The sequence below is a fragment of the Candidatus Endomicrobiellum cubanum genome (assembly GCF_031278955.1).
GTDB lineage: Bacteria > Elusimicrobiota > Endomicrobiia > Endomicrobiales > Endomicrobiaceae > Endomicrobiellum > Endomicrobiellum cubanum.
This window is the reverse complement of record NZ_JAITJM010000013.1, coordinates 1-46,505: the sequence shown is the minus strand read 5'-3', so window position 1 is coordinate 46,505 and position 46,505 is coordinate 1. Positions and strand designations below refer to the sequence as shown.

General features: G+C 29.8%; 52 protein-coding genes, 2 tRNA genes, 1 other RNA gene and 2 pseudogenes. 9 read left to right on the top strand and 48 right to left on the bottom strand.

Annotation, left to right across the window (positions count from 1 at the left end; translation table 11 throughout):
* Positions 1–204 precede the first annotated feature (204 nt).
* The 26 genes and pseudogenes from glgP to LBD57_RS01160 all read right to left on the bottom strand — a co-directional run bounded on the left by glgP (position 205) and on the right by LBD57_RS01160 (position 21,471).
* Positions 205–2,802 carry an alpha-glucan family phosphorylase gene (gene glgP, locus LBD57_RS01285; RefSeq protein ID WP_373469536.1) on the bottom strand — a complete coding sequence of 866 codons (2,598 nt, stop codon included), beginning with the start codon at positions 2,800–2,802 and terminating at the stop codon, positions 205–207.
* A gap of 460 nt (positions 2,803–3,262) precedes the next feature.
* Entirely contained in the window at positions 3,263–4,039 is a 777-nt protein-coding gene (locus LBD57_RS01280; protein WP_373469535.1) for an ABC transporter ATP-binding protein, read from the bottom strand.
* Positions 4,036–5,040, bottom strand: a complete 1,005-nt coding sequence (locus LBD57_RS01275) for a FecCD family ABC transporter permease (RefSeq protein WP_373469534.1) — start codon at positions 5,038–5,040, stop codon at positions 4,036–4,038. The genes LBD57_RS01280 and LBD57_RS01275 overlap by 4 nt, the downstream gene beginning before the upstream one ends.
* A gap of 24 nt (positions 5,041–5,064) precedes the next feature.
* The gene (locus LBD57_RS01270; protein ID WP_373469538.1) at positions 5,065–5,481 is read right to left on the bottom strand and encodes an ABC transporter substrate-binding protein; all 417 of its coding nucleotides are present in this window, start codon (positions 5,479–5,481) and stop codon (positions 5,065–5,067) included.
* A 7-nt stretch (positions 5,482–5,488) separates the two neighbouring features.
* Complete coding sequence (locus LBD57_RS01265; protein ID WP_373469533.1) at positions 5,489–5,902, bottom strand: ABC transporter substrate-binding protein; 414 nt, start codon at positions 5,900–5,902, stop codon at positions 5,489–5,491.
* 164 nt (positions 5,903–6,066) lie between these two features.
* Complete coding sequence (locus LBD57_RS01260; RefSeq protein ID WP_373469532.1) at positions 6,067–6,582, bottom strand: cob(I)yrinic acid a,c-diamide adenosyltransferase; 516 nt, start codon at positions 6,580–6,582, stop codon at positions 6,067–6,069.
* 11 nt (positions 6,583–6,593) lie between these two features.
* Positions 6,594–7,070 (bottom strand): ferredoxin-thioredoxin reductase catalytic domain-containing protein, encoded by a 477-nt coding sequence (locus tag LBD57_RS01255; protein ID WP_373469531.1) that lies wholly within the window; start codon positions 7,068–7,070, stop codon positions 6,594–6,596.
* A 7-nt stretch (positions 7,071–7,077) separates the two neighbouring features.
* Positions 7,078–7,356 (bottom strand): glutaredoxin family protein, encoded by a 279-nt coding sequence (locus LBD57_RS01250; RefSeq protein WP_373469530.1) that lies wholly within the window; start codon positions 7,354–7,356, stop codon positions 7,078–7,080.
* A 122-nt stretch (positions 7,357–7,478) separates the two neighbouring features.
* Positions 7,479–8,183, bottom strand: a complete 705-nt coding sequence (gene radC, locus LBD57_RS01245; RefSeq protein WP_373469537.1) for a DNA repair protein RadC — start codon at positions 8,181–8,183, stop codon at positions 7,479–7,481.
* Between the two features lie 42 nt (positions 8,184–8,225).
* Positions 8,226–8,453: pseudogene (locus tag LBD57_RS01240) on the bottom strand (peptide chain release factor-like protein); the annotation flags it as partial.
* A gap of 129 nt (positions 8,454–8,582) precedes the next feature.
* Positions 8,583–9,200: an HAD family hydrolase gene (locus LBD57_RS01235; protein ID WP_373469529.1), complete on the bottom strand. Its 618-nt coding sequence runs from the start codon at positions 9,198–9,200 to the stop codon at positions 8,583–8,585.
* Positions 9,201–9,380: 180 nt separating this feature from the next.
* Positions 9,381–10,658, bottom strand: coding sequence for an extracellular solute-binding protein (locus LBD57_RS01230; RefSeq protein WP_373469528.1), 1,278 nt, complete (start codon positions 10,656–10,658; stop codon positions 9,381–9,383).
* Positions 10,659–10,704: 46 nt separating this feature from the next.
* Positions 10,705–11,376, bottom strand: coding sequence for a phosphate signaling complex protein PhoU (phoU, locus tag LBD57_RS01225; protein ID WP_373469527.1), 672 nt, complete (start codon positions 11,374–11,376; stop codon positions 10,705–10,707).
* 66 nt (positions 11,377–11,442) lie between these two features.
* Positions 11,443–12,198 carry a phosphate ABC transporter ATP-binding protein PstB gene (gene pstB / locus LBD57_RS01220; protein WP_373469526.1) on the bottom strand — a complete coding sequence of 252 codons (756 nt, stop codon included), beginning with the start codon at positions 12,196–12,198 and terminating at the stop codon, positions 11,443–11,445.
* Positions 12,198–12,950 carry a phosphate ABC transporter ATP-binding protein gene (locus LBD57_RS01215; protein ID WP_373469525.1) on the bottom strand — a complete coding sequence of 251 codons (753 nt, stop codon included), beginning with the start codon at positions 12,948–12,950 and terminating at the stop codon, positions 12,198–12,200. The genes pstB and LBD57_RS01215 overlap by 1 nt, the downstream gene beginning before the upstream one ends.
* The gene (gene pstA / locus LBD57_RS01210; protein ID WP_373469524.1) at positions 12,944–13,798 is read right to left on the bottom strand and encodes a phosphate ABC transporter permease PstA; all 855 of its coding nucleotides are present in this window, start codon (positions 13,796–13,798) and stop codon (positions 12,944–12,946) included. Before pstA ends, LBD57_RS01215 begins: the two co-directional genes overlap by 7 nt.
* Positions 13,795–14,664 carry a phosphate ABC transporter permease subunit PstC gene (gene pstC, locus LBD57_RS01205; RefSeq protein ID WP_373469523.1) on the bottom strand — a complete coding sequence of 290 codons (870 nt, stop codon included), beginning with the start codon at positions 14,662–14,664 and terminating at the stop codon, positions 13,795–13,797. Before pstC ends, pstA begins: the two co-directional genes overlap by 4 nt.
* 1 nt (position 14,665) lies before the next feature.
* Complete coding sequence (locus LBD57_RS01200; RefSeq protein ID WP_373469522.1) at positions 14,666–15,532, bottom strand: PstS family phosphate ABC transporter substrate-binding protein; 867 nt, start codon at positions 15,530–15,532, stop codon at positions 14,666–14,668.
* The gene (gene guaA, locus LBD57_RS01195) at positions 15,532–17,061 is read right to left on the bottom strand and encodes a glutamine-hydrolyzing GMP synthase (protein WP_373469521.1); all 1,530 of its coding nucleotides are present in this window, start codon (positions 17,059–17,061) and stop codon (positions 15,532–15,534) included. The genes LBD57_RS01200 and guaA overlap by 1 nt, the downstream gene beginning before the upstream one ends.
* A gap of 44 nt (positions 17,062–17,105) precedes the next feature.
* Positions 17,106–17,654, bottom strand: coding sequence for a dCTP deaminase (gene dcd / locus LBD57_RS01190; RefSeq protein ID WP_373469520.1), 549 nt, complete (start codon positions 17,652–17,654; stop codon positions 17,106–17,108).
* Between the two features lie 15 nt (positions 17,655–17,669).
* Positions 17,670–19,958, bottom strand: a complete 2,289-nt coding sequence (locus LBD57_RS01185; protein ID WP_373469519.1) for a vitamin B12-dependent ribonucleotide reductase — start codon at positions 19,956–19,958, stop codon at positions 17,670–17,672.
* Between the two features lie 27 nt (positions 19,959–19,985).
* Positions 19,986–20,459: a transcriptional regulator NrdR gene (nrdR, locus tag LBD57_RS01180; RefSeq protein ID WP_373469518.1), complete on the bottom strand. Its 474-nt coding sequence runs from the start codon at positions 20,457–20,459 to the stop codon at positions 19,986–19,988.
* Between the two features lie 246 nt (positions 20,460–20,705).
* Positions 20,706–20,778: transfer RNA gene (locus LBD57_RS01175), tRNA-Thr, on the bottom strand.
* A 33-nt stretch (positions 20,779–20,811) separates the two neighbouring features.
* Positions 20,812–20,884, bottom strand: a tRNA-Phe gene (locus tag LBD57_RS01170).
* Positions 20,885–20,895: 11 nt separating this feature from the next.
* On the bottom strand, positions 20,896–21,180 hold the full coding sequence (locus tag LBD57_RS01165; protein ID WP_373469517.1) for a YtxH domain-containing protein: 285 nt from the start codon (positions 21,178–21,180) through the stop codon (positions 20,896–20,898).
* A 15-nt stretch (positions 21,181–21,195) separates the two neighbouring features.
* Positions 21,196–21,471: a hypothetical protein gene (locus tag LBD57_RS01160; RefSeq protein ID WP_373469516.1), complete on the bottom strand. Its 276-nt coding sequence runs from the start codon at positions 21,469–21,471 to the stop codon at positions 21,196–21,198.
* 200 nt (positions 21,472–21,671) lie between these two features.
* On the opposite strand from LBD57_RS01160, the gene LBD57_RS01155 reads away from it, so the two are divergent.
* On the top strand, positions 21,672–21,959 hold the full coding sequence (locus tag LBD57_RS01155) for a hypothetical protein (protein WP_373469515.1): 288 nt from the start codon (positions 21,672–21,674) through the stop codon (positions 21,957–21,959).
* Between the two features lie 79 nt (positions 21,960–22,038).
* On the opposite strand, the gene uvrB is transcribed toward LBD57_RS01155, so the two are convergent.
* The 6 genes from uvrB to LBD57_RS01125 all read right to left on the bottom strand — a co-directional run bounded on the left by uvrB (position 22,039) and on the right by LBD57_RS01125 (position 27,747).
* A complete protein-coding gene (uvrB, locus tag LBD57_RS01150; protein ID WP_373469514.1) occupies positions 22,039–24,048 on the bottom strand; it encodes an excinuclease ABC subunit UvrB in 2,010 nt (669 codons plus the stop codon).
* An 88-nt stretch (positions 24,049–24,136) separates the two neighbouring features.
* A complete protein-coding gene (locus tag LBD57_RS01145) occupies positions 24,137–24,505 on the bottom strand; it encodes a hypothetical protein (RefSeq protein ID WP_373469513.1) in 369 nt (122 codons plus the stop codon).
* Between the two features lie 16 nt (positions 24,506–24,521).
* Entirely contained in the window at positions 24,522–25,091 is a 570-nt protein-coding gene (locus LBD57_RS01140; RefSeq protein ID WP_373469512.1) for an ATP-binding cassette domain-containing protein, read from the bottom strand.
* Positions 25,092–25,098: 7 nt separating this feature from the next.
* A complete protein-coding gene (locus tag LBD57_RS01135; protein WP_373469511.1) occupies positions 25,099–26,142 on the bottom strand; it encodes an ABC transporter transmembrane domain-containing protein in 1,044 nt (347 codons plus the stop codon).
* Positions 26,135–27,199 carry a radical SAM protein gene (locus tag LBD57_RS01130; protein ID WP_373469510.1) on the bottom strand — a complete coding sequence of 355 codons (1,065 nt, stop codon included), beginning with the start codon at positions 27,197–27,199 and terminating at the stop codon, positions 26,135–26,137. The genes LBD57_RS01135 and LBD57_RS01130 overlap by 8 nt, the downstream gene beginning before the upstream one ends.
* A gap of 341 nt (positions 27,200–27,540) precedes the next feature.
* The gene (locus LBD57_RS01125; RefSeq protein ID WP_373469509.1) at positions 27,541–27,747 is read right to left on the bottom strand and encodes a hypothetical protein; all 207 of its coding nucleotides are present in this window, start codon (positions 27,745–27,747) and stop codon (positions 27,541–27,543) included.
* 610 nt (positions 27,748–28,357) lie between these two features.
* Here LBD57_RS01125 and LBD57_RS01120 point away from each other — a divergent pair.
* Positions 28,358–29,911: an AAA family ATPase gene (locus tag LBD57_RS01120; protein ID WP_373469508.1), complete on the top strand. Its 1,554-nt coding sequence runs from the start codon at positions 28,358–28,360 to the stop codon at positions 29,909–29,911.
* A gap of 147 nt (positions 29,912–30,058) precedes the next feature.
* Here the strand turns inward: LBD57_RS01120 and LBD57_RS01115 are convergent, their stop codons facing one another.
* The 7 genes from LBD57_RS01115 to LBD57_RS01085 are packed head-to-tail and all read right to left on the bottom strand — an operon-like array spanning position 30,059 to position 37,764.
* Positions 30,059–30,214: a 5'/3'-nucleotidase SurE gene (locus LBD57_RS01115; protein ID WP_373469507.1), complete on the bottom strand. Its 156-nt coding sequence runs from the start codon at positions 30,212–30,214 to the stop codon at positions 30,059–30,061.
* Positions 30,199–31,272 carry an undecaprenyldiphospho-muramoylpentapeptide beta-N-acetylglucosaminyltransferase gene (gene murG / locus LBD57_RS01110; protein ID WP_373469506.1) on the bottom strand — a complete coding sequence of 358 codons (1,074 nt, stop codon included), beginning with the start codon at positions 31,270–31,272 and terminating at the stop codon, positions 30,199–30,201. Before murG ends, LBD57_RS01115 begins: the two co-directional genes overlap by 16 nt.
* Complete coding sequence (ftsW, locus tag LBD57_RS01105; protein WP_373469505.1) at positions 31,269–32,372, bottom strand: putative lipid II flippase FtsW; 1,104 nt, start codon at positions 32,370–32,372, stop codon at positions 31,269–31,271. The genes murG and ftsW overlap by 4 nt, the downstream gene beginning before the upstream one ends.
* Positions 32,373–32,404: 32 nt before the next feature.
* Positions 32,405–33,724 (bottom strand): UDP-N-acetylmuramoyl-L-alanine--D-glutamate ligase, encoded by a 1,320-nt coding sequence (gene murD / locus LBD57_RS01100; protein ID WP_373469504.1) that lies wholly within the window; start codon positions 33,722–33,724, stop codon positions 32,405–32,407.
* Positions 33,725–33,728: 4 nt separating this feature from the next.
* Positions 33,729–34,814 (bottom strand): phospho-N-acetylmuramoyl-pentapeptide-transferase, encoded by a 1,086-nt coding sequence (mraY, locus tag LBD57_RS01095; RefSeq protein WP_373469503.1) that lies wholly within the window; start codon positions 34,812–34,814, stop codon positions 33,729–33,731.
* Entirely contained in the window at positions 34,814–36,235 is a 1,422-nt protein-coding gene (gene murF, locus LBD57_RS01090) for a UDP-N-acetylmuramoyl-tripeptide--D-alanyl-D-alanine ligase (protein ID WP_373469502.1), read from the bottom strand. The genes mraY and murF overlap by 1 nt, the downstream gene beginning before the upstream one ends.
* A complete protein-coding gene (locus LBD57_RS01085) occupies positions 36,235–37,764 on the bottom strand; it encodes a UDP-N-acetylmuramoyl-L-alanyl-D-glutamate--2,6-diaminopimelate ligase (RefSeq protein WP_373469501.1) in 1,530 nt (509 codons plus the stop codon). Before LBD57_RS01085 ends, murF begins: the two co-directional genes overlap by 1 nt.
* Positions 37,765–38,365: 601 nt before the next feature.
* Here LBD57_RS01085 and LBD57_RS01080 point away from each other — a divergent pair.
* The 6 genes and pseudogenes from LBD57_RS01080 (at position 38,366) to LBD57_RS01055 (ending at position 40,305) form a co-directional block, all read left to right on the top strand.
* A complete protein-coding gene (locus LBD57_RS01080) occupies positions 38,366–38,848 on the top strand; it encodes a hypothetical protein (RefSeq protein ID WP_373469500.1) in 483 nt (160 codons plus the stop codon).
* Positions 38,842–39,296, top strand: a pseudogene (locus tag LBD57_RS01075) (pyridoxal-phosphate dependent enzyme); the annotation flags it as partial. The gene LBD57_RS01080 and the pseudogene LBD57_RS01075, both read left to right, overlap by 7 nt.
* A gap of 18 nt (positions 39,297–39,314) precedes the next feature.
* Positions 39,315–39,458 carry a hypothetical protein gene (locus tag LBD57_RS01070; RefSeq protein WP_373469499.1) on the top strand — a complete coding sequence of 48 codons (144 nt, stop codon included), beginning with the start codon at positions 39,315–39,317 and terminating at the stop codon, positions 39,456–39,458.
* Positions 39,459–39,472: 14 nt separating this feature from the next.
* Entirely contained in the window at positions 39,473–39,685 is a 213-nt protein-coding gene (locus LBD57_RS01065) for a hypothetical protein (RefSeq protein WP_373469498.1), read from the top strand.
* Between the two features lie 91 nt (positions 39,686–39,776).
* Positions 39,777–39,893 (top strand): hypothetical protein, encoded by a 117-nt coding sequence (locus LBD57_RS01060; protein ID WP_373469497.1) that lies wholly within the window; start codon positions 39,777–39,779, stop codon positions 39,891–39,893.
* On the top strand, positions 39,862–40,305 hold the full coding sequence (locus LBD57_RS01055; RefSeq protein WP_373469496.1) for a hypothetical protein: 444 nt from the start codon (positions 39,862–39,864) through the stop codon (positions 40,303–40,305). Before LBD57_RS01060 ends, LBD57_RS01055 begins: the two co-directional genes overlap by 32 nt.
* A 222-nt stretch (positions 40,306–40,527) precedes the next feature.
* Here LBD57_RS01055 and LBD57_RS01050 read toward each other — a convergent pair whose 3' ends face one another.
* The 9 genes from LBD57_RS01050 to LBD57_RS01010 all read right to left on the bottom strand — a co-directional run bounded on the left by LBD57_RS01050 (position 40,528) and on the right by LBD57_RS01010 (position 46,014).
* Positions 40,528–40,698, bottom strand: a complete 171-nt coding sequence (locus tag LBD57_RS01050) for a Fic family protein (protein ID WP_373469495.1) — start codon at positions 40,696–40,698, stop codon at positions 40,528–40,530.
* An 11-nt stretch (positions 40,699–40,709) separates the two neighbouring features.
* Positions 40,710–40,970: a hypothetical protein gene (locus LBD57_RS01045; protein ID WP_373469494.1), complete on the bottom strand. Its 261-nt coding sequence runs from the start codon at positions 40,968–40,970 to the stop codon at positions 40,710–40,712.
* 82 nt (positions 40,971–41,052) lie between these two features.
* On the bottom strand, positions 41,053–41,286 hold the full coding sequence (locus tag LBD57_RS01040) for a hypothetical protein (RefSeq protein WP_373469493.1): 234 nt from the start codon (positions 41,284–41,286) through the stop codon (positions 41,053–41,055).
* 381 nt (positions 41,287–41,667) lie between these two features.
* Complete coding sequence (locus LBD57_RS01035) at positions 41,668–43,389, bottom strand: peptidoglycan D,D-transpeptidase FtsI family protein (protein ID WP_373469492.1); 1,722 nt, start codon at positions 43,387–43,389, stop codon at positions 41,668–41,670.
* 13 nt (positions 43,390–43,402) lie between these two features.
* The gene (locus LBD57_RS01030; RefSeq protein WP_373469491.1) at positions 43,403–43,654 is read right to left on the bottom strand and encodes a hypothetical protein; all 252 of its coding nucleotides are present in this window, start codon (positions 43,652–43,654) and stop codon (positions 43,403–43,405) included.
* Positions 43,647–44,522, bottom strand: a complete 876-nt coding sequence (gene rsmH / locus LBD57_RS01025) for a 16S rRNA (cytosine(1402)-N(4))-methyltransferase RsmH (RefSeq protein ID WP_373469490.1) — start codon at positions 44,520–44,522, stop codon at positions 43,647–43,649. The genes LBD57_RS01030 and rsmH overlap by 8 nt, the downstream gene beginning before the upstream one ends.
* 14 nt (positions 44,523–44,536) lie before the next feature.
* Positions 44,537–44,890 (bottom strand): TSUP family transporter, encoded by a 354-nt coding sequence (locus LBD57_RS01020; protein ID WP_373469489.1) that lies wholly within the window; start codon positions 44,888–44,890, stop codon positions 44,537–44,539.
* Between the two features lie 27 nt (positions 44,891–44,917).
* Positions 44,918–45,271, bottom strand: an RNA gene (rnpB, locus tag LBD57_RS01015) — RNase P RNA component class A.
* A 32-nt stretch (positions 45,272–45,303) separates the two neighbouring features.
* The gene (locus tag LBD57_RS01010) at positions 45,304–46,014 is read right to left on the bottom strand and encodes a zinc ribbon domain-containing protein (RefSeq protein WP_373469488.1); all 711 of its coding nucleotides are present in this window, start codon (positions 46,012–46,014) and stop codon (positions 45,304–45,306) included.
* 235 nt (positions 46,015–46,249) lie between these two features.
* Here LBD57_RS01010 and LBD57_RS01005 point away from each other — a divergent pair.
* Positions 46,250–46,505: hypothetical protein (locus LBD57_RS01005; protein WP_373469487.1), on the top strand; the 256-nt coding region annotated here is incomplete at its 3' end.

Below are 46,505 nucleotides of genomic sequence, written 5' to 3'. Positions count from 1 at the left end.
ATCTGATTCCGCAAAAACTCAAGTCAAAAAGTTTGCTGTGAAAATATAATATGTCCCCTGTTGGCTTGTAAAAATTTACCTTAGTAAGCCCTAACTTGCTCTACACCTAACAGAATCAGCTCTAATCAAATTTACAATAATTGTTAAACCCATTTGAGAGTCTACTAAAGTACCATCTAAAGCAAAAAATCATAGCTCATTATTTTATACCCATTTAATTAGTTCAGGTATATATTGAATCTCTCCATTATAGTTAGGTAAAATTCTTATTGTATAACCATTTTTGCCAACCTTATCAATTATGATCTTAGCCTCAAAAATATAATTATCGCCATCTTTACTAACTAAATACATTTCATTTGCTACAGCACTATTTATAGCTTTGTTTGTATCTATATATCCACTATAAACTTGCACAGATATATCATCTGGAGAAAGTTCACCTAAATATACCTTAGCGTTAATAGTAACTTCTTTGGATATTTTTACCTCATTAGACATATTATCACTATATGAAATTATTTTAACATTGTCCCAACTAGTATATATATTTTTTAACCATTGAGCTTTTTTATTTGCAAGCTCAAAATTATTCTGCATCATTTTATTGTGCTGTATAGAAGTTGGAATATAGAATTTTCTTGTATATTCTTCAATCATTCTATTCGTATTAAATACTGAGCCTAAAGTTTGCATAGAAAATTTCATTTTTTGTATCCATCCTCTAGGAATACCATCTTGTCCACGCGTAAAAAATAATGGAATAATTTCTTTTTCCAAAACTTCATAAATATCATTACTTTCAACTTCATCTTGATAAGCTCTATCCGTATAATAATTTATAGAACCTATAGTCCAACCATTATTTTTATTATAACCTTCACACCACCAACCATCTAAAACACTAAAGTTTATAACACCATTTACTGCAGCTTTCATACCACTCGTACCAGAAGCTTCTTCCGGCCTTAAAGGGTTGTTAAGCCAAATATCTGTACCTTGTACTAAGTAGTGAGCAACATTTACATCATATTCTTCTAAGAATACTATTTTATGTACAAGTTCTGGATCTTTAGATAATTCTACTATATTTTGTATTATTGCTTTACCAGCAGTATCCTGAGGATGTGCTTTACCAGCAATAATTATCTGAACGGGAAAATACTTATTAGTAAGAATTTTCTTTATTCTTTGCAAATCTTTAAATATTAAATTACCTCTCTTATATGTTGCAAACCTCCGTGCAAAACCTATTGTAAGTGCATCTGGATCTAAAACTTCATCAGCATAACTTAACATTTTTTGTGATGCACCATTTCTTTCAAGTTGATGACATAGTCTTGACCTTGCAAAAGAAACTAAGCGTTCTCTTCTCCTTTCATGACTTCTCCACAACTCTGCATCAGGGATATGCCAAACCCTATCCCAAACAGCATGATTTGCAGGCTCATCTCTCCAAGCATCTCCAAGGTATCTATTAAAAAGCCCTGAAAATTCATAGGAAATCCAAGTGTTGGTATGTATCCCATTTGTTATGTATGTTATTGGTATTTCTTTTCTTGGAAGACTCGCCCAAATACCTTGCCACATATCTCTACAAACCGTTGAATGCAATCTGCTTACACCATTAGCCTTATTTACAGTTTTTAAAGCGAGAATTGTCATTGAAAAATCTTTTAAATTTTTATAATCTTTGGTAGGAAAAGCTCCCAATTGCAAAAGCTGTTCTTTTGTGATTCCAATCTCTTTACAAAGTTTGTCAAAATATTTAAGAAATAAATCAGCTGAAAAAACTTCATTTCCAGCTGGTACTGGGGTGTGAGTTGTAAACACACTTGTGCTCTTTACCATTTGGAAAGCAGCCTCAAAAGAAAGGTTAAAATCTTTAATATATTGTCTAATTTTTTCTAAAAGTAAAAATGCAGAATGTCCTTCATTTATATGTATAACATCAGGTTCTATATTTAAAGCTCTTAATAGTTTCATGCCTCCAACGCCTAAAACAATTTCTTGACGTATACGCATATCCCTATCTCCACCATAGAGCTGTCCTGTAATATTTTTCATATAATCAGAATTTTTGTCTAGATATGTGTCTAATAAGTAAAGAGGAATTCTGCCTACTTGGATTTTCCAAACTTTTGCATATATTTTTTCTACGTTGGTATCTATTTCTATTATTAGCTCAGATCCATCTTCATTTTTTACAACTTGTAAAGGCATATGTAAAAAATTATTTTCAATATGTTCTTCTTGTTGAAGTCCGTCACTACTTAATAATTGCTTAAAATAGCCATATTTATATAAAAGGCCTACTCCAACAAGAGGAAGTCCCATATCACTTGCAGATTTTAAATGATCACCAGATAAAATTCCAAGTCCTCCAGAATATATAGGAAGACTTTCATGTATAGCATATTCTGTAGAAAAATACACAAACTTAAAATTAGAATAATCCGTACATTCTTGATCGTACCATGTGCGCATATTCATATATCTATCAAGAGAATTTTTAACTCTTTCAATTTGTGAAATAAAGCTATCGTCTTGAGATAATTCAATTAATTTTTCTTGAGAAATTTTTTCAAATACTATTTTGGGACTATGGTAAGTTTCTTCCCACAAGTCTCTATCCATTCTTCTAAAAAGTTCTACTGCATCACTATTCCAACACCACCACATATTATTGGCAATGTCAATTAGAGGTTGCAAGGATTCAGGCAAGTCAGGTATTGCTATAAAAGTTTTTGCATTATTAGCAAAATAAGCTTCTTGTTTTTCATTAAACAAATCTAAATCCATACTAACTCCTTTAAAAAGATTTTTTATTTATTTTATTAGTATAGTAAAGTAAAAAATTCAGATATGCTATTACAACAACTTTTATATTGCTAGTATTTTATCATTGAAAAATAAAAGAAAATCATTCTAATCTAAAAATGTTTTAATTTAAAACACAAACTAAGTATGCTTTTAAAAGTGTGGGTCTAATACATAATGTGTATAATCGCTATAAATTTTTTCAAAGCAAGGCAAGCACATAGGGTTTATCGTTAATAAACACAAGTTTTTAACGCAGCAGTGCCAAAAAAGGCATTGTAAGAATATGCGTTAAGGTTTTTAGAAACATCCTAGTATTATTTAGAATACAAAATGTATAAAAAAATATCAATGATTTTTTTGATTAAATATATCTGCAAACTTTAGATAGCATTTTGTTTTTCATACAACAAGTAGTTAAAATATATTCTTAATCACTGTTTTATTTATTAGTTATAGGTAACACAAATGTTTTTTTTGAGATGGGATTTTCACCCACAATAACTTTAACATCATAAATCTTCTCTATATTTTGCACATTCAAAACTTCTTTTGTTTTTCCATACTTATAGACTTTGCCGTTTTCCATTAATGCTACCTTATCACAAAATTCGCTAGCAGCATTTAAATCATGCAAACTCAATATAATAGTTTTATTAAATTTTATATTTACCTCTCTTAAAACCCCTAAAACAGCATTTTGTTTACCTATGTCTAAATAAGATGTAGGTTCATCAAATAAAATGACATCTGTCTCTTGTACTAAAACTTGAGCTATTAAAACTAACTGTTTTTCTCCACTAGAAAGTTCGTTAACTTCCCTATTTAAAAAGTGCGATAATTTTAAAAAATCTACTACTTTATTTACTACTGCATAATCTTTTTGTGTAGGAATTTTAAAGACCTTCATATATGGATATCTTCCAAACATTATAAAGTCTTTTACTGGCAAGTTTAATGATGTGTCTACATATTGTGGCAAAAATGAAAGTTGCTGTGCAAAATCTTTCCTTAAAAATGAATCTATATTTTGCAAATTTATAAAAACATTACCACTGTAAGGTCTAAGTACTCTAGCTATAACTTTTAATAGTGTGCTTTTGCCAGAACCATTTTTACCAATAATACCAAAAAAACTATTCTTTTCTATATTAAGATTAATATTTTTTAATATTTGCTTTTTTAAGTACCCTGCAGATACATTTTCTATTCTTATCATTTTGTCTCTTTTTTCATTCTAACAAATAAACAAATGAAAAATACTCCCCCTATAATGCTTGTCACAACACCTACTGGTACTTGTATAGGGAGAATTATAATTCTTGCTACAGTATCACAAATTAAAAGGAAAAGTGCTCCGAAAAGCGCACACGCTGGTATTAAAACAGTATTGTTTACTCCAACAATTTTTTTCATTATATGAGGTATCATAAGTCCTACAAAACCTATCACGCCGCACATGCTAACAGTAATAGCTGTCATAATCGATGCTATAGCAAATAAAATTTTTATAGTTTGATTTATGTTTACACCAACTGTTTTAGATTTTTCGCCACCAAGAGCTATTAAATTTAAAATATTTCCATAAAAAGTCAAAAGCAATACACCAATAAAAGCAAAAATAGAAACAACTGGAAGGATATTAATATCTACATAAGATAGATTCCCCATAAGCCACATAACAGCGGCCTGTACATTTTGAGAAGGCGCTAAAACATATAAAAGCATTACAAGAGAAGAGAATATATAACTTACAACAACTCCAGACAATATCATAGAGTTGGAATCAAAGTTTTTATAAGAACTTAACAAATAAACTATAAAAACCGAAATTAAAACACCTCCTAAAGCAAATAAGGGAACTAAAATAGCAGACGCTACGGTAAACAATCCTGATACAAAAGCTATCGCAGCACCAAAAGCAGCGCCGCCAGAAATACCCAGAGTAAACGGATCAGCTAACGGATTTTTTAATATAGATTGGAAAACGCAACCACTTACTGATAAAGTTGCGCCTGTAATAACTGCCATAACAACTCTAGGTAAACGAATATAAAAAATTGTTCTTTCTAGATTTATATCTTTTCTCACAGCAAATAAGTGTTTAATATCAAATATTGATATACTAGTTGTTCCAATCCATAGAGAAATTAGCATTGAAAATATCAATAAAATAGTTAAACATATAAAAATTACTAACATCTTTTTTTTGAAAAACATTATACAGAACCTTTGTGCTAGTTTTTATACAGACCTGTAAATAATATTTATTAAAATTTCTACACTTTTTGAAAATGTTAAAGGCGTTAACATGAACAAATCTTTTTCATCTAAAACAAAAATTTTATTATTCTTTACAGCGTTTAACAACTTATATTTTTGCCAAATCTCTTTTTCTTTAATACCAAGATAACCCATATTAATGATTATTATAATATCTGGATTACGTTCAAGAACGTTCTCAATATCAACAGAAAAATATTTTAAGTTTATATCCCCATACAAATTCTTAGTTTTTGTGTAATAATTATAATCATTTATAAAACTTTTATTCCCTAAAGTATATAAAGGCATTGCACCTATTTGCCAAAAGACATTTAGGTTTTTATTAATACTCATTTTATCATAAGACTCTTTGAGAGATTTTTTTGCTTGTTTTATGATATTTTCAGCATACTCTATATTTTCCTAATTTTTCTGCCAACTTTAAAAAATTAGTGCAAATATCATCAAAACTTTGGGCTGATTCCATTACATAAATATCAAACCCATTATAATTATGTTGCTTTAGCATATCAACTGTTCTTTGAATATTTCCATCTTTAGTTGCAATAATTAAGTCGGGCTTAAGATAAATTATTTTTTCTATATCTTGCTCTAACAAATTTCCTACAATTTCTTTTTTTGTAGTACCTTTTTTAGAAAATGTAGTTATGCCTTTAACAAAAGATTCCAAGCCTAATTCATATAAACTTTGTGTTACAGATGGTGCTAAAGAAATAATCCTTTTATACTCTTTACAAAAAGATTTAGAAAAAAATAAAAATAACATCAAGATAATAAAAAATATTTTACTGTTCATATTTTAAATTATGGATCTATCTAAAAACCCTAATGCATACATAATTATTGTGAATTTTTTGACAAAGTAAGGCAAAAACAGCAAAACTTATCATATAATAAGCACCACCGGCAGTGTCGAAAAATGCACACTAAGGACATACGTTAAGGTTTTTAGACAAGCCTTTAGTACTCTATACCTTTTTGTGATTTGCTGCCAATATTATAGGGATGTTTAATTTCTTTCATTTCACTAACCAAATCAGCAATTTCTATTAATTGTTGAGGAGCTCCTCTACCTGTAACAATAATTTTTGAATTATAAGATAGTTCTTTTAATAATTTTAAAAAAATATTAATATCAATAAATTGGTCTCTTAAGGCTATATTAAATTCTTCTAATACTATTAAATCGTATTTTTTGTTGCCTTTTAAAATTTCTCTTATTTTGTCTAAAGCCTCTAAACACTGTTTCAAAACAGTATCTAAACTTATACCATGGTTAAAATATGGATGTTCTTTTGCAAAACTAAAAAAATCTAAGCCATCTAAATTTTTTAAGATACCTTGCTCACCATAAAATATATCGCTCTTAAATAACTGTATTATACACACTTTAAAATTATGTCCTAAAGCACGTACAACTTGACCAATAGCTGCAGTTGTTTTACCTTTACCATTTCCTGTGTTTACTATTATCATAACAAATCAACCTACTTAAAAAATTCCCTCGATGCACCACATTTAGGGCATTTTTCTGGAGGGTTATCACCTAAATACTTATAACCACAAACAGCACATTTCCATTCTTTTGCATTAGTTTTAGAACTAACATGAGAATAGTTAACATCAAAATTTTTTTCTTTTGGACGACTCTCAGGAATAGATGAAATTGTTTTTTTATTTTCATACACATCTTTTGATACATATAAAGCACAAAAACATGATCCATACTTTTGTATATCATTTTCCATATAACTACAAGGACATATAAGATCTGAATCTAACGCGTAGTCTCCCGTAGACAATCTACACGGACAAGAAGAATAGCCATAGCGATTTAAATTTCTTATAAGGCCCTCTAACAAAGCATTAACAAAAGAAGTATCCTGGTTTAAATAATAACCTTTATCCTTAGCATTTGTTTCTAAAAATACTCTCAATTCTTGCGGTGATTTTATATTTTCCATATATCCTCTATTGTAAAATTTCTTTTATCGCTTCAGGCTGATAGCCTACTATAGTCTTTACTTTATCTATAAGTATAGTAGGAAATCCCCCTTGTGGATTAACTGCAGAAATCTCTGACATGACCTTATTTTGCTGAGCACCTTCAAGCAAATCTACATCAATGTAACTATATTTAATACCCTTATCAAGCAAAAACTGCTTTGTTTTCTTACACCAAACACAAGTACTCAAGGTGTAAAGAAAAACTGAGTGTTTGTCATTTGAACCCTCTACGTGTTTTATCATTCTACTCTCCTTTTACAGTGTAAACACAGTTATTGTAATGCATAATAACACGCTACCCTGACAATGTAGCGATTTTTTCTTTTATATACTAACATTGACATATAATAAATTATACTTACAACTCATCTTTTGCATAGAAGATTATGTTCTTTAAAACTAAAATATTTATTGTTTGCAACTATTATATGGTCAAGTAAAAAAACATCTATAATTTCTAAAGCTTTTTTTATGCTATAAGTAGAATGTACATCATTTTTAGAAGGAACAAGAATTCCTGAAGGGTGATTGTGAGCTATTATAACAGATACTGCATTATGTTTTAAAGCAAGTTCTGCAATTTTTCTAGTGTTTAAATATGTTTTATTTACAGTTCCACTTTCTAATTCTAAACAAGATAAAATTTCATTTTTAGAGTTTAAATTTAAAATATAAAATTTTTCAACTTGTTCTGTACCTATAGACGACATTAAATAACTATAAACTTTTTCTGGAGAATCTAAAACACTTTTTTTCTTTATATCTAAGAAACAGTAAAAAGAAGCAAACTTTTTTAAAAATACTATAAACGTCGCAATGTTTTCTGAAACTCCCTTAACTTTTATTAGATCTTTGAGACTTGCATCAAAAACCTGTTTTAAACTTCCAAAATTAAAAATTAGTTCTTTTGCCAAAATTTTCACATCTTTTCTTAAAACAACGTATGTCAAAACCAGTTCTAAAACTTCATAATCTGCTAAATTATACAAACCATTCGAAAAAAACTTATCTTTTAATCTTTTCCTATGCCCTTCATAATGTAACTTTATATTACTTGTATTTTTTAACAAGTTACTTTTTTCCTCATCTCTTTTTTTATAGAAGTTTTCTTTTTTAATTGTAAATTTTTTTTCTTTTGCTCTTTTAGAACGCTTCTTTTTTTGTTGATGTATTTTTTTTATTTCTTTACGCTTAGAAGAAATAATCCCTAAAACTTGATTTTCTAATTTTTCAACTAACAAACGTCTTGCAAAAAATCTATTTTTACCTTGACTTCTTTCTTTAGAACATTTTATTTCTATTCCGGAAGGAATGTGCTTCAAATAAACAGCTGTTGAAACTTTATTGACATTTGGCCACCTTTACCTGTAGACCTTATGAATTCTTCTTTGATGTCACTCTTTTTAATATTATATTTTCAAATTTTTTTTCAAGTTCATTTTGCTTCTTTAATGCTACGCCAAAATCTATCATATTTCAATTTGTTCCTGTTTAAGTTGCTTTACAAGTTCCATAGTATTTGTATAAACATATGCTTTTATGCCTGTTTCTTGTGCGGCATGTATGTTCCTTTCTAAATCATCTGAAAAAAATATTTTTGACGGCAAAACATTATAATGTTTTATCACATTTTCAAATATTTCGCGGTCAGGCTTACGTAAGCGCATTTCATAAGAAAGAAATATTTTATCAAACAAAGAAAAAACTTGAGGATATCGTTCTTTTAAAAAATTAAAGTGAAGTTCATTGGTATTTGATAATATCCCCAAATGATATCTGCCAGATAAAGAAGCTATAACATCTACAGTTTCTGGGATAAGTTCAAATATATTATTCCACACAACTGCAAATTCATTATATGTGCCTGTATAATGCATTTCTTTTGCAAGCTGATCATAAAAATCCAAAGATGATATATCTCCAGTTTCATACACCTGAGCAGTTTTTAAACAATTTGGACTTAGTGCGTTAAAATCCGTTATTTTCTTATCATCTGGGACTTTCTTAATATACAATTTGATAAATCTAAACAGGTCGAATTTAAATATAACATTACCCAAGTCAAAAATTATAATTTTATCAGACATAAAACTAATCTCTTCCTTTAGGGTCTACTATTAAAACCCTTAACTTATATTCTTAGTGCTCCATTTTGGATTCTGCTGCATTAGAAAACTTGTGTTTATCACACGATAAACCCTATGTCCTTGCCTTGCCTTGTCAAAAAATTTACAAGAATTATGTGCACAAGGTTATTTATCAACCATTTAATTTTTTATTTGTTTCTGTTTTTCTACTTGAACATATTTAGCTGCTTCAACAGGAGATTTCTCTCCAATTATAATAGCTTGTAAATTTGTACTAAAATAATTAGTTACTTGCCAACTTTCCTGTTTTGGTAAAGGAGGATAAGCATTTTTTGCATTATCGTAAAAAATATTTAATATTTTAGGAAGCTGTTCTTTTATTTCTTTATTTGCAGGAATACTTAAAGTTTCTTGAGAAAGAAGGACCTGCTGAGAGATTTGAGTCAACCATTTTAAAAAATCTATAGCTTTTTGTTTATTAGGAGAAGACTGATTTACATAAAAATATGTTCCTCCAGAGGTAAAGCTTTTAACATAAGAACTTTTAGAGACTGGAGGAGGTAAAAATATGCCTAAATTAATTTTTTTCTTAGCATCTGCATACATAGGCAATGCCCATGAACCTCCAAATATCATTGCAGCTTTTCCTGATGCAAATTCTTTTTCTGCTTCATTGTTAGTCATATTCATTATACTTGGTGCAAAAAAATCGTTATCTTGCATATCTTTAAAAAGATTAAATATTTTAACCCACTTTTCATCTGTATATGCAAGCTTACCATTTATTGTTTCTAAAATACCTTTCTGGCCCAAAATATCCATTTCATAAAATTTAGCAAAAGATCCAATGAACCAGCCTTGAGCAAAACCACTAACAAAAGGTTTTATATTGGCCTGTTTCAATTTTTTCCCAATTTCAATGAATTCTTGCCAAATAGAAGGTGGGATGTTAGGATCAAGTCCTGCTTTAGCAAATAAGTCTTTATTGTAAAAAATTATTAAAGATTGCATATCTAATGGAATACTATAAATTCCAGGGTCTATATTCCACTCATTTCCATTTTCATAATAATCTTTTACTAAAGCTTCCTCAAAAAACACATCTTTCCAAGACTCTTCATTTAAATCTTTAGAAAGGTTAGCAATAAAACCTTCTTGTATAAATGAAGCAATTTCTATTTTGTCTGCTAGAGGGCTAAATATCTCAGGAAGTTCTTTTGCCGCTTGCGCCATCGATACCTTATTTCTATATACATCCTTTGGATAGTAATTTTTAAAAACAACTCTTATGCCTGTTTCTTGAAGATATTTTTTTGCAAGAACTTCAAAAGCTTTTTGCTTTTCTGGCATCCAATGCCAAACAACTACATCATATTTAGTACTTATAACATTTTTTCTACAAGCGCCAAAAAAAACAAACACCAGCAACAAACATACTATTAGTTTAAAATGATTCATAGTTTACTCCAGTGTCTCTTAAAAACATTAACAGGTCTGTCTAATATTACATCTTATTATTTGCCCTCGGATGACGTACATCTTTGCCATGTACCATAAAAATAATATCTTCACAAATATTTGTAGCATGATCTCCAATTCTTTCTATACTTTTCGCAATAAAAATCAAATCTACGGCTTTTTGGATAAGTTCAGAACTTGAAGAACTTGCTATTATATTCTTAATATCATCAATAATTTTATCCCTTAATTTATCAACTTCATCATCTTTTTTAAGTATTGTAAAAGCAAGGTCGGCATCACTTGTATTAAATGCTTTAATAGATTCTACAACCATATTCTCAACAGCTAGAACCATATTAGGGATATCTTCAAGAGGCTTTAACTCTTTATATTTTACTAAGTCTTTTGCCATTCTACTGATACTTACAGCTTCGTCACCAATTCTTTCAAGATCGCTATTAATTCTCATAGCGGAAGTTATAAACCTTAAATCCGTACCAACCGGTTGGTTTAAAGCTATAAGTTTTAAACATTTATCATCTACAACTATCTCTTGTATATTAACTTTTTTTTCTAAAGAATACACCTTTTCTACTTGTTTTAAATCTTTCCCTGAAAGCCCTACAGTAGCAGCTCTAATCATTTCTTGAACAAGACTGGCCATGTCAAGAAGACGATTTTGTAAATCGTTCATTTCAATATCAAAATGACGCATAACATCTCCTAAACTAAGACATTGAGTTTCTCTAAAAACATTTAGAGAGACTTTTTAATATTTTAATCAGCCAAATCTGCCACTTACATAGTCGTCAGTTTCTTTCTCAGACGGATTTGTAAATATTTTATCAGTTTTATTAAATTCTATAAGTTTACCTAAAAGCATAAATGCTGTATCTTGGGAAACTCTAGCAGCTTGTTGCATGTTATGAGTAACTATTACAATTGTATAATCTTTTTTTAACTGCATCATTAGCTCTTCTATTTTTCTTGTCGCAACAGGGTCTAAAGAAGAGCAAGGTTCATCTAACAAAATAATACGGGGAGCAACAGCAATTAATCTTGCTATACAAAGTCTTTGTTGCTGCTCTAGCGTCAAAGTAAGTGCTGACTTACGCAATTTATCTTTTATATCATCCCACAACAAGACGGCTTTTAAACTCTTTTCAACTGTTTCGTTAATAATATTTTTATTTGACGTAATCCTGTTAACTCGCAAACCAAAAGCAACATTTTCATAAATTGAAATTGGAAATGGGTTAGGTCTTTGAAAAACCATTCCAACACTTCTACGTAAAAAATCAACGTCGATATTTCTATCATAAATATTGGCACCGTCTATATTTATTTCTCCTGCTGTTTTTACTCCTTCTATTATATCATTAATTCTATTAATAGATCTTAACAATGTAGACTTTCCGCAGCCAGACGGTCCTATCATAGCTGTAATTCTGTTCTCTTCTATATAAATATTTACATCTTTAAGAGCATGAAAGTTTCCATAATAAAGATTAAAATTTTTTATCGCAATTTTTGACATTATCCAAATCTTCCTGTTATATAGCCCTCTGTTTGCTTTTCTTTTGGAGAAACAAATAATTCTCCTGTTTTATCAACCTCTATGAGTTTTCCCATAAGAAAAAAAGCAGTTCTATCACTAACACGAGATGCTTGTTTTACATTATTAGTTACAAGCACTATTGTGTATTTTTGTTTTAGTTCTAACATAGATTCTTCAACTTTTGCGGTTGACACAGGGTCCAAACCTGAACAAGGTTCATCAAAAAGAATAACTTCAGGGTTAATAGCAAGAATTCTTGCTATACAAAGTCTTTGCTGTTGTCCTCCAGACATTTTCATTGCAGACGTATGCAGTCTATCTTTTACATCGTTCCATAAAGAAGCATCTTTTAAAGATTGTTCAACGAGAGCATCTATATCAGATTTTTTATTAATTAATCCAAGTCTTTTAGGAGCATACACAATATTATCATATACACTCATAGGAAGAGGTATAGGCATAGCAAAAAGCATCCCCACGCGTCTTCTTAAAGATTCCATATTCACATTAAAAATATTTTCACCATCAAGGAAAACTTCCCCCATTCTACTAAATGATACATTCAAATCACTCATTCTATTTAAAGTTCTTAGAAATGTTGTTTTTCCACTATTTGCAGGACCTATAACACTTAAAATCTCATTTTTTACAACATTAATACTTAAAGAATCCAAAACACACTTTTTATTATAAAAACAACTTAAATTTTTTACTTCAATTTTATTTACCATTTCCTGTGCTTCCTAAAATAAACTCTTGCAAAAATTGCAACAAAACTTATACTTAAAACCATCATCATTAAAACAAGAGCCGTTCCGTATATAATATTTTTTGGCATATTAGGTATTTGTGTTGAAATTATATACAAATGATAAGGTAAAGCCATCACTTGATCAAATATAGATTTCGGTAAATGCGGCACATAAAAAGCCGCTGCAGTAAAAAGTATAGGAGCAGTTTCGCCAGAAATTCTTGCTATACTAAGAATTGTTCCAGTTAAAATTCCAGGGAGAGCATTTGGCAATACAATGTGCCTAATAGTTTGCCAACGACTCACACCTAGAGATAAGCTTACTTCTCTAAAAGATTTAGGAACACTATTTAAAGCATTTCTAGAAGTAGTTATAATAACGGGAAGCTCCATTATAGATAAAGTTAAAGCTCCAGCTATAATAGAAACACCTAGTTTAAAAAACATGACGAAAATCCCAAGCCCAAAAAGACCATAAACCACAGAAGGAATGCCAGCTAAGTTTACAATCGCAAGTTTAATTACTCTAGTAAGGAAGTTATCTTTTGCATATTCATTTAAATAGATTGCAGCGCAAACTCCTATAGGGAGAGTAATAACAACCGCACACATAACTATAGCAAAAGTACCCACTATTGCAGGCAGTATTCCTCCAGAACGCATACCATCTTTTGGCATAGAAGTTAAAAATTCCCAGCTAATAGCAGAAGCACCATTTTTTACAATTAAAAACATAATTACCAAAACAGGAACAATAGCTAATATTGTTGCCATAAAAAGAAGTATATATGAAAGTTTTTGAGATAATTTAGGGCTAAGTCTTATCATAAATTTTTATTTTTACCTAAAAACAAATCTGCTACAAAATTTACTACAAAAGTAATTAAAAAAAGTACTAGACCTATAGCAAACAACGATTTATAATGAACGCCACCTCGCACAGTCTCACCCATTTCAGCAGCTATTGTAGCCGTCATTGTTCTTATTGGATCAAAAATTGAATGTGGCACATGAGCAGCATTCCCTGTTATCATCATAACAGCCATCGTTTCTCCTATTACTCTACCTATCCCAAGCATAATAGCAGCTATTATGCCAGGCATGGCAGCCTTTAAGATTATTCTTCTTAGCGCTTGCCATTTTGTAGCACCCAAAGCAAGAGCTCCCTCTTTATATTGCCAAGGAATAGATCTTATAGCATCTTCAGATATCGTAACAATTGTAGGCATTGCCATAAAGCCAAGCATTATAGAACCAGAAAAAGCGCTAAGTCCTGTTGGAAGATTAAAAATATTTTTAACTAAAGGAACTACTGTTACCATACCTACAAAACCAATAACAACACTAGGAATTGCAGTCATAAGTTCAACTAAAGACTTTAATATATCTCTAACTCCTTTAGGAGCAATCTCAGCTATAAAAAGGGCTGACATTACACCAATTGGAACAGCTATTAAACAAGCCCCTAATGTAACCAAAACCGAACCGCATATTAGAGACAATATGCCAAAAGATAGAGGAGTAGAACTTGGATACCAAAACTGATTTGTAATAAACTTTACAAAACTAAAATCTTTAAAAAAAGATAAACCTTCTTTAAGCAAAAATGAAAAAATTAAAACAACAAAAACTATTGACAACATACCACATATAAAAACTATTGTTTCAATAATATAATCTAAATATTCTCTCACTTTAGTCCTTCTTAATTGGAACAAAATCTGTGTCAACAACAATCTTTTGCCCTTCATCAGATACAGCATAATCAATAAACATCTCTATTATGCCTTCAGGTTTACCATTAGTATACAAATATAAAGGTCTAGAAATTGGATAAGAACCATTAACAACTGTATCTCGGGTCGGATAAATATATTTACTATTTTCATCCACGGCAACGGATATAACTTTTATTTTATTATCAACAAACCCCATCCCAACATAGCCTAATGCATTAGGGTTTTGCAAAACTTCATCATACACAGCTTGAGACGATGGCATCATTAAAGAATGTACAGAAAATTCATCTGAAGAATTCGCATAACCACTTCTTATAACATGTTCTTTAAAAAACATATGAGTGCCAGAATTAGCTTCCCGAGAAAGAATAACTATTTTTCTATTCTGACCACCTACTTCTTTCCAATTCGTAATCTTTGCCATAAAAATATTTTTAAGTTCAGTTAAAGTCAATTGAGTAACGGGATTATCTCGATTAACAATAACAACAAGACCATCTAAACCTACTTTAAAGCCTATAGGATTAACATTATTTTGTTTGGCTAAAGCAACTTCTATGTCTTCTACTTCTCTAGAAGACATAGCGATATCACAGGTTTTATTTATTAAAGAAGCAAATCCAGTGCCAGAGCCACCACCTGTGATGCTGATATTTAAGTTAGGATGAGATTTTATAAAATTTTCAGCCCAAACCTGTATAAGATTCACAATAGTATCAGATCCCTTTATCTGTATAGATTCTATCTTTGCTTTGTTACCATGACTAGAACAAGCAAACAACAGTAAAATAGACATTATGCAGTACAAAACTAATTTTTTCATTATTCCCATTCTATTGTTGCCGGAGGCTTATTAGAAATATCATAAACTACTCTGTTAACACCTTTAACTTCATTAATAATTCTTGAAGACATCTTTTCAAGTAATTCATAAGGCAGTTTTACCCAATCTGCAGTCATTGCATCATCAGAATTTACAGCCCTTATAGCTATAACATACTCATACGTCCTGACATCTCCCATAACTCCAACAGTTTTAACAGGCAACATTATCGCAAATGATTGCCAAACTTTCTCATAAAAGCCAGCTTTCATAATTTCTTCTGTTACTATACTATCTGCTTCTTTTAAAATACTTAATTTTTCTTGAGTTATTTCTCCAAGAACCCTGACTGCAAGACCTGGACCAGGGAAAGGTTGTCTATTTAAAATTTCTGCAGAAATTTTAAATTCTCTTCCTAATGCTCTAACTTCATCTTTAAATAAAAACTTTAAAGGTTCTACAAGTTTCATTTTCATCTTTTCTGGAAGACCGCCAACATTATGGTGACTTTTGATTGGAGTCTTTGCATCTTTTATTGAAACACTTTCTATAATATCTGGATAAATTGTTCCCTGAAGTAGGAAGTCTACACCTTTAAGTTTCTTAGATTCTCTTTCAAAAACATCTATAAATGTTTTACCTATAATCTTCCTTTTTTGTTCAGGATCAACCACCCCTTTAAGTTTTGATAAAAATATTTTTTTTGCATCAACAATTTCAAGATTTTTTTTAAATACTTTCCCAAAAACTTTTTTTACTCTTTGGGTTTCCCCCAATTTTTGAAGGCCATGATCAACATAAATACAAAAAATTTGCTTTCCTATAGCTTTATGCAACATAACTGCAGCTACTGAAGAATCTACTCCGCCAGATAAAGCACACAAAACTTTACTTTTTCCAACTTGTGACTTAATTCTTTTTATTTCATCTGTTATGTAAGACTTCATGGTCCAATCTCTTTTTGAACCACAAATTTTAAATACAAAATTTTGAATAATCTTTTTCCCATTTACAGAGTGTTTTACTTCTGGGTGAAATTGCACCCCATATATATTATTTGAAACATCTTCAATAGCTGCATATGGAGAATTATCTGACTTTGCAGTAATCTTAAAACCTTTTGGCATTTTTGATAGCTTATCACCATGACTCATCCATAAAGTCTCTTTTGAATTTAAACCATCAAACAAATAGCAATCGCATTCTACATCAACATTTGCAAGTCCAAACTCTCTATGCTTTGACGGCAAAACTTTCCCGCCCAAATGCTGCGCAATAAGCTGCATACCATAACAAATACCCAAAATAGGCACACCTAACTTCCAAACCTTTGGATCAGGCCAAGGAGCATTTTTAGCATAAACGCTACCATACCCACCTGAAAAGATTACACCCTTTACACCTTCCAAATTTGAAAAAGAATTTAAAGATTTATTTCCTGGATATATCTGGCAATAAACCTTCTCTTCTCTTATACGTCTTGCAATCAATTGTGTGTATTGCGAACCAAAATCTAGTATTAAAATCATTGTAGTCCTTTAAAATTACCAATCTATTATGCGTTAACATTGTATCAAATTTTTGCTTGAGTTATAGTTTTTTGGGTCTGATACTTGCCTTTTCTATCTGCATAAGAAGTTTTACAAACTTCGCTTGCTTGTAAAAATAACACTTGCGCAATTCCTTCATTTGCATAAACTTTAACAGGCAAAGACGTTGTATTTGCTATAGAAAGCGTAACATATCCCTCCCACTGAGGCTCAAAAGGAGTAACATTTACAAAAATACCACATCTAGCATATGTTGACTTTCCGAATGCTATTGTAACAATATCTCTTGGTATTCTAAAATATTCTATTGTTTTTCCTAAAATAACAGAATTTGGAGGTATTTCTATAAAATCTGCAACTGTAACCAATTTAAATACATTTACAGAATTCTTAGGATCAAGGACTTTAGCATTAACGTCCATAATCATAAATTCATTTGAAACACGCATATCATATCCATACGAAGAAGTACCAAAAGAAATATTTCCTTTCCTAACTTGATTTGGCTCAAATGGTTCTATTAAGCCTTGCTCTAAGGCCATCTTATTTATCCATATATCGTTTTTTACCATTACATTATATCCTCTTTAAAAACATTTAGAATAACCGCATTCTCTGCAAACCACACACCCTTCAGCAAAAGTTAACATCTCTCCGCATTCAGGGCACTGTGGACAAGCTCCAGACACATTTGCATCAGCATCAAAAGAATATTGTCTTTCTTTATTTGTATCAGAATTATGTAAGGCTTTTTGCATAAATAAATCTGGTGACATTTTTTCTTTGTTATAAGCTTCTAAAGCTTTTGCAACTGCATCAGCACAAGACAAAATAGCTCCTCCTTCTGCAAGTGTAGGAGAAGGACATCTTATTCCTTTTATTTGTTTTATAATTGCTTGTTGATCAATTCCAGAACGCAATGCTAAAGAAATTAAACGACTTATAGCCTCAGCCTGAGAAGATGTACAACCTCCAGACTTCCCAAGTTGAGTAAACACTTCGCATATGCCATTATCATCTTCATTGACCGTAACATACATTTTTCCACAACCAGTATGCATAAGAAACGTAAAACCCACTGTCCTATTAGGACGAATTCTAGGTGGGTTTGTCCCTTTTGCAGAGAGCTCTCCTTCTTTTTTATTTGCAATGTTTAAAACCTGTGTTTCTCTGCTCCCATCACGATAAACAGTAACACCCTTACAACCCATTTTATAAGAAAGAATATAAACTTTTTTTACATCTTCTTTTGTAGCATTATTTGGAAAATTTACGGTTTTTGAAACAGCATTATCAGTAAATTTTTGAAAAACCGCTTGCATTTTTATATGACTCTCAGGAGAAATATCATGCGATGTAACAAATATTTTTCTTATATCTTCAGGAATTTCATTAAAATCTTGAATACTGCCTTTTTGGGCAATTTTATCCATAAGCTCCTCAGAGTAAAAGCCCTTTTCTTTTGCTAACTTTTCAAAATATGGATTAACTTCATACATTTCTTCATTGTCTAAACATTGCGCTCTTTTGTAAACAATAGCAAAAATAGGTTCTATTCCACCTGAAGCAGACGCTATAATACCAATTGTTCCTGTCGGAGCAATTGTAGTAGTTGTAGCATTTCTTATTAATTTCCCCTCACTATAAATACTATTATCAAAATTTGCAAATGCTCCTCTTTTTATTGCAAGTTCTTGTGAAAAATAATGAGATTTGTTTTGAATAAAACCCATAAGTTTCTCTGCAAGATTTAAAGATTCTTGGCTCCCATAAGCAATACCTAAACTTAAAAGCATATCTGCCCAACCCATTACCCCAAGTCCTATCTTTCTATTAGAACGAGTAACTTCAGCTATTTTCTCTATAGGATAATTATTCATGTCTATAACATTATCTAAGAAGTGCACGGCAGCCTTAATAACTTTTTCCAATCTTTTCCAATCCACATCTTTATTTTTTACAAAATGACCCAAGTTAATAGATCCTAGATTACATGATTCATAAGGAAGTAAAGGTTGTTCCCCACAAGGATTGGTGGACTCTATTTTACCTACTTCTGGAGTGGGATTTTTGTCATTTATACTATCAATAAAAACTACGCCAGGTTCACCATTTTTCCAAGATTGTTCAACAATCCTATCAAAAATAGCTCTTGCATTTAAAACTCCAGAAACTTCACCATTCCTTGGGTTATAGAGATTATAATCTTTATTGACCTCTAAAGCACCCATAAATTCTTTTGTTATAGCGACAGATATATTAAAGTTATTTAAACTATCATTTTTATCTTTAGAAGATATAAATTCTAAAATATCAGGATGGTCTATGCGAAGCATACCCATATTAGCCCCTCGTCTAGTACCACCTTGTTTTATGGCTTCTGTAGCGGAGTTAAAAACATGCATAAAAGACACAGGCCCAGAAGAAACTCCACAAGTAGTTTTTACAACATCTTTATTAGGACGCAGCTTAGAAAAAGAAAAACCTGTCCCTCCTCCAGACTTATGTATAAGCGCAGTGTTCTTTAAAGTTTCAAAAATAGAATCCATGGAATCTTCTATTGGCAAAACAAAACATGCAGATAATTGTTGTAAATGCCTTCCAGCATTCATCAGCGTTGGAGAATTTGGCAAAAAATCCAAATTTGACATTGCAAGATAAAACTCTTTTACAACTGCATTGATATCTGCATTTTTATCATAATTAATATCTGCCTTTGCAATATTACATGCAACCCTGAAAAATAAATCTTCAGGGTTTTCAATTATATTTTCATTTTCATCTTTTTTTAAATAACGCTTTTGTAAAACTGTTAAAGCATTTTTTTCTAGTTTTACTTTGTTTTTTAATAAATCATCTAATTTTGCAGTTGCCATAAAAAACTCCTTAAATAACCCAAGCTTTTATACTTTCTGTCTTTTTATATGTTCTTTTTTTAATTTTTTTAGTTCCTCCATAAAAGTATCTATATCACTAAATTTTCTATAAACAGAGGCAAACCTTACATACGCCACTAAGTCAATATCCCAAAGTTTTTCTAAAATTTTTTCACCTATAATTGTAGATGAAATTTCCATTATATATTCACTAAGTATTTCATTCTCTATTTCACTTACAAGTCTATCTATAGTTTCAGCAGAAATTTGACATTTTTTGCAAGCTCTATCTATGCCAACCCAAATCTTCTTTCTATCAAAAGGCTCTCTAGAGCTGTTTGATTTAACAACCATAAGTACTATTTCTTCTGGACGTTCAAAAGTGGTATATCTTTTTTTGCAGTTGGAACATTCTCTACGCCTTCTAACAGCTGATGTATGCTCAACAGGACGAGAATCTAGTACTTGATCATTAGTACTACCACAAAAAGGACATTTCATGTTTTTTCCTTACTCTTGGGTTTTTCTAAAAACCATATTTGCTTTAAAATACACTATATGTAGTATTACAAACAATACTACAACATACACATAGTTTTGTCAATTAAATAAAAATTTACTTCTACTATTATTTTGGTAAACCTAATAAATAAAACTAGCTGAAAATACCTTTTTGAAAAATTTTAAGGATTTAAAAGCCAAATAAAAAAAACCTCGTCAAAAATGACGAAGAATTTTTATATAAACAGCCGATGAGAGGATTTGAACCTCCGACCCATTGCTTACGAAGCAATTGCTCTACCAGCTGAGCTACATCGGCATAAAGGCAAATAAATTAAAAAATAAAAAAACATGCTGAGGGACAGAATCGAACTGTCGACACCAGGTTTTTCAGACCTGTGCTCTACCGACTGAGCTACCTCAGCATAAAGTCTATTTAACTTTTAGTATATTTTTCAAAAGCCTTTTTGCCAACATCAAATGCTTCACTTACTTTATCTCTACCTGATAAAACTTTCTCACGACCTTCTTCATAAATTCTTTTCCCAGCTTTAGCAATATCTTCACCCAAATCATTTACATTATCAACAATATCTTCACTTAACCTTCTAATACTTTTTCTAGTTTCTTTACCAGATTTAGGAGCATATAAAACCCCGACTGCTACGCCAATTATTCCACCTAAAATAAAAGCTAAGAACGTACCTTTATTATCACTCATCATTTCTCCTTATACCTATTTTTTCTTTTTATTAATACTAGAAACAGCGTAAAAAAGAAGAGAAATTATTGAAGCAACTGGAGATGACATCTTTTCACTTATTGAAGCAACCTTACAAGAAACTTTATTTACAAGATCAAGTTCAATATTAATCTTCTTAGCAGCCATTTCAATCTCTATAGCAGTTTTTTTAATCTGAGCTAACGCCAAGATAAAATAAACTACGCCAATAACTACAGATATAGCTATGATACTAAGTACAATAATTAATATCAACTCACCACATTTCATTTTTTGATTTTAACATAAATATAAAAACATGTCAAATGTTATCGTTATAACATCAACTAAAAATGTATAGGGTCTGTCTAAAACCCTTAAAGTAAATTTCGCAATAAATTTACTTGGCATTTTTTTATTTTTAGATTATGATACTAGCACAGGTGCCGCTTTTGAGATTTTTGAGCTTAATTTTAACAAGGATGCTCAAAATGATTAAATTTGTATCTGTACTTTCCTCCGTAGCTTTTGCGTGTTCTATCTCTTTTGCGGGCGGCCCAGGACAAGATGGCACAATAAATGAAAATGGGGATCTTCTACTTGCAGGTGGAGATATCACAATCGTAAACCCGGCAAGAGTAAATAGTGAACTTAACCGTAGCCTAGACGTCCAAGATGTGACAAATGCTTTCCAAACTGGACAACAAATCCTAGAACAAGGTCAACAAGTTATAACACAGGCAGCTGAAGCAGTCGATACATGTTGCCTCTTTTTATGAATTCATAAAAAGAGCATTTTCAAAGAAATCTTAATATTAACTAAATTTTAAAATAGCGCTAGATTTTTATTGGCTAGCGCTATTTTTGTTTACTAGATTTCATATCCTTAAGCTCTAACATCCTATCTCTTAAAATAGCAGCAGACTCAAAATCTAAACTTTCTGCTGCTGCTTTCATTTGTACTTCTAAATCTTTAATTATTGAATCTATATTTTTTTTAGTAACTTTATAATCAAACTTTTCTTCAGACAACATATGTGTAAGAGATTCTTTTTTTGACAAGTTTTTAAACTCTTCAAGTTCATTAACAGCTTTAATTATTGTTGTTGGTTTAATATTATTTTGTTTATTATACTCTAATTGTTTTGCTCTACGCCTTGCCATTTCAGTTAACGCTTTTTGCATTGAACCTGTCATAGTATCGGCATAAAAGATTACGCGTCCATCAATATTTCTTGCTGCTCTTCCACAAATCTGTATTAAAGTTGACTCTGAGCGCAAAAAACCTTCTTTATCTGCATCTAAAACTACAACTAACGAAACTTCTGGCAAATCTAAACCTTCTCTTAAAAGATTTATTCCTACTAAAACATCAAATTTTCCAAGACGTAAATTTTTAAGTAATTCTATTCTTGTCAAAGCATCTATTTCTGAGTGTAAATACTCTACTCTAAAATTTTTTTCTTTAAGATAAGCAGTCAAATCTTCCGACATTTTTTTTGTTAGAGTAGTTACCAACACTCTTTGTTTTTTAGTAACAGTTTTTTTAATTTCATCCATTAAATCGTGTATTTGTCCATTTATAGGACGTATAATAACTTCTGGATCTATCAAGCCTGTAGGTCTAATAATTAAATCTACTATATTATTCTTACTTCTTCCTAACTCATAGGCACCCGGAGTAGCAGAAACCATCATAAATTTTCTTATTAAACTCTCAAATTCTTCAAACTTCATAGGTCTGTTATCTAATGCCGAAGGCAACCTGAAACCAAAATCAACAAGAGTTTGCTTTCTACTTCTATCCCCTTCATACATCCCTCTTATTTGAGGTATCAAAATATGAGATTCGTCAGCTATCATTAAAAAGTCGTCACTTTCTTGTAAAAAATAGTCTATTAAAGTAGTTGGTCTAACCCCAGGCAGATTTCCAGCAAGATGTCTTGAATAATTTTCAACACCATTACAAAAACCAGTTTCTCTTAACATTTCCATATCATATTTAGTTCTTTGTTTTAAACGTTGAGCTTCTAAAAGTTTATTTTTAGATCTTAATACTTTAAGGCGTTCTTCTAATTCAATTTCTATAGTTTTTATAGCTTTATCAATTTTCTCTTTACTAACTACAAAAAGCTTGGCAGGATAAATATATGCTTTTTCTTTTTTAGAAATAATTTCTCCTGTAACTGGATTAAAATCTTTTATACTTTCTATAGTATCTCCAAAAAATTCAACTCTTAATGCTGTCTCAAGATATGCAGGAAAAATTTCTATTGTGTCACCTTTTACTCTAAATTTTCCTCTAATAAACTCTACATTGTTTCTTTCATAGTGAGAAGATATAAGTTCATTTAAAAGCGCGTCCATTGGTTTATCTTTACCAACAACTATTTCAATACACATATTCTGATAATCTTTAGGAGAACCTAAATTATATATACAAGAAACAGAAGCTACTACTATGACATCTTTTCTTTCAAGAAGTGAGGTAGTAGCTTTAAGGCGCAGTCTATCTATATGATCATTTATTGAAGCGTCTTTTTCTATATATGTATCGCTTGATGGTATATAAGCTTCTGGTTGATAATAATCATAATAAGATATAAAATACTCTACAGCATTATTAGGGAAAAAGGATCTAAACTCAGCGTAAGTTTGAGCTGCTAAAATTTTATTTGGAGATATTATTAACGTCGGCTTTTGAAGCTTCTCAATGAGATTTGCCATAACAAAAGTTTTTCCAGATCCTGTAACACCAAGCAATACTTGAGATTTTTTATCGTTTAAATAATTATTGTACAGTTTCTCTATTGCCTGTGGCTGATCCCCAGACGGCTTAAATTTAGAAACTAACTTAAATTTTTCCATTTTTACAAATCCATTATTATTTGGGCGTCTCTAAAAACCTTAACGCATATTCTTATTAGGAGGTTTAGAGATACCCTTTTTGCTAATTTCATATTTTTCTTCTACTTTTTATAATATAACCCATAACACTTTTTTTAAATTTATAATAAACTTTCAACTCATTTTCTATGTTCAATTGCTGTATATCTAAAATAATTTGATTATTACAAATATCAGATTTATCAATTTTTAAATTACCATTATCCCGACTTATTATAATCATTTCATTATTTTTAAAGTTTACAAATAAATCTTTTTCTATATCTAATCTTTCTATATTTATTATCAACTTACTATCATTAATTTTATAATCTAATGGTAAATCAACTCTAAATATTGGAATAAAAAAAATAATCATAAAAACTATAGATACTGCTATAACAAAATTATTTAGAAAAAATAGCTTCTTTTGGATCACTTGCTCTCCAAAAATTTTATAATTGAATCTTTTTTTGAAATAAATTAGCAATATTTGCTCTGTGAGAAACTGCAATAATAATCTTGTCTTTATAAAAATCAATTAAGTTCTTATAAATTTCTATTCCCATATTTTCGTTAATAGAATTTCCAAATTCATCTAACACTAAAACATCAAAATCTTTCATTAAACATCTTACTAAAGCTATCCTTTGTTTTTCTCCCCCTGACACAAAAACTCCTCTATTGCCTACAACTTTGCTATCATCCAAATTGTCAAGTTCACATATTTTTAAAACTTCTAAATATTTTTGACATATTATCGGATTATTATAATCTAAATATAATAAAATATTTTCTTTTATAGTTCTATTAAATAAAAAAGAATCTTGTGTAAAATATGATATTTTAGATCTAAGGTTCTTAATATTTATATCATATAAATCTATATCATTTATTAAAATCTCCCCAGATGATATCCTGTCAAAAAATAGCATTAGATTTAGAACTGTAGTTTTACCAGCTCCAGTGCGCCCAATTAAAGCAACTTTATCATTCAAATTAACTTTAAAATTTAAATTTCTCAATATAACCTTATCTTTTTTTTTCTACTACAACATGTTTAAAGATTATATTTTCAATCTTTTTAATTTTGTAGTTAAATCCATTATTTCTAAAAGTCTCATTTTCATGCTCTACAAGCAATATTTTTTTAATTCTTTTCCAAGGTACTTTAGAGTTTTTGGTTAAAAAATAAAATTGCCAAAAATCACTAATAACATAAAAGAGATTATTAGATATACCACAAATAAAGATTGCTTGACCTAAACTAATAACTTTTTCCTGAACTTGATACCCTAAAAATCCAAGCAAAATTCCAATAATAACATATTGTAAAGCTACACTAAATTGTCCAGATGTATATCCCCAAAAAAGGGCATTTGTATTCATTGAAATAAGATTCTCAGTAGCAGAATCAAATTTATCTATTTCTTTTTGATATATATTAAAAAGTTTGATTTCTTTAGTAGAATCTATCGTGTCCGATAATTTTGAAGAATATAAAGCATATGCTTCTTGATATTTATATGTAAAATACCGATTTTTTCTATTAAAAAAAGAAGAAAATAGGTAAGGGAAAACAGCACTTAAAATAACTAATAAAATAATTAAAAAATTAAATTGTAAAAAAATTGGCAGTAGGATACTTAAAAAAATTATTGAACTTAGACTTTTTGCTATCGGTTCTATAAACAAACTATTCACAAGTCCTGTGTCACTTAAAATTCTCTGAGATAAATATGGATCTTTATTGAAAGCACTTCTACTGTCATATTTAGAGTTTAAGAATTTTGTTAAAATTATTTTTCTAAAATCAAACAAAACTTTGTTTTCTAATAAATATAAAGTAAGCGTTTTAAATAACGTAGAAATTGAACTAAAAATTAATACAGAAATATATAAAATCACAAAAGCCAAAATAAAACTAGTGCTAATATTAATTGTGTCTACAAAAATCATCATAAAAAAAGCAGTTACTATATTTATAAATTTCAGCAAAATGTCAATACAAAAATACTGCAAAACTTCTATTTTGTAATTTTTAAAAAGACTAAGTATAATATTAATTTTAGTCATTTTCTTTTATACTCTTATAGTATAGCTTCAATCCTTTCTCATACTTCCATTCATTACAACCCAATTCTAAAAAATTTCCTATATTACTCTCATTTTTAAATCTCCTTACCATATTACATCCACCTTTGCATACTGGCAATAGTTTACAATGATAACATTCTAATTTCTCAAAATCAAAATCTTTCTTTATCCAGTTGGTATGTTTATAAATTAAGCTTATATTTTTATCTCTAATATTTCCTATAGATTCTGATATTTCAAATACATTTTCAAAACATTTAAAAATATCTCCTTTAGCATCCACACTAAACACATTGCTTTTATATGCTCCGCATTCATTATATAATGATGGATAAGGAGTAAATTTAATGATGTTTTTATTAAGTAATTCCTCATAAATACTAAAATATATTCTAGAATAATCTCTAGAATCTAAGACATCGCTTAGAATACTAAAATCTAAATTTGAATTTAGGTAAGGGATATGTAAAGGTCCTAAAGCGAAGTTTACATTATTGGATAATAAATTGTCGTTTTTTAATCTTATAGCAAAGTTGACAATTTGAGTGAAATTTCTTTTTGACAAGGCAATTCTTAAAACAATTGGTATTAATCCAGCTACATTTTTTATGTTCTCATAAGTATTATTAAAATTTGATTTATTTGTATTTTTAATAGGTCTACTCAGTAAATCTAAAATTTCTGTTGGCTCTATAGAAATTTGTATATTAGTAATATTTATTTCTTTTAATTTTTTTATAACAGTTTCATTTAATAAAACAGCATTTGTTATAATGTTAAACTCAAATCTAATATCATTTATACAACAAAAGTTAATAATTTCTTCAGACAACTTTACAATATTATCGAATTCAACTAGTGGTTCTCCTCCCGTCCATGTTATAAATAATTTTTTAATTTTATATTTTTCATAATAATACTTTATAAAACCAATAATATTCTTATGAGTTTCAAATGAAAACTTATATATTTTCTTTTTATTTACATAACAAAATATACAATTCAAGTTACATTCATTTGTAACCGCTATAGTCAAATTTAGGCTATTATAATAATATCTTTTTTTCTCAAAATTAATTATAACTTCATTTTTTTCATCTCTATTACAATTTACAAAAAAACCTAATTCACAAAGTTTTTTAAAATCATTATCAATTCCTAAATTAGCAATACTGTTACTATTGACTTTTATTACATAATCAAAGTTTTAATTTAACTAAATTATTATTTTTACTATTATAAAGCAATAAATTATCTCTATCTAAATTAACAACAAAATTATACTGAGAAATCTTAATTTTTTGCATATACAATCTCCTGAATAAATGCCTCATAGTACAGAAAGCACCATGAGGCATTTATCATAATATCTACAAATTAAAATGGCCGTGGACTTGGTGGTGGAAGGGAAGGTTGGGGTCGTGGTGGCGAAACTAATGTGGCACAATATCCTTCATAACCTGCACAAGCACATTCATCGTCATTTAACTTGTAATCTTCATAATCTAACTTTGTAAGATGTAAAATTTCCACTTTTGCAAGTTCGTCATCTGTTATGGTATCAAAATTAGTTTCTTTAGGCAAGACATAGCGGATAATCGCACTACTATTTCTATTTCATTGCGCTCCGCTGCTTATTCTCCTGTATTTTTTCATTGCTTAATTTTACTAATTCTACTCCCATAAACTTATTTCTGTTATTTACTGCTTTGCCGACTTGTCCACAAAGATAAAAAGAATCGAAAAGACAAACAACGACCCTGTATGTTGCAACTTCTTTCCCTATTTTTTAAAAGACTTAACGGCAAGATATAACTTCTTTTTTTGCTTTGCTTTCGTAAACAACAGCGACTCTTGCATTAGCAAGCTGAGCTTGCAGATTGTATTGATAATTACAAGAGAATATATTATATTATTTAGAAAGCTAATTAATATAATAAAAACATATTATGTGTTCCAAAATAATATAAAACAAATAAAAAATTTGGCAAAAAAGAAGGATTGAATCTTAACCGTTGGGCATAAAAAGCTGTTTGAGAAAAGATAAAAAGAGATAAAGGTATAAATATAAATATTACAGATAAAAGAAAAGTAGCAATGTAGGACGTCAATTGATTATTCTAAGAAAAAAAGTAACAAGATTGACGTATTGACAAGTAAGTGTAAATAATAAATTCTTAAATAAGGAAAAATAATGAAAAAGTTACCATTAAGCACACAATCGTTTTCAAAGTTGATAGAAGACAACAAGATATATGTAGATAAGACAGAACATATATATAATTTGATAAATAGTGGTAGTGTATATTTTTTATCGCGCCCCCGCCGCTTTGGAAAATCATTGCTGATAAGTACATTCAAAGAGTTATTCAAAGGCAATAAAAAGATATTTGAAGGATTATATATATATGACAAATGGGACTGGATAAAAACAAATCCAGTAATACATTTAGACTTTACGGAGATAGGGTACAAGACGTCTAGCATGCTAGAAAATTCATTATTAGATTATGTAAATTCACTAGCATCAAAATATGAAGTTGAATTAACTAACAGCGCTTTACCAAGCAGATTTGCGCAGTTAATAGAGAAATTACACGAGAAAGCGGGAGACAGAGTAGTAATCTTGGTAGATGAATACGACAAACCATTGATAGACAATCTTAGTAAGAATGAAGTATATCCCGAAGTAAAAAGGACATTACATGACTTTTATCAAGTGATAAAGGCAAGTGATGAGCATTTGAGGTTTGTATTTTTAACAGGGGTATCAAGGTTTTCAGGTCTGTCTATATTTTCCGGGTTAAATAATTTGATAGATATAACTATGGAGGAAGAAAGCACAGGAATATGTGGATATACGCAAAAAGAATTAGAAAGTAATTTTAAGGAGTATATACAAAATGCTACTAAAGCAAATAAAATGACAGTTAAGAAACTGTTGTCAGAAATAAAGAGATGGTACAACGGGTATTCGTGGGATGGAAAGACGCTTGTGTATAATCCATTTTCGACATTAGCGTTTTTTAGAAAGAAAGAATTTGAGAGTTATTGGTTTGCGACGGGAACACCGACATTTTTAATAGAGCAAATAAGACAGCGCGATGATTTAGAATTATTTATAGGGCCAAAAGTAGTAGATTCGAACTCTTTAAGGGGCAGAGGCGATACTAGCATAGAGAATATAGCATTATTGTTTCAGACAGGATATTTGACAATAAAAAAGAAAGAGCTAGAAAATAATAGACCGCAGTATACAATAGACTTTCCAAATATGGAAGTAAGGACAGCATTTTTAACAAATGTAATAGAGAATTACAGTAATAGACAGTCAAATGAAATAAATAGTGTAGTAAGCAAACTATTAGAGCAAGTAAGAAATAAGGATGACAAAGGACTAGAAGAAAGTTTAAGGAAAGTGTTTGCGAATATTCCGAATAATTTACATATAAGCTTAGAAGCATATTATCACTCGATGTTTATGATGTTAATGATAGCAGTAGAGTATGAAGTAGAGGGGGAAGTAAATACAAATAAAGGAAGGATAGATGTAGTATTAAAAAAGGGGAAAGAAGTAATAGTAGTGGAAATAAAGCATGGGAAAGGAAGAAAAGTGGAGCAGCTGCTAAAAGAAGGGATGGAACAGATAAAGGAGAGGAAATATTATGAGAAGTATGCAAGTAGTGAAGTAAGGTTGTTAGCAATAGCGTTTGGAGGAAATAAAGAAATAGGCTGTAAGTTTGAGTAAAAAGAGACGAATTGAAAGAAGTTGTTGTATGTAGACTTAAGCAGTTTTAGAAAATAGCTATGAATGTAAGGAAGAGACACGAAAGTGCCTCTTTTATTTTTATAGATGTAAAATAATCAAGGCATTTTTATCTATCATCGCATAAAATTAAAAAGGCATTGCTGGTGTGACGGGAGGTCTGGGTGGTGGAACTACTGATGTTTTGGTTACATAGACTTTTGCAATTTTAGATAATTCCCTTATAAGAGGTTTAAGACCTGGACCATTTATACCATCATCATTAGATACTAAGATTTTATACATTGTATTATTTCCTTAAATATTAAAGTTTGAGGCAATTTAGAAAAACAAATATCACCACTTTTTTTTGGATTTGAAAGTAAAATTTCTATAGTTTCTTTTAACTTTTTTTCAGTTAAATCTTTCTCTTCTATAAGTATAAATTTATTATCTTCTTCTACTTCTTTTGCATTCCAATACTGATGATTGTCAGTTGCATAAGGATATGGTACAAACACTGCAGGCTTGTTTAAAGCTTTTATTTCAAAAACTGTTCCTGCTCCACAACGACATATAGCAACATCGCTTACAGCATAAGCATCAGATATATTATGCATATATTTAAAAACTTGATAATTTTTATTTAATTCTACTAGTTTTAAGATGTTAGAATAACTTTTGTAGCCTGTGATATGTATTGCTTGTACTTGTTTGCTTTTGGACAAATCTAATAGACTTTTACAAGCAACCTCATTAAGTTTTACTGCACCCAAACTACCACCAAAAACTAAAATTGTAAAAATATCATTCTCTATATCTAAATTTTCCAAAGCTTTTGTTTTAGACGCATGCAAGATCTCTTCTCTTACAGGATACCCAGAAAAAACAATATTAGCATTTTTAAAGTATTTTCTTGAATATTCAAAACTTATAAAAGTTTTGTCAACTATTTTATTTAAAACTATGTTTGCTTTGCCTGGGATAGTGTTTTGTTCATGTATAAAAGTTTTATTTTTCAAAATTTTTGCTGCAACAAGAGCAGGCACAGATATATAACCACCAGTACCAATAACAAAAACTGGCTTTAATATCGCAATATTTTTTAAAGCTTTTAAAAACGACAAAAATAACCTGCTTAAAAATACCCAAAACGAAAAAGAAATCTTTCTAGGCATTCCAGAAAGATTAAACAAAATATATTTAAAACCATTATTTCTTAAAATCTCAATAGAAATTTCATTATTGGTTATAAAAAAAATTGGATTATAACCATTCTTTGCAAATTCTTTTGCTAAAGCAATACCAGGATAAATATGTCCACCTGTACCACTTGAAGCGATAATTATATTTTTATATTTCATAGAATTCTTTTAGAATATTGCGATAAATTAATTAATATACCTGCAGCTGCCATATTACTAACTAAAGACGTGCCTCCAAAAGAAATAAAAGGGAGAGGCACTCCTTTTGCAGGGAAAACTCCTGTAGTAACAGATAAATTTATAATTGCTTGAAATACTATTAAACAAGTTATGCCCAAACACAAATATTTAGTAAAAGTGTCCGGCATATATTTACTCATTTTTAAGCCTTTAAAAAATATATACATAAAAAAAATAATAACAAAACTTGACCCAACAAAGCCTAATTCTTCACCAATAACAGGGAAAATGAAATCAGTATGCACTTCTGGCAAATACATAAGTTTCAATTGACTTTTCCCAATACCTTTCCCAAAAAATCCGCCAGAACCTAACGCATTCAAAGATTGTTTTACTTGATACGAAGATGCGTCTATATTTATAAAAGAAGCAACATAGTCTTTAAATCTCACTAACCTATAAGGTTTTCTTACAATCTCTTCTGCCATTAAAATCATTATACTTACAAGACCTAAAAGTATAGCTTTTATTTTAATACCAGCACAAAAAAGCATTGTAAAACAAACACCAGCTATTAAGATAGGTGTACCTAAATCCGGCTCTAAAGCTATTGGAACAAGCATTAATAAAATAATAACACTAGGCGCTAAAAGAGCTATCCACTTATCCATTAAATCTTTTTTTCTTGATATAAAATCAGCTATTATTATAATCATAGAAACTTTAGCAATCTCTGAAGGTTGTACAGTAAAAAAGGATATAGACAACCATCTTTTGGCTCCAAGTCTAGATACTCCAACAAATAAGACTATTACTACAAACACTAATGTAAGAAAATATATTATTTTAGAATACTTTTGATAAAACTTATAATCTATTAGAAAACTCGTAATAAACATAGCAACAAAACCCAAGCAAACCCACAATACTTGTTTAATAAAAAATTTATAAGGGCTTGCCCACCTTATATCAGCCATCACAACACTAGAAGAAAATACCATAAAAGAACCAAAAATAATACATATACAAATTATTATCATTAAAATATAATCGTACTTTGCAAAATCAATTTTAAACATAAAAAACCTATTTATCTAACTTAAAGGGCTATCTAAAAACCCTTATTTACAAGACATTTAAAAATATTACCTCTCTCTTCAAAGTTTTTAAAACTATCAAAAGATGCACAAGCAGGAGAAAATAAAACTATATCTCCGGTCTTAGAATTCATAGAAGCTTGTTTTAAAGCTTGTTCTAAACTTTTAGAATCAAAAAATGTGCTAGCCCCACGTAAATCTTTCTTAATTTCATTTGAAGCTTCTCCTATAAGAAATACTGCTTTTACTTTCTTTTTTATAAGCTGTTTTAACGAAGTATATGGAAACCCTTTATCTTGACCACCCATAATCAGATTAATGTTTTTATCAAAAGATTCTAAAGCAACCCTTGTAGAATCAACATTTGTAGCTTTGGAATCGTTATAGTAACTAACACCATTTATATTTTTTACAAATTCTATTCTGTGCGGAACGCCTTTATACTTTGAAATAACTTTTTCTATTGATTTCAAATGTATCCCTGCAAAGTAAGCTGCTGATACTGAAGCTAAAATGTTTTCTATATTGTGCATCCCAACAATATTAATCTTAGGTTTTATTTGAAAATATTTTTTACCAATTTGTATAACTATTTTCCCATCATCATAAAATATTCCATTTTTTAAAGGTTTTTTACTAAAAAAAATTACGTTTGATTTAGCTTTTTTAGACAACTTGCGACATATTTTGTCGTCGTAATTTACTATTAAAAAATCATTTTTATTTTGATTAACGAATACATTTTCTTTCCCTCTTATGTAAGCTTTCATTGTTTTGTGATGGCTGAGATGGTCTGGACTAATGTTGAGCAGTACTGATATATTCGCCTTAAAATTAGGCGAATCTTCTAACTGATAGCTCGAAAGTTCCATGGTTATATAAGTATTTTTTGTGGTTGTTAAGGCCTTAGCTGACAACGGGAGACCTATATTTCCAACAACAATAGAATCTTTGTGTTTCGATTTTATTATCTTAGATATTAAATCAGTAGTCGTAGTTTTTCCATTTGTGCCTGTAACAGCTATAATCTTTTTATATTTAGAGTTTAAAAGTGCAAAGGATAATTCGCTCAGTATTTTTATTTTTTTATTTTTAGCTTTTTTCAAAATAGGAATATCTGGAGATAAACCAGGACTTTTAATAATTATATCTGAATTTAAAATTTTATCTGAATGCCCACCAAGCTCTACTAAAATTTTTTTACTTAATTTTTTTATTTCCTTTGTCTTTGTTGCAGTCTCACTAGCAAAAACGTTGTTGCCTAACTTAAGAGCAAGATTTGCTACAGAAATACCACTTTTACCAAGTCCTAAAATTCCAATATTTTTTTTCATCAAACTACCTCAATTTCAAAGAAGCAAAAGAAAGTATTGCAAGTATTATACCTATAATCCAAAACCTTATCGTAACTTTAGTTTCAGAAAGTCCAAGCATCTCAAAGTGATGATGTATAGGTGCCATTTTAAAAATTCTTTTTTTTGTTTTTTTATAATAAAAAACTTGGAGTAATACAGAGCAAGCTTCTATAACAAAAATACCTCCAAGCAATACTAAAATAAGTTCTTGTTTTATAAACACTGCAGTCATACCTAAAATTCCTCCTAAAAACAAACTGCCTGTATCGCCCATAAAAATTTCTGCAGGGTGAGAATTATACCATAAAAACCCAAGTCCAGAACCTACAATAGCACTTAAAAATACCGCAATTTCTCCAGCTCCGGAAACATGGATAATTTTTAAATAATCAGCTATTTTTATATGACCTGCAAAATAAGAAAATAATGCAAGAGTAAACGCAACAATTATTATATTGCCTATTGCAAGGCCATCTAGACCATCTGTTAAGTTAACTGCATTAGAACTACCAACAAGTGTGATTATTACAAAAACTATATAAAAAAAAGAAAAGTTCACAAATAAACTCTTAAAAAAAGGAATATTGACAAGTGTCACATAGTCTGGATTTGAAGGAGAAAAATTTAAATATGCAGCAATAGCTGCGGCAAAAACAGTTTGGCCAAAAAGTTTACTTTTAGCAGAAAGGCCATCTGAGCTATGTTTTTTTAATTTTAAATAATCATCTAAAAAACCCAAAAGTCCAAACCATATTGTCCCGCACAAAAACCAAATAATAAATCTATTATCAAGCCTTGCCCACAAAAGAGTTGCCACTACAACAGATATTATTATAATAAGTCCACCCATGGTAGGAGTACCATTTTTGCTTAAATGTTGAGCAGGTCCATATTCTCTAACAATTTGCTTAGCTTTAAAATTTTTTAGCTTTTTTATGATATATGGACCAAATATAAAACATATTAAAAGACTTGTTAAAATGGCTCCGCCTGCTCTAAACGTAATATATCCAAAAAGATTAAAAGGGGTGAAAATGTTACTCAAATTATAAAATATGTGATACAGCATTAATTAGTTCGCCTCTCTTTATAAATAGTAGGTCTATCTAAAAACTCATTATAAAATTTCTCGTAAACTTCTTCTAATTTTATACCCCTTGAAGCTTTAAATAAAAAAACAGCATTATTTACTAAAAGAGTTTTTAAATGCAAAAAAAGTTCCTCCTTGTTTTTGGCATAAAAAACATTTTTATTATTTATAGCATTTTTTATATTTACAGATTTTTCTCCTAAAAGACTAACAGAATTTATATTTTTAGCAGCAATAAACTTACCCATCTCAAAATGAAATTTATCTGAATCTACTCCCAGCTCAAGCATATCTCCTAAAACAAGATTAATTTGTTTGTTAGGATATAAATCTAAAGTAGTTTCAATAGAAGCTTTTACAGAGCTCGGATTTGCATTATAAGCATCATTAATTAGGATGCATCCATTAGATGTAGTTTGAACACTCATTCTCATTTTAGGAGGATTAAAATTTTCTAAACCTGCTTTGATATCTAAAAGCCGCACACCTAAACCAATTGCACAAGATGCTGCAGCTAACGCATTTGAAACATTAAAAATACCCCTTACCGGAATAAAGACATTTATTGAATCTTTATTATGAGAGAGAGTAAAGTTAGTTCCATTTTCTGACATTTTTATGTTTTTCGCATAAACATCTGAATTTATATCCTCTAAAGAATAACTAACAAATTTCTTAGCTTTAAATTTTTTATGTGATAAGTTTTTTAAATTTTTATCGTCATTGTTAATAACTATCGTCCCATCTTTATTTACATTATAAAATAAGTCTATTTTTTCATTTAAAACCCTTTCTAAAGATCCAAACGTTTCAATATGAGAAACCCCTATGTTTGTAATAACCCCAATATCTGGTTTTACAATACTTGACAGTATGTTTATTTCGCCAAAAACAGATGTTCCCATTTCAAAAACAGAATAATCAATATCCGAAGCCAAATTAAAAGCAGATAAAGGAAGGCCTATTCTATTATTAAAATTTCCTTTACTTGAAAGAGTTTTCCCATTGTTTTGTAAAATTGAAGATAACATTTCTTTTGTAGTTGTTTTTCCATTAGAACCTGTTATACCAACTTTTTTAACATTTTTAAATTTCTCAATATAACTTCTAGAAGCTTCTCCAAGCGCAACAAGAGTATCTTTTGTTTTTAACATAGCAACTTTATTTAAATGACTAATACTTTGATCATCAAAACACATGTATTTTGAATAAACTACAGCACATCCTCCTTTAGAGATAGCGTCTTTTATAAAGTCATGTCCATCGTAACGATTACCTTCTATTGCAAAATAAATTTCATCTTTAAGTATAGTCCTAGAATCTATAGATATGCCTCTTACTAAAATGTTTTGAAAGCTACTTGAACAAGGTAATAATTCACTAAGATAACAAGGTTCCATTAGAAAGAAAACTCCTTTTGAACACTTTCTGATTGAACATTCTCTTTTTGCTTTTTTAAAACAATATATTTCTTTGCCATTTCTACATCGCTAAAATGTATTTTTTGTGTGCCAACAATTTGGTAAGCTTCATGGCCTTTTCCTGCAAGTAAAACAATATCACCTTTACCAGCCATAAACACTGCCTCTTTTATAGCTTCTTGTCTAGCCACGACAACTTTATAATTATCTTTATAAGATTTTTTTATTCCAACTTCTATGTCTAGCACAATTTCATTTGGATTTTCCGTTCTTGGATTATCTGAAGTTACAAAAACAAAATCACTCATTTCAACTGCAATTTTGCCCATTATAGGCCTCTTAGTTCTATCTCTATCGCCACCACAACCAAAAACAGTAATAATTCGTTTTGGTTTTAATTTTTTTATTGCAGATAAAACATTTTCTAATGCATCGCTAGTATGTGCATAGTCTACAACAACATCAAATTCTAAACCTTCTATATCAACTCTTTCAAGTCTTCCAGGAGCTTGAGCAGAATTATTTATAGCTTCTATTACTGCCTTAAAAGAAATGCCACTACAAATAGCCGCACCAAAAGAAGCTAAAGCATTATAAACATTATGTAGTCCAATATGTTTAATATTTACTTTTTCTTTTAGTCCATCAAAAATTAAATCAAAACTTGTCCCATTATTTTCAATAGATATATTTAATGCTGTAAAGTCAGAATTTGTGTTTTTGACCGTAGAGTAAAATTTGACTTGCGCATTTGCTACAAGCTTTGCAAGTTTTTTCCCGTACTTATCATCAAAATTAAGTATAGCATACTTTTTATTTTTATCGTCGTTTTTCCATAAATTTTTAAATAAAACAGACTTCGCATTAAAATATTCATCCATGTTTTTATGAAAATCCAGATGGTCTTGTGTGAGATTTGTAAAAATTGCTATATCGAAATCTATACCATAAACTCTATATAAACTTAACGCATGAGAAGAAACTTCCATTGCTATATTCTTTACACCACTATCTACAACACTTCTCATAAACTTATAAATATCTAAAGATTGAGGAGTTGTATTGGGCGCTTTTATAATATTTCCTTTGTATCTGTAGTTAATAGTCCCCATAACTGCACAATCTATGTTAGAGTAGTTAAATATACTTTCTATCATATAAGAAATAGTAGTTTTTCCATTTGTGCCAGTTATGCCTATAACATTCAGTTTTCTATCAGGATAATCATAGAATCTAGCACAAAAAACAGCCATAAACTTTAAAATATCTTTAACAATAATCTGTGTTACAGGACAATTTTCTTGTTTTTCAGTACGAATAATTACAGCTGCTCCATTACTTACAGCATCATTAATATATTTACTTCCATTTGTATTTTGCCCGGACAAGGCAAAAAAAGCAAAACCAGATTTAACTTCTTTTGAATTGTAAGAAACACCTAAAATATCTACGTCCTCTTTACCAAAAAGCATTCCATCCAAAACTGGTAAAAACTCTTTTAAGTTCATTTTTTATTCCAATAATTTTAGCTTTGCCTTGCTTGCTTCTGGATACACTTTCATGTTATCTATCCATGGCTTATCGTATTCGTCTTCCTTGCTAGTATTCCATTGATATTATAAATGCTTGCGTTATTGTTTACATTATACCTTTTTAATTTTTTTATTGAAATTGTTTTACAAAATTTAATTCATGAAACCTTGTTTGCAATTAAAAAAAGATTTAAAATTTTCTAAATAATACTTAAAAATTTTTTGTTTGGTCTCAAACAAGTAGCAAAAAAAAAACCGCCAGAATTATCTGTTAATATGGGGTCTGAGTCACGTTGTGTGTTGACAAATTTTAATTTTATATTATATTTGTGACACATTTGTAAAAGGAGATTTGCAGGGAAATTATCAATGGTAAAAATCGCATATGTAGTTAATGACCGAGGTTGTTGGTGGCGTACTTGGCATGTGCTTGGGCGGTTTTTGCCTCGGATGATTGATATATAAATTAAACCAATTATACATAACGCAAAGTGATCCGCTCACTTTGCGTTTTTTTATTATTTGACGCAAGGGTAGTATGTGCCTTTTGCATCATTTTTATTTTTTAGGAGGATTTATGCAACTTAAAGTATGTGGAATAAAAACTATAAAAGAAATTGAAATATTAAATAAAACGTTTCCCAGGTTTGTAGGGTTTGTATTTGCTGATTCGCGATGGCATGTGTCGGTTAGCTATGTAAAAGTCTTATTGAACAAATTGTCTCCTAAAATAAAAACGATCGCTGTATTTAGAGGCAATATGATAGACGAAATTATAGAAGTCAGTAAATTTGTTGATATGGTGCAAAAGGATATAAATTTTGATACAGTTGCAGATTTTATACTTTTTGATGGAGGCATAGGTGGACAAGGCAAAATGTTTGACTGGACTTTGTTAAGCAATATCAATAAACCATTTATACTGGCTGGTGGAATTTCTACTGAAAATGCAAAACTTGCAATTACCTATAACCATTGGGCTATTGATGTTTTATCCGGCGCAAGAACAAATGGAAAACTAGATGAAAATAAAGTAAGGAGGTTAACAAATTTATGTTAGGACGATTTGGTAAATATGGCGGACAGTATATACTCGAAACGCTTATGATGGCTGTGCAAGAACTTGAAAAAGCATATAAATATTATAAAAACAGCGCCTTTACAACTGAATTAAACGAATTGTTGTTAAATTATGCAGGTCGTCCATCTATTCTATATTATGCTGAAAAAATGACAAAAGATTTAGGTGGAGCAAAGGTTTACCTTAAACGCGAGGACTTAAACCATACAGGTTCGCATAAAATCAATAATTGTTTAGGGCAAGTTTTGCTTGCTAAAAAAATGGGAAAGAAAAGAGTTATTGCTGAAACTGGAGCAGGGCAACATGGGATAGCAACAGCAACTAGAGCAGCAATCATGGGTATGGAATGCGAGATTTTATGGGGCAAGAAGATATAAAACGCCAAGCATTAAACGTATATCGTATGGACTTTTGGGAGATAAAGCTAATAAAGAGGAGCATATAAGTGTATAAAACAATTTTAGGAAAGCTAACAACTAAACAAGAATTATCACAAGAGGAAGTTTCAAATTTAATTAAAGCAATTGCAGATAATAAAGTATCTGCCTCACAAAGCCGGGTTCCAAGTTGCCCTTTTAATCGAAATTAAAAGAAATATCGTATATGGCACGGGCAATGCGCGACAATTGTGTGCCTATTAAAACCAAGCAAAATGCCGACCTTATAGACACTTGCGGTAGAGGCGAAGGATTATCTACGTTTAACATTTCAACAGCAACAGCAATTGTGGCGACAGCAAGTGGTATTCCTATTGCAAAGCATGGAAGTCGTTCATCAGTAGTTTGTCAGGAAGCGCAGACGTTTTATAGGCTTTAGGTGTAAATATCAATTTAACTCCTGAAAACGTAAAAAAGATGATTGAAGAAATCGGTATAGCGTTTTGTATGCTCCTCTTTTTCATCCTGTTATGTGTAAAGTTTTACCTCCTAAAGCAGAACTTGGAATTAAAACAATTTTCTACACAATTATTGGACCATTGATAAATCCAGCTTTTGCTCCACGTCATTTACTTAGGAGTATATAAACCAAAGCTTTTAGACGATGTTTCATACGTTGCAAAAAAGATAGGTTATACAAATGCAATGTTTGTACATGGGTTAGACGGATTAGATGAAATTTCTCTTCTAGGTAAAACTCGTATAAATCAACTTAAAAATGGCAATATTAAAAGTTTTGAAATTTCTCCGGAACTGTTTGAGTTAACACGTCGCACATTAGAAGATATTAAAACAGGATCTCCTCAAGTAAATGCACAAACAATAATAGGTGTGTTTGATGGATCTATAAAAGGTCCGCATAAAGATGCAATACTTCTGAATGCTTCAGGTGCGTTAATGGTTGGTGGTAAAGCAACTGACTTTAAAGAGGGCATAAAACTTGCAAGAAAAATAATTGATAGTGGTAAAGCTCTTAAGAAGTTAAATGAGTTAAAATAGATGTCAAGGAGCTTTAGGATGACAAAGAGTGATTTGATGGCAAGACCAGTGTTCCATCAGACAAGAGATAGCATAGAGGCACACTTAACGGTATGTTTTGCAGCATTAGGTATATTCAATACAAAACTAATTAAGCATTAATCCGTAAGAGATCTTCATTTATTAGATAGATCTTAGAAATACTTTTTTATAGCTTGTTTAAATTGTTCTATAAATAATTTTTTAAAATAAGCTATATTGTTTTGTTAGTAAAATAATAGCTTTTTTATATTCAGTTTCATTAACACTACTATATGACAATGGACAATAATCATTTGCTAAAAGTAAAGCGTTACCTAATATTCTTGCCGAACGTTTGTTACCATCTTCAAAAGGTTGTATATAAGAAATCATTAACATAGCAATTAGAAATTTTTAAGAGAGTTTTTGGGTTTATTGATTATTTCTACAAGATGTTCTACAGATTGTCTTATTTGATGTATATTATCAATGGGTCTATAATTTGTCCCTGTAATGCCAACTCTATTTTTTCTTAATCCTAGATAAATATTAAGCTCATTGACAACTAACCTGTCGACATCTTCTATTTTGGAAATGGATAATTGTTTAAAATATCTAGGATCTGCATAAATAAAATCTAGCGCTTTTTTATGGTTTAAAATCATAATACCTGACTTGACCGTTTTAACGAAAAAAAGGGGAAATCACTCATAAAAAAGGTGGTTTGGGGGAACCCAAAAGGTCAAGTCAGGTATTAGTTTCTTCTGTTTTTTTTCCTTTAGCTTGCACATTTTCTTTAAGTAAACGTTCAGCATCTAGTAAAGAATAGGTATTGGCTTCTATCTGAGATGATTTCCATGAAAATTCTATGATCAACCGTTCCAATTCTTTTTGCAATAAAGTCGATGTTAATGTATTTTTGTTTTTTATATACTGATCGTTAAGCTTAGCAAGCTCTAGTTTCTCCTTATCTGTAAGCAAATTGTGTAAATGCGTCCAAATATCAAAATTAAAATATTTAGATTTTAAAACGCTTTTATCTATGTCTTTTTAAAATATTTTGCAACGTTTATTCGTTCAAGAATTGGTGAAACAATATACGTATAAGTTATATTTTTTGTATTTCCTATTTTTTTAATTTTTCCGTTTTGAATGAGAATATTTAAATAACTTTTGAGTTTTTAGTTGGTATACTTTTAGATATATGCTTGAATGTCATTTCTAGAAGCTGTTTTTTGTTTTTTTACATAATTTAAAATTAAATCTTGACGCCTACTGTACATATAACAATGCCCTCAATTTGTATCATTTTTATGTCATAATTGTATCATTTTGGTACGATTAAACAATGTTTTCATGATCCTAAAACTTTCTGTTTACCTTTTTATCACCTAAATCATCCTTAGGAATTTCTAGGTACTGTGCAATAGATTGTGCAATAGAAGCAAAAACCGGGGATGCTACAGAAGAAGCATAATAACTTTGACCTTTCGGCTCATCAATTATCACAAGTATAACAAATTCAGGCTCCATAGCTGGCAGCATCCCACAAAAAGAAGCCGTGTAAAATTTTTTAGAATATGTTTTTGTTAACGGATCTATCTTTTGAGCAGTACCAGTTTTACCAGCCACAGTATATCCTTTAACTTTTGCACTTTTTCCTGTTCCTAAATCAACAGCGTTTTTTAATATTTTTTTTATCGTATACGCTGTTTCTTTAGAAATTACTCTTCTTATTTCCATAGGATTAAAAATTTTTTGAGGACTATCATCATTACAGTTACATATTTTTTGAACTATATAAGGCTTTAAAAGTACACCATCATTTGCAATAGCACTGAAAGCATTTATCATCTGTAAAGCAGTCACACCTATACCCTGTCCAAAAGAAATTGTTGGAAGCGTTAAAGCATTCCACTCTTTTATATCTAACAAAAGTCCTTTTGCTTCACCAGGCAAATCAATACCTGTTAGAGAATAAAAACCAAACTTTCTTATATATTCATAAAAATCATTGTTCCCCAACTTTTTTGCAATTTTAACCATAGCAATATTAGAAGACATCTCCATAACTCTACTTAAAGATACCATCCCATCTATTTTATGGTCGTCTTTTATTATGTGATCTGCTATTTTAAGCTTTCCATTTTCTAAATAAAAAGTATCTGAAAGTTTAACTTTTCCTTCCTCTAAAGCTGATGCAACTGTAACTATTTTAAATGTGGATCCAGGTTCATATATATCACTAATTGCAGCATTTCTTAAAACTTTTAAGTCTTTAATTTTTTCTAAATGATCAAAATCAGGTAAAGACACCATAGCTAAAATACTACCTGTTTTGGGATTTTGTACAATGCATATAGCTTTTTTTGCTTGATATTTTTCAAAACTTTTTCTGAGCCCTTGTTCTGCTATATATTGTATATTTCTATCTATACTTAAAATTACATTTTGTCCGCAAATTTTGGATTGGTCAATAACTTTATTCTGTATTATATAGCCTCTTCCATCTCTATGCATATTTGACGTAACACGACTTCCTAAAAGACAATTGTTACATATCTTTTCTATTCCTTCTAAACCGTTACCATCACATCCAGTTATACCTAAAATATTAGAAAGCATTTTCCCTTCCGGGTAACTCCTAACATATTTACTTTCAAAGCCAACACCTTTTAATTTCGTACTCTTTATATTATCTGCTATACTAGAATCTACATTATAAACAATAGGAACATAAGCCCTATTTCCAAAATCATTTAAATCTTTCTCTTTAATTTGTATTCCATTTGTGAATAAACTATCCTTTACATTAGAAAAGTCTTCTATAACTTGTGGATCTAAAAAAATATTATATTTTTTTACACTTGTAGCAAGTATATTACCTTTTGTATCTAAAATATCCCCTCGCTTTGAGATTTCAACAATTTGACGATTTACCATCTTATCAACATTGCAACGTATTTTATCATGTAAAAAAATTTGTATATATACAAGCTTTGTAAATAAAAGAAAAAAGACTGCCAGTACCATAAGCACTAAAACAGTCTTTCTGTTAATATGTTTTTTTATATTTCTTCTCATTTTACATTCAAATTTATTCAATATATACTATATTTTGTTCATCTGCGGTAATAAAATTTTTATCTTTAGCTATTTTATACATTTTTTCAAGAGCTAGCATAGAATTTATTTTCAATCTTAAATTATCGTTCTCAGCAATAATATTATTATACTCTGTTTGTAAAGCGCTTATTTTATATGCAAATCTCAGTGAAGTGTTTTGTTGCCACAAATACACAAAAACACTAATAATTAAAAGCAAAATGAAAAAAAACGATTTATGCATCAGTCTTCTCACATACTCTTATTTTTGCGCTTCTACTTCTAGGATTTCTTTTTATCTCTTCGTCACTAGCTGTAACAACTTTCTTAGTAAGTATTTTATAAATTTTATTATCTGCATTTTGTTTAAAATTTAATTTAACTATTCTATCTTCAAGAGAATGAAAACTTATCACCACAGCGCGCCCATAGGGATTTAAAACTTCTGGAATATTTAACAACAAATTATCTAAATTTGAAAGTTCATCGTTAACAAATATCCTTAAAGCTTGAAACACTTTTGTAGCAGGATTTACTTTCCCTTCTTGCCTTTTAACACTACATACTATATCACGTAATTCTATAGCTGTATTTATTAGACCTCTTTGCCTTCTAACGCAAATAGCATCTGCAATCTGCCTTGACCTATATTCTTGCCCATATTTATAAAAAATATCTGCTAAATCTTTACTAGAATAAGTGTTAATTACTTCTTTGGCTGTCAATGGGTTTCTTATATCCATTCTCATGTCTAAAACATTAGCATTAAAAGAAAATCCTCTAGACAAATCATCAAATTGCTTAGATGAAACCCCTATATCAGCTAAAATACCATCAACTTTGTAAACATCTATGTTTGATAGAGCTTGTTTAATATTTTTGAAGTTGTCTCTTATAAAAGTTACTCTGTTGTCAAAGTCTTTTTTATTTTCAACAAATTGATTAGAAGCATCTTCATCCCAGTCAAAAGCAATAATTTTTATGTTAGGAAATTTATCAAGAAGATAAGAAGTGTGTCCTCCACCACCGAAAGTACAATCAACGTATAAACCATCTAACTTATTAACTAAATAACTTGATACTTCTAAAGGCATTACAGAAATATGATACATTTATTGTTAAGACCTTATTTGGATATAAATACTTTTACGGCAGTAAATAAAAGTACTACTGCAAAACATTTCTTTAAAATATTTTCTGGCAACATATCAGCAATGCTCGCACCAAAAAAACCGCCTATCACAAATCCCAGTCCTATTAAAGCAGCAACTGTAAGGTTTACATGCCCCTTTTTATAATATACTAGCATAGAAAAAAAACTTAAAGCTATTACAGCAAGAGACGTCCCCTGAGCCTGATGTTGACTCATTTTTAAAAGTATAAGCATGAGAGGGATTAAAACACTTGCTCCACCCACACCAAAAATACCACCAAAAAAACCGCCCAAAAAACCTGTAACTATACAAATAACTATTTCCATAAAATCATACCTTTAAAACTATTGCCTAATTAAAGATGGATTGTACACCGAATTCTGTCTTTTAATAATAATTAAAAGTGCAATCATTTCTCTGTCGTTAAAATCGCTTTTAACGATCAAGCGGCCAAAATTCAGCCTTGCTTTCCGGTAAGGATTTAGCCGTTTCACATTTTGTATTACTACAAAACTTATCCTATTACAAGGATACTTTTTACATTTCTATAAAAAGCGTCTCTGTTCGCACCTCTACTCTTACAAGCGATAGGGATTACCTATTACCGTTTACTATGCATAATTAATATACATAGTTAAAGTTCGGACTTTCCTCTTTACATCTATAGTAATTAAACTATAGTATAAAGCGATTGCATACCCATCTTTATAGGAGTATTTTGATCTCTATAAAAACTTTTTTATTTTTTAAACAATATTCTAGAACAATTATCGCAAAAAACTAATTCTTGTGCTTTTTGAGCTTGGTTAATTAACTGTGGTCTTAAAACCATACCACAAGCTCCACAACTTTCTCCATCAACTAAAACAAGACCAATTCCATCACGTCCCTCTCTCAACCTTTCATACTGCAAAAATATAGACTTATTTATTTTAGATTCTTGTTTTTGTCTATCAACTTCCACTATTGCTATTTCTTTTTTTTTATTTTCAATTAAAGATTCTATTTCTAAAATATCTCTTTTTATTTTGCTATCAAAATCTTGAAAGTCTTTTTCTAAATTTTTTATAACTAAAGCTTCTTTATCAACTGTATCCATAAGTTGCAAAATTTCATCTTCAATTATACTTTTATCTGCTTTAATTTTTTCTATTTCTAATAGAAGAGCTTTATATACTTCATTAGATTTTACTGTATTTAATTCTAGAGAATGTCTAGATATTAATTCTTCCTTAGAATTAAGAAATGCCTCTTTTTCTTTCTTTATAGAATTTATTTCAACAAAAGACCTTTTTATGTTATCTAGTTCTGTACGTCTATTTTGTAAATCTTCCTTTTTTCTTTCAATATCTAGAATAGCTTCCTGTATCTGTTTGTTTAAATTATTTATTTTATTATCATAACTTTGTAAATCATATAACATTTCCAAATGTTGTCTCAAATTTTCCATGTACCCCTCGATTTATCAATCAATCTAGTAAAAAAATTAATCATAATAAACATTATGATTATAGCAAATTAATAAATATTTCTTGTTGCATTCATTTAGCATTCCACCAAGAATTTATTTGTAGTAATTAAATTTTGATATACTAATAAAGCTATAGCTAACAGCAATACTGTTAATATAGATTAGGATCTAATTAGATATCAACTCATTTATAATAATTTAACTCAAATATTTCTTGCTTTTCTTCTCTTCCTTTGCTTTTGCTCAAATTATTAATATCACTAATAGTCCTAATTACACCATCTCTGGCAATAGTACTATTACTGATTCTTCTAATCCTGACTGTGGGAAAATAGATTTTTATTCTTACCCTTGGCTTTCTTCTAACTTTAATGTCTCTTCTAATAACTCTCTTGTTATTCATTCTACTATGTCATACCGCACCATCTACGGCTCTGTTAATTTCCCTTTTACTTCTTCTTCTGTTTCAT

What these genes read in the sequence shown, in the direction of transcription:
- murD (WP_373469504.1), bottom strand. Translation starts at nt 33,724, where the DNA reads ATGAAAAAAAATATTGGAATTTTAGGACTTGGTAAAAGTGGTATTTCT.
- LBD57_RS01215 (WP_373469525.1), bottom strand. Translation starts at nt 12,950, where the DNA reads ATGGTAAATAAAATTGAAGTAAAAAATTTAAGTTGTTTTTATAATAAA.
- LBD57_RS01080 (WP_373469500.1), top strand. Translation starts at nt 38,366, where the DNA reads ATGCAACTTAAAGTATGTGGAATAAAAACTATAAAAGAAATTGAAATA.
- LBD57_RS01255 (WP_373469531.1), bottom strand. Translation starts at nt 7,070, where the DNA reads ATGGAAAATATAAAATCACCGCAAGAATTGAGAGTATTTTTAGAAACA.
- LBD57_RS01085 (WP_373469501.1), bottom strand. Translation starts at nt 37,764, where the DNA reads ATGAACTTAAAAGAGTTTTTACCAGTTTTGGATGGAATGCTTTTTGGT.
- LBD57_RS01250 (WP_373469530.1), bottom strand. Translation starts at nt 7,356, where the DNA reads ATGATAAAACACGTAGAGGGTTCAAATGACAAACACTCAGTTTTTCTT.
- murG (WP_373469506.1), bottom strand. Translation starts at nt 31,272, where the DNA reads ATGAAATATAAAAATATAATTATCGCTTCAAGTGGTACAGGTGGACAT.
- dcd (WP_373469520.1), bottom strand. Translation starts at nt 17,654, where the DNA reads ATGGTAAAAAACGATATATGGATAAATAAGATGGCCTTAGAGCAAGGC.
- LBD57_RS01010 (WP_373469488.1), bottom strand. Translation starts at nt 46,014, where the DNA reads ATGGAAAATTTGAGACAACATTTGGAAATGTTATATGATTTACAAAGT.
- LBD57_RS01065 (WP_373469498.1), top strand. Translation starts at nt 39,473, where the DNA reads ATGGCACGGGCAATGCGCGACAATTGTGTGCCTATTAAAACCAAGCAA.
- LBD57_RS01200 (WP_373469522.1), bottom strand. Translation starts at nt 15,532, where the DNA reads ATGAAAAAATTAGTTTTGTACTGCATAATGTCTATTTTACTGTTGTTT.
- guaA (WP_373469521.1), bottom strand. Translation starts at nt 17,061, where the DNA reads ATGATTTTAATACTAGATTTTGGTTCGCAATACACACAATTGATTGCA.
- LBD57_RS01035 (WP_373469492.1), bottom strand. Translation starts at nt 43,389, where the DNA reads ATGAGAAGAAATATAAAAAAACATATTAACAGAAAGACTGTTTTAGTG.
- LBD57_RS01160 (WP_373469516.1), bottom strand. Translation starts at nt 21,471, where the DNA reads ATGAAATGTGGTGAGTTGATATTAATTATTGTACTTAGTATCATAGCT.
- LBD57_RS01165 (WP_373469517.1), bottom strand. Translation starts at nt 21,180, where the DNA reads ATGAGTGATAATAAAGGTACGTTCTTAGCTTTTATTTTAGGTGGAATA.
- rsmH (WP_373469490.1), bottom strand. Translation starts at nt 44,522, where the DNA reads ATGTATCATATTTCTGTAATGCCTTTAGAAGTATCAAGTTATTTAGTT.
- LBD57_RS01020 (WP_373469489.1), bottom strand. Translation starts at nt 44,890, where the DNA reads ATGGAAATAGTTATTTGTATAGTTACAGGTTTTTTGGGCGGTTTTTTT.
- uvrB (WP_373469514.1), bottom strand. Translation starts at nt 24,048, where the DNA reads ATGGAAAAATTTAAGTTAGTTTCTAAATTTAAGCCGTCTGGGGATCAG.
- pstB (WP_373469526.1), bottom strand. Translation starts at nt 12,198, where the DNA reads ATGTCAAAAATTGCGATAAAAAATTTTAATCTTTATTATGGAAACTTT.
- LBD57_RS01115 (WP_373469507.1), bottom strand. Translation starts at nt 30,214, where the DNA reads ATGTATAAAATCTTAGTATCTAATGATGATGGTATAAATGGTCCAGGT.
- glgP (WP_373469536.1), bottom strand. Translation starts at nt 2,802, where the DNA reads ATGGATTTAGATTTGTTTAATGAAAAACAAGAAGCTTATTTTGCTAAT.
- murF (WP_373469502.1), bottom strand. Translation starts at nt 36,235, where the DNA reads ATGGAACCTTGTTATCTTAGTGAATTATTACCTTGTTCAAGTAGCTTT.
- ftsW (WP_373469505.1), bottom strand. Translation starts at nt 32,372, where the DNA reads ATGTTTAAAATTGATTTTGCAAAGTACGATTATATTTTAATGATAATA.
- LBD57_RS01155 (WP_373469515.1), top strand. Translation starts at nt 21,672, where the DNA reads ATGATTAAATTTGTATCTGTACTTTCCTCCGTAGCTTTTGCGTGTTCT.
- LBD57_RS01045 (WP_373469494.1), bottom strand. Translation starts at nt 40,970, where the DNA reads ATGATTTTAAACCATAAAAAAGCGCTAGATTTTATTTATGCAGATCCT.
- LBD57_RS01260 (WP_373469532.1), bottom strand. Translation starts at nt 6,582, where the DNA reads ATGATAATAGTAAACACAGGAAATGGTAAAGGTAAAACAACTGCAGCT.
- LBD57_RS01275 (WP_373469534.1), bottom strand. Translation starts at nt 5,040, where the DNA reads ATGTTTTTCAAAAAAAAGATGTTAGTAATTTTTATATGTTTAACTATT.
- LBD57_RS01280 (WP_373469535.1), bottom strand. Translation starts at nt 4,039, where the DNA reads ATGATAAGAATAGAAAATGTATCTGCAGGGTACTTAAAAAAGCAAATA.
- LBD57_RS01135 (WP_373469511.1), bottom strand. Translation starts at nt 26,142, where the DNA reads ATGACTAAAATTAATATTATACTTAGTCTTTTTAAAAATTACAAAATA.
- nrdR (WP_373469518.1), bottom strand. Translation starts at nt 20,459, where the DNA reads ATGAAATGTCCTTTTTGTGGTAGTACTAATGATCAAGTACTAGATTCT.
- pstA (WP_373469524.1), bottom strand. Translation starts at nt 13,798, where the DNA reads ATGATAAGACTTAGCCCTAAATTATCTCAAAAACTTTCATATATACTT.
- LBD57_RS01230 (WP_373469528.1), bottom strand. Translation starts at nt 10,658, where the DNA reads ATGAATCATTTTAAACTAATAGTATGTTTGTTGCTGGTGTTTGTTTTT.
- mraY (WP_373469503.1), bottom strand. Translation starts at nt 34,814, where the DNA reads ATGCTGTATCACATATTTTATAATTTGAGTAACATTTTCACCCCTTTT.
- LBD57_RS01050 (WP_373469495.1), bottom strand. Translation starts at nt 40,698, where the DNA reads ATGATTTCTTATATACAACCTTTTGAAGATGGTAACAAACGTTCGGCA.
- LBD57_RS01060 (WP_373469497.1), top strand. Translation starts at nt 39,777, where the DNA reads ATGTGTAAAGTTTTACCTCCTAAAGCAGAACTTGGAATTAAAACAATT.
- LBD57_RS01235 (WP_373469529.1), bottom strand. Translation starts at nt 9,200, where the DNA reads ATGTCTGATAAAATTATAATTTTTGACTTGGGTAATGTTATATTTAAA.
- LBD57_RS01030 (WP_373469491.1), bottom strand. Translation starts at nt 43,654, where the DNA reads ATGCATAAATCGTTTTTTTTCATTTTGCTTTTAATTATTAGTGTTTTT.
- LBD57_RS01265 (WP_373469533.1), bottom strand. Translation starts at nt 5,902, where the DNA reads ATGAACAGTAAAATATTTTTTATTATCTTGATGTTATTTTTATTTTTT.
- LBD57_RS01185 (WP_373469519.1), bottom strand. Translation starts at nt 19,958, where the DNA reads ATGGCAACTGCAAAATTAGATGATTTATTAAAAAACAAAGTAAAACTA.
- LBD57_RS01120 (WP_373469508.1), top strand. Translation starts at nt 28,358, where the DNA reads ATGAAAAAGTTACCATTAAGCACACAATCGTTTTCAAAGTTGATAGAA.
- phoU (WP_373469527.1), bottom strand. Translation starts at nt 11,376, where the DNA reads ATGCGTCATTTTGATATTGAAATGAACGATTTACAAAATCGTCTTCTT.